The following is a 43,481-nucleotide window of genomic DNA, read 5'->3' on the forward strand; positions in this document are numbered from 1 at the left end:
GATAATCCTAAGCACAAACAAAGACAAGGTTAATAAAAGAGAGGTGTAAATTAATATGGCACGTATTGCAGGAGTGGATATCCCACGTGAAAAACGCATTGTTATCTCATTAACATACGTTTATGGTATCGGCACTTCAACTGCTAACAAAATTGTTGAAGAAGCTAACGTATCAGCAGATACTCGCGTTAAAGATTTAACTGATGACGAATTAGGTCGTATCCGTGAAGTTGTAGATAGCTACAAAGTAGAAGGTGACTTACGTCGTGAACAAAACTTAAACATCAAACGTTTAATGGAAATTTCATCATACCGTGGAATTCGTCACCGTCGTGGCTTACCAGTTCGTGGTCAAAAAACTAAAAACAACGCACGTACTCGTAAAGGCCCAGTTAAAACAGTAGCTAATAAGAAAAAATAATAGGTAAAGGAGGCAAAAAATAATGGCACGTAAACAAGTATCTCGTAAACGTAGAGTGAAAAAGAATATTGAAAACGGTGTAGCTCATATCCGTTCAACATTCAATAATACTATCGTAACTATCACTGATGAATTCGGTAATGCATTATCTTGGTCATCAGCTGGTGCATTAGGATTCAAAGGATCAAAAAAATCAACACCATTCGCAGCACAAATGGCTTCAGAAACAGCTTCTAAATCAGCTATGGAGCATGGTTTAAAAACTGTTGAAGTAACAGTTAAAGGACCTGGCCCTGGCCGTGAATCAGCTATCCGTGCATTACAATCTGCAGGATTAGAAGTAACTGCAATTAGAGACGTTACTCCAGTACCTCACAACGGTTGTCGTCCACCAAAACGTCGTCGCGTCTAATTTATGATTGTATTGTTACAGGTCACTGAGCAAACAGTTTAAATCTAGTCGACGTATTTAAGGAGGATATTTGTAAATGATAGAAATTGAAAAACCTAGAATTGAGACAATTGAAATTAGTGAAGATGCTAAATTCGGTAAGTTCGTTGTTGAACCACTTGAGCGTGGCTACGGTACTACACTAGGAAACTCCTTACGTCGTATCCTACTATCTTCATTACCAGGTGCAGCCGTTAAGTACATCGAAATTGAAGGAGTTTTACACGAATTTTCAGCAGTAGACAATGTTGTAGAAGATGTTTCAACAATTATTATGAACATTAAAAAATTAGCATTAAAAATTTACTCTGAAGAAGACAAAACTCTTGAAATTGATGTTAAAGATGAAGGCGAAGTAACTGCAAGTGACATTACTCACGACAGCGATGTTGAGATTTTAAATCCAGAACTTAAAATCGCAACAGTGTCTAAAGGTGGACATCTTAAAGTGCGTCTTGTTGCTAATAAGGGTAGAGGTTACGCATTAGCTGAACAGAATAATACTAGTGATTTACCAATTGGTGTAATTCCTGTTGATTCACTATATTCACCTGTAGAACGTGTTAACTACACTGTAGAAAATACACGCGTAGGTCAAAGTAGTGATTTTGATAAATTAACTTTAGATGTTTGGACTAACGGTTCAATCACTCCACAAGAGTCAGTATCATTAGCAGCTAAAATAATGACTGAACACTTGAATATCTTTGTAGGTCTAACTGATGAAGCTCAAAATGCTGAAATCATGATTGAAAAAGAAGAAGATCAAAAAGAAAAAGTACTTGAAATGTCTATCGAAGAATTAGACTTATCAGTACGTTCATATAACTGCTTAAAACGCGCAGGAATCAATTCTGTACAAGAGTTAGCTGATAAATCTGAAGCTGACATGATGAAAGTGCGTAATTTAGGTCGTAAATCTCTAGAAGAAGTTAAATATAAATTAGAAGATTTAGGATTAGGATTAAGAAAAGAAGATTGATAAAGGAGGTTAACTCATGGGTTACAGAAAATTAGGTCGTACTTCTGATCAACGTAAAGCAATGTTACGTGACTTAGCGACATCTCTTATCGTAAGTGAACGTATCGAAACTACAGAAGCTCGTGCTAAAGAAGTTCGCAGTGTTGTAGAGAAATTAATCACTTTAGGTAAAAAAGGAGATTTAGCTTCTCGTCGTAATGCAGCTAAAACTTTACGTAATGTTGAAATCTTAAATGAAGATGAATCAACACAAACTGCTCTTCAAAAATTATTCGGTGAAATCGCTGAACGTTATAATGAACGTCAAGGTGGTTACACTCGTATCCTTAAAGTAGGCCCACGTCGCGGTGACGGTGCTGAATCAGTAATTATCGAATTAGTATAATTTAAATAGGGTAGGATAATTTACAATTAGATTTCATTATCCTTACCCTTACCTTAATAAATACACTTACTACTTATATATAAAGCAAATGAGTGCAACGATAATGTTTGCCACATACAAATATTGTCTAGCTCAGAGTACCCCATCTAACTAAATATTTTCTATAAGCGTGAACTCAACAATTTGATGGGGTGCGCGCTTTTTTATTTGAATTGGACTAAAATTCAGTTTTAACCTCTATTTCGTTGTCCAATTTTAGTAAATAAGACTGATATTATATAGAGGTTATAGTCATTCGGACTTAATATCAGTCACTTATTTTTTTATTTAAGCTGAGACATTTTTAATGCTATATGTCCCAGCTTTTTATTTTTATCTAATACCTATTTAGTTCGATGTAAATAACTCATATGTGATATACAGATAAATTGAATTATTGTAAAATATTTAAAGTAATATTCAATATTCGAGTTTAAGGAGTTGTTTAATGTGAAAAGTCTTGATAATATCATTGAATTTAATAATGTATCATTTCAGTATCAAAGTGATGCGGCTTTTACATTAAATAACGTTAGTTTTACAATTCCTTCTGGAAAATGGACTTCAATTGTTGGACACAATGGGTCAGGTAAATCAACTATTGCTAAATTAATAGTCGGAATTGAGAAAGCTAATGAAGGACATATACTATTTAAAAATAAAAAAATTGATATTAATAGTATTCAAGAAGTTAGAAATCACATAGGTATTGTATTTCAAAATCCTGATAATCAATTTGTTGGTTCTACAGTAAAGTTTGATGTGGCATTTGGCCTTGAAAATCATGCCGTACCTCATGATGAGATGCAAAAGATTGTCGATCGTTCCTTATCGGAAGTAGATATGTTAGATAAAGCTGATTATGAACCACATTCGCTCTCAGGAGGGCAGAAGCAACGCGTTGCTATAGCTGGAGTTCTAGCACTAAACCCGTCTGTTATAATTTTAGATGAGGCGACGACAATGCTTGATCCTAATGCAAAGGCATCACTTTTAAAACTCGTTCATGAAGTTAAAGAGGATAATGACGTTACGATAATTTCAATCACGCATGATTTAGATGAAGTTATTGAAGCAGATAATGTTATCGTGATGAATAATGGAACGGTATTCAAACAGGGGTCCCCTCAAGAAATATTTAAATATACAGATGAACTTACTGCTATAGGTTTGGATTTACCTTTCTCTATGAAAATAAATCAACGATTAGGTTTCGATTCGTCATTTGTTACTTACGAAGGGTTGGTCAAAAAGTTATGACTATACAGATGAATAATGTCAGCTACACTTATCAAAAAGGAACGCCATATGAGTATAATGCAATAGAAGATGTCAATTTAACATTTGAACAAGGTAATTATTACGCTATAGTCGGTCAAACAGGTAGTGGCAAATCTACTTTAATTCAGCATATTAATGCACTTTTAAAACCAACAAAAGGGTCTATTACATTTGATGAAATAGAAATATCTCATAAAACTAAAGATAAATACTTAAGACCTATTCGTAAAAAGGTAGGAATGGTCTTCCAATTTCCTGAATCTCAATTATTTGAAGATAGTGTAGAAAAAGAAATAGAGTTTGGCCCTAAAAATTTTAAATTGGACTTAGAAAAGGTAAAGGAAAAGTCTTATCAATTATTATTAGATTTAGGTTTTTCTAGAGATATTATGTCTCTTTCTCCTTTTCAAATGTCTGGCGGGCAAATGAGAAAAATAGCAATCGTATCTATATTATCTATGAATCCTGAAGTTATTATTTTAGATGAGCCGACAGCAGGTTTAGATCCACAAAGTAAAAAACAAATCATGTCTTTAATTAAACGCATACAAATAGAAGAAAACAAGACAATCATTCTTGTTTCACATGACATGAATGATGTCGCACGTTATGCTGACGAGGTCATAGTCCTAAATAAAGGGCGAGTGGTAGAAACTAAAGAGCCGAGAGCGTTATTTAGGTCTACAAGCCAAATAGAAGATTGGCATATTACTTTGCCCAACATAGTAAAATTACAAAAAGACTTTGAATATAAGTATAATACTACTTTACCTAAATTAGCGTTAAACGAAGAAGAATTTGCGAGTTTATATAGGGAGTGGCAGAATGAAAAATAAATTAATCATTGGACGTTATCTCCCAAATCATTCGACTGTACATCATCTCGATCCTAGAGCAAAACTTATCTTTGTTTTTGTGTTTATAGTCTATATTTTCTTTTGCCATTCGTTTGGAACTTACGCATGGATATTTTTACTGATAATTGTTTTTATGAAATTGGCTAAAATACCATTCGGATTTTTAATGAAAGGTCTCACGCCTATATTTTTCTTTTTAATATTTACTTTTTTAATGCATATTTTCTTTACCAATGGGGGTAAGATACTTTTTCATTGGGGAATCCTTACAATAGAGTCCGATGGTGTTCTTGAAGGTATCTATATCTCTCTAAGACTTATATTTATTGTTATGATTGCGACAATAATGACATTATCTACTAGCCCTATAGATTTGACTGATGCATTTGAAAGATTATTATCACCTCTAAAGCTAGTTAAGGTGCCAGTGCATCAATTAAGCATGATGATGTCCATTGCATTAAGATTTATTCCTACGTTAATGGATGAATTAGAAAAAATTATCTTAGCTCAGAAATCAAGAGGTTCCGAAATAAGTTCAGGTAGCATAGTAACTAGAATAAAAGCATTCATCCCTTTAATGATTCCATTATTTATTTCTGCTTTCCAAAGAGCCGAAGAATTAGCAATAGCGATGGAAGTTAGAGGATATGATATGAATGTTAAACGTACGAGTTATAGGTTATTACATTGGCGTCTAAGAGATACATTTGCTTTATTAACATTAATACCAATTGCAATTATCCTATTTATTATTAAATTCTCAGGAGTGTAGACATTGCGAATTTTAGTAGAAATAGCATACCAGGGTAATCAATTTTTAGGATTTCAAATCCAACAACAAGGAAGAACTGTACAGCAACAATTTGAAAAGATTTTAAAACGTATGCATAAACGGCATGTACGAATTCATCCTACCAGTCGTACAGATAGAGGGGTGCATGCGTATCAACAATTTTTCCATTTTGATACTGAGTTAAATATAGATAATCAACAATGGCAATATGCGATGAATCGTTTTTTACCTGATGATATTTACGTCAAAAACGTTCAAACAGTAGAAGAAAACTTTCATTGTAGATATGATTGTGTCGGCAAGAGATATCGCTATAAAGTTTATCAAGGTGAACATCGTAATCCCTTTAAAAGTGGTCTCGAAACATTTATAAATAGTGATTTAGATTTATCAAAAATGAATGAAGCTGCGCATCATTTTATTGGTACACATGACTTTACGGGGTTTTGTTCTCAGAAAACGGAAGTGGAAAGTAAAGTAAGAACGTTATACCAAAGTGAAGTGGTTCAAACTGAGACAGGTTTTGATTATGTGGTTACTGGTTCTGGATTTCTTTATAACATGGTTCGTGTTCTTGTAGCATTTTTAATAGAGGTGGGAAAAGGGAAGCGACAACCCGACGAAGTTCCGCAACTACTTGAAGAAAAAAATAGAAACAATGTGCCTTTTACTGCTCCGGCAGAAGGACTTTACTTAGAAAAGATTTATTTGTCGCCAGAATCACTAACAGAAGAGTTTGGAAATGATATTAAAATACATCTTAAAAAATCATTGGAAAATGACTGAATGTCATTGACAAAAGCATTGTGAAATTATAAGATTATTAACGGTATTGTTTTATATCACCCCACGATAAGCCCCGGAAACTTATTGTGTTACTAGATATATAAGCAAAGTAGAACTACAGTTAATAAAATAAATGAAATCTTACGCTTTTAAATCGTAACAAATATTAAAATTGTGCGTTTTTTGATCATAGGTTCGAATGTGATCGATTGACAAAACAATTAAGAATGAAGCATTTATTTTTAGGAGGACAATTATTATGCGTCAAACATTTATGGCAAATGAATCAAACATTGAGCGCAAATGGTATGTTATTGATGCTGAAGGCCAAACATTAGGTCGTTTATCATCTGAAGTAGCTGCTATCTTACGCGGTAAAAATAAAGTAACTTATACACCACACGTTGATACTGGTGACTATGTAATCATCATCAACGCTTCAAAAATCGAATTCACTGGTAATAAAGAACAAGATAAAATGTACCACCGTCATTCAAATCACCCAGGTGGTTTAAAATCAATCACAGCAGGTGAATTAAGAAGAACAAACCCAGAACGTTTATTAGAAACTTCTATCAAAGGTATGTTACCAAGTTCACGCTTAGGTGAAAAACAAGGTAAAAAATTATTTGTATATGGTGGCGCTGAACATCCACACGCTGCACAACAACCAGAAAACTACGAGTTACGTGGTTAATTAGAAGGAGGAAATTACATTGGCACAAGTTGAATATAAAGGTACAGGCCGTCGTAAAAACTCAGTAGCACGTGTACGTTTAGTACCAGGTGAAGGTAACATTACAGTTAATAACCGTGACGTACGTGACTACTTACCATTCGAATCATTAATCTTAGACTTAAATCAACCATTCGATGTTACTGAAACTAAAGGTAACTATGACGTTTTAGTAAACGTTCACGGTGGTGGTTTCACTGGACAAGCTCAAGCTATCCGTCACGGAATCGCTCGTGCTTTATTAGAAGCTGACCCTGAATACAGAGGTTCTTTAAAACGCGCTGGATTACTTACTCGTGACCCACGTATGAAAGAACGTAAAAAACCAGGTCTTAAAAAAGCTCGTCGTTCTCCTCAATTCTCAAAACGTTAATTTTGGCGAACGCGCAAAAACACTTCCCATTATATGGGAAGTGTTTTTTTATTTTCAATTATCATTAGTTATAGAAATAAGTAATTAGAATCCGAGTGTTGTCGTTTATAACTTTTTATTTTATATATTCATTTTTAAGCGAGCTTTTCTATATTTTTAGTTACTAATTATTAAATTAAAAAGGTAGCATGATTGTTTCACGCTACTTGTATACGGTCTATTTTTTCATGATCTTTTCGACGACTTCTGTCATATCATCATGTATGACTAAGTCAGCACTTTGATCATATGGCGTGCGATCCCTATTGATTATTATTAAATTGTCACCTTTAAATTCTGAAACAAAGCCGGCTGCTGGTTGTACTACGAGTGAAGACCCTAGAACAACTAGCGTGTCAGCTTTTTGTAATTTTTCTAAAGCTCTAAATACTGTGTTTTGATTTAACATTTCTCCGTATAATACAATATCTGGTCTTATAATCTGCCCACATTTTTCACAATATCTTATGTGATTTTCCATCACTTGAGATTTTGAGTATTCATTGTAGCATTTGATACAGTAAAAGCGATTTAAAGTGCCGTGCAACTCATCGACATGACGACTTCCTGCATCTGAATGCAAGCCATCAATATTTTGAGTAATAACACCTAAAGATTTGTGTTCACGTTCTAAAGCAGCAATCCACTGATGTACAATATTTGGCTTTTTATCAGCTATTAATAATCTTTTATGATAAAAATCAATAAAACTCTCTTTATCATCATTTAAATGATCTACGCTTAGTAAATACTCAGGAGATTGACCATCCTTTGATATCTCATCAAATAGACCTCCCATCGAGCGGAAATCTGGAATACCACTTGCTACTGAAACACCCGCGCCTGTAAAAAACACAATGTTATTGGATCTTTCTAAAATACTTTTTAATAGTTGAATTTCCTTTTCCATTGAATCACCTCAGTTTTTGATTTATTTATAATTAATGGAAATCTGTAATTCTTATCTCAAATAACAGCAGGGATATTATTATAGATTCCATGTTATGATTTTTTAGTAGCAACAACTTCACATAAAATATTACTTTATCATTTTAAAGTATTTAAAGTATGTTATAAAATTATATTAAGACATAAGAAAAGTAATTTAAAGTTTAAACAAATTAAGATTGTAAATGATGTAATCGTAGGAAGTGGATATAGATATGAATAAATATGATAGACTCGACGAAATTACAAAACTCATCAACAAAAGAGGAACGGTTAGAACAAATGAAATTGTAGAAGGTCTTAATGTATCAGATATGACTGTTCGACGTGATTTAGCAGAGTTAGAAGAGAAAGGCGTTCTCACTAAGATACATGGTGGAGCTCGTAGTAATTCTGCATTTCAATATAAAGAAATGTCTCACCAAGAAAAACATACGCACTACATTGAGGAGAAACGCTATATCGCCAAAAAAGCAGTAGAGCTTATAGAAAATGGTGACACAATATTCTTAGGGCCAGGTACTACTGTGCAAAAATTGGCAGAAGAAATTCACCACCATTCACTTACTGTTATCACCAATTGTTTACCAGTTTTTAAAATTCTCATGAATAAACAGAGCTTACATTTTAGAGTGTATCTGCTAGGTGGAGAAATGAGAGATTTAACTGAAGCTTTCGTAGGAGAAATGACGAATCAATTATTGAATAACTTGAGATTTAGTAAGATGTTTTTTAGTAGTAATGGAGTTAAAGATGGTGTAGCGATGACATCTTCAATAGATGAAGCTTACACCCAACAACTTGCTTTAAAACATTCAATAGAGAAATATTTACTTATTGATTCTTCAAAAATTGGAAAAGATGATTTTTCATCTTTCTGTGAATTAAAAGAATTAAATGCGGTATTAATGGATAATAATAATTCGGAAAAGACAGAACAAGTTGAAAAATATGTTGAGGTCATTGACTAAAATATAGAATTTAATATCTATTAATTAATTATCCTTTATAGAGCGGTAAATGAATTCATTCTTTGAGAATGAGATTTCATTTCCGCTCTTTTTTGTTGATTTACAAAGCCAGTATAAACACTAAGTTCACTAAATGTTTGAAAACAAACATTAAATAAACAAAGTTCAAACAATATATGTTGAATTATTGTTGTATAGTGTTTATAATTTAAACATAGGTAATTGAAAGCGCTTTTCTTAATTGATATGTGTTTGCTTTCAAAATCATTTTAAAAGGAGACTTAAAATGACAATTATTATTGGTTCTGATGTAGATGGTAAACGTCTTAAAGATTTAATTAAAGTTTATTTGAAAGAGAACGATTTCGAAGTATTAGATGTAACAGAGGGTAAAGATTTAGATTTTGTAGATTCAACAGTATCTGTTGCACGTGAAGTTCAAAAGTCTGACGACAATTTGGGTATTGCCATCGACGCTTATGGTGCAGGTAGTTTTATAGTTGCTACAAAAATTAAAGGGATGATTGCAGCTGAAGTTTCAGACGAACGTTCAGCATATATGACTAGAGGTCATAATAATTCAAAAATGATTACTCTAGGTTCAGAAATTGTTGGGGACACATTAGCTAAGAATGTAGTTAAAGGTTTCGTTAATGGACACTACGATGGTGGGCGTCACCAAATTCGCGTAGATATGCTCAATAAAATGTGCTAATAGGAGGAGAATAAATGAAAATTGCTTTAGGTTGTGACCATATTGTCACTGATACAAAAATGGAAGTATCTCAGTTTTTAAAGTCAAAAGGACACGAAGTTATTGATGTTGGAACATATGACTTCACACGTACGCATTATCCTATTTTCGGTAAAAAAGTAGGAGAAGAAGTTGTAAACGGTAATGCTGACTTAGGTGTATGTATTTGCGGTACTGGTGTTGGTATTAATAATGCGGTTAACAAAGTTGCTGGCGTTCGTTCTGCACTTGTACGTGATATGACTTCAGCTTTATATGCGAAAGAGGAATTAAATGCAAATGTTATTGGTTTTGGTGGTAAAATCATCGGCGAACTTTTAATGTGCGACATTATTGAAGCATTTATCAATGCTGAGTATAAACCAACAGAAGAAAATAAAAAATTAATTGCAAAAATTAATCATCTTGAAAGTCATAATGCTAAACAAGAAGATCCACATTTCTTTGATGAATTTTTAGAAAAGTGGGATAAAGGCGAATATCACGATTAAGGAAGTACAACATGATTTTAACTTTAACATTAAATCCTTCGGTAGATATCTCTTATCCATTGGATGAATTACATATTGATACAGTTAATAGAGTTCAAAACGTTAGTAAGACAGCTGGTGGAAAGGGACTCAATGTAACTAGGGTGTTATCACAACTCAATGAACAAGTTGTTGCCACTGGCTTTTTGGGTGGTAAAATAGGCGATTTTATAGCAGAAAAGTTGAATCACAATCAAGTGAAACATTCATTTTTCAAAATTAAAGGTGAAACTAGGAATTGTATTGCTATATTGCATAATGGCAACCAAACAGAGATTTTGGAGCAAGGACCAACAATAACTGTGGATGAATCAACCGGGTTTTTGAAGCATTTAAAAGATCTAATACCAAAAGCTAAATCGGTTGTTATTTCTGGGAGCTTACCAAAAGGTGTAGATTCAAATTATTATTCAAAAATTATTGATATATGTAATGAAAATGATAAACCAGTCGTGCTGGATTGTGCTGGAGAAACATTAAAGGAAGCGTTACAAAATAATCACAAACCGACAGTGATAAAGCCAAATATTGAAGAATTATCACAATTGATTTCTACAGAACTTAATGAATCAACTGAAGAGCTGAAAAAAGCTTTAAATCATCAATTATTTAAAGGTATTGAGTGGATTATTGTTTCTTTAGGTGCGAATGGTGCGTTTGCTAAACATAATAATCAATTTTATAAAGTAAACATTCCTTCGATTAAAGTACTTAATCCAGTGGGTTCTGGAGATTCAACAGTTGCAGGAATAGCTTCAGCAATTGTTCATCATGAAAGTGATGAGAATCTACTTAAGAAGTCGAACACTTTAGGAATGTTAAATGCTCAAGAGGCACAAACAGGTTATGTAAATATGTCTAATTATTCTCAGCTCTTTGACCAAATTGAAATTATAGAGGTGTAAAACATGGTAAAAACAACTCAAAAAACGGCATCAATTGAACATCTAAGTAATGATAAAGGTGTCATCTCAGCTTTAGCTTTTGACCAACGTGGTGCGTTAAAACGTATGATGGCAAAACATCAAACAGATGAACCTACAATTGAGCAAATTGAACAATTAAAAGTTTTAGTATCAGAAGAGTTAACGCAATACGCGTCATCTATTCTTTTGGACCCTGAATATGGTTTACCTGCATCAGAAGCTCGTAATAAAGAGTGTGGTTTATTACTTGCCTATGAAAAAACAGGATATGACGTTAACGCAAAAGGTCGATTACCTGACTGTTTAGTAGAATGGTCAGCTAAACGACTTAAAGAGCAAGGTGCAAATGCCGTTAAATTCTTGCTTTATTATGACGTCGACGATGCAGAAGAAATTAATATTCAGAAGAAAGCTTACATTGAACGAATTGGATCTGAATGTGTAGCTGAAGATATTCCATTTTTCTTAGAAGTTCTCACTTATGACGATAATATTCCAGATAATAGTAGTCTAGAATTTGCGAAAGTGAAACCAAGAAAAGTAAATGAAGCGATGAAACTATTCTCAGAAGATCGCTTTAATGTTGATGTCTTAAAAGTAGAAGTACCAGTAAATATGAAATATGTTGAAGGATTCACTGATGGAGAAGTAGCTTATTCTAAAGAAGAAGCAGCACAATATTTTAAAGACCAAGACGCTTCAACAAAATTACCATATATTTACTTAAGTGCAGGCGTTTCTGCTGAACTTTTCCAAGAGACTTTAAAATTTGCACATGACGCAGGAGCTCAATTCAATGGAGTACTTTGTGGTAGAGCTACTTGGGCAGGCGCAGTTCAAGTATATATCGAAAAAGGTGAAGAAGCGGCTAGACAATGGCTTCGTACTACAGGATTCAAAAACATTGACGAGTTGAATAAAGTTTTAGAAACGACTGCAACATCATGGAAAGAGAGAGTTTAATTCTCGAAAGGGGACAGACACATCATGAATAGAGAAGAAGTACAATTATTAGGTTTTGAAATTGTTGCTTACGCTGGAGATGCACGGTCTAAGTTTTTAGAGGCATTAACAGCCGCACAAGAGGGAGAGTATGATAAAGCCGAATCTTTAATAGAAGAGGGTAATCAGTGCATTGCTGATGCACATCGTGCTCAAACTAGTTTATTACAAAAAGAAGCTCAAGGAGACGACATTGCTTATAGTGTAACGATGATGCATGGTCAAGATCATTTAATGACTACTATTTTATTAAAAGATCTAATGAAGCATTTAATCGAATTATATAAAAGAAAGAGTTGACCTTTATGAATAAGTTAATAGCATGGATAGAAAAAGGAAAGCCGTTCTTTGAAAAAATATCTCGTAATATTTATTTAAGAGCGATTCGTGATGGATTTATTGCAGCAATTCCTATTATCTTGTTCTCAAGTATATTTATTTTAGTCACTTATGTACCGAATGTATTTGGATTTACTTGGAGTAAAACAATGGAAGGTATATTAATGAAACCCTATAACTTTACGATGGGAATTGTTGGTTTCATTGTAGCAGGGACAACAGCCAAATCACTGACTGATTCATTTAATCGACGATTGGAAAGCACGAATCAAATTAACTTTATTTCAACAATGATGGCTGCAATGTGTGGTTTCTTGTTCTTAGCAGCCGATCCTGTAAAAGATGGAGGGTTTTTAAGTGCTTTCATGGGAACAAAAGGCTTATTAACAGCCTTCTTATCAGCGTTTATAACTGTTAATGTTTATAGTTTCTTTATCAAACATAATATTACAATAAAAATGCCTAAAGAAGTGCCACCTAATATATCACAAGTTTTCAAAGATATATTCCCATTATCAGCAGTAATCATTATTCTTTATGCGTTAGATTTAATTGCTAGAGCCTTTATTCATACCAATGTAGCTAACGCAGTATTAAAAATCTTTGAACCATTATTTACAGCAGCTGATGGTTGGGTCGGAGTGACAATTATCTTTGGTGCATTCGCTTTCTTCTGGTTTGTAGGTATTCATGGACCATCAATCGTTGAACCAGCCATTGCAGCAATTACTTACGCTAACCTTGAAGCGAACTTACATTTAATTCAAGCAGGCGAACATGCTGATAAAGTCATTACACCTGGTACTCAAATGTTTGTTGTAACTATGGGAGGTACTGGTGCAACATTAGTCGTACCTTTCATGTTTATGTGGCTAACTAAGTCTAAACGTAATAAAGCAATTGGACGTGCCTCAGTAGTTCCTACTTTCTTTGGTGTAAATGAACCTATCTTGTTTGGTGCGCCTTTAGTATTAAACCCAGTGTTCTTTATTCCATTTATTTTAGCGCCAATTGTCAATGTATGGATATTTAAATTTTTTGTTGATGTTCTGAATATGAATAGTTTTAGTATCTTCTTACCTTGGACTACTCCAGGTCCTCTAGGTATCGTGATGGGTACTGGTTTTGCGTTTTGGTCATTTGTATTAGCCATTGTCTTAATCGTAGTAGATGTCATTATTTATTATCCATTCGTTAAGGTTTATGATGAGCAGATTTTGGAAGAAGAGTTAGGTAATAAAGAAGTTAATAATGAATTAAAAGAAAAAGTTTCAGCTAACTTTGATACTAAAAAAGCTGATGCTATTTTAGCAACTGCCGGAGCGAATGAAGCTTCGCAAAGTCATGATTCACAACCAGAAGTGAATCAAGATCATTCTGACAGCAATATAACTGAACAAACAAATGTCTTAGTATTATGCGCAGGAGGAGGTACAAGTGGTTTATTAGCTAATGCTTTGAATAAAGCAGCAGATGAATACGGTGTACCTGTTACAGCAGCGGCTGGTGGTTATGGTGCACATATGGATATTATGAAAGAATATCAATTAATTATATTAGCACCACAAGTAGCCTCAAATTATGAAGATATTAAACAAGACACTGACAAATTAGGTATAAAATTAGCTAAAACACAAGGCGCTGAATACATTAAGTTAACTAGAGATGGTCAAGCAGCACTCGAATTTGTAAAACAACAATTTAAAAATTAGATAGGAGTTTTATTCATGACTAAGAAATTACCTGAAGATTTTATTTTTGGTGGAGCAACAGCAGCTTATCAAGCAGAAGGAGCAACTCAAACTGATGGTAAGGGGCGTGTCGCTTGGGATACATATCTTGAGGAAAATTATTGGTATACAGCAGAACCAGCAAGTGATTTCTATAATAAATATCCAATCGATTTAGAATTAAGTGAGAAATTCGGAGTTAACGGTATAAGAATTTCAATTGCATGGTCAAGAATTTTTCCGAAAGGGTATGGAGAAGTAAACCCTAAAGGGGTAGAGTACTATCATAAGCTATTTAAAGAATGTCATAAACGTCATGTTGAACCATTCGTTACTTTACACCATTTTGATACACCAGAAGTACTTCATAAAGATGGAGATTTCTTAAATCGTAAAACCATTGATTATTTCGTAGATTATGCAGAATTTTGCTTTAAAGAATTCCCAGAAGTTAATTTCTGGACTACTTTCAATGAGATAGGGCCAATCGGTGATGGTCAATATTTAGTAGGTAAATTCCCTCCAGGTATTAAATATGACTTTGAAAAGGTTTTTCAATCTCACCATAACATGATGGTTGCACATGCTCGAGCTGTAAAGTTATTTAAAGATGGGCAATATTCAGGTGAAATAGGGGTAGTTCATGCCTTACCTACAAAATATCCATTTGATTCTTCTAATCCTGAAGATGTTAAAGCAGCAGAACTAGAGGACATTATCCATAATAAATTTATTTTAGATGCCACATACTTAGGTAAGTATTCTCGTGAAACAATGGAAGGTGTTCAACATATCTTATCTGTTAATGGTGGTAAATTGAATATCCCTGACGAAGATTATAAAATTTTAGATGCTGCTAAAGATTTAAATGACTTCTTAGGTATCAATTATTACATGAGTGATTGGATGAGAGGTTATGAAGGTGAATCTGAGATTACGCACAATGCGACTGGAGATAAAGGTGGTTCTAAATACCAACTTAAAGGTGTCGGTCAAAGAGAATTTGATGTAGATGTACCTAGAACAGATTGGGATTGGATGATTTATCCTCAAGGATTATACGATCAAATTATGAGGGTTGTGAAAGATTATCCAAATTATCATAAAATCTATGTTACTGAAAATGGTTTAGGATACAAAGATGAATTTGATGAAAAAGAGAAAACTGTACATGACGATGCCCGTATTGATTATGTTAAGAAACATTTAAACGTGATTGCTGATGCAATTGCAGATGGTGCTAATGTGAAAGGATACTTCTTATGGTCATTGATGGACGTATTCTCATGGTCAAATGGTTATGAAAAACGTTACGGTCTTTTCTACGTCGATTTTGATACACATGAAAGATATCCTAAGAAAAGTGCTTATTGGTACAAAGAATTAGCTAAAACAAAAGAAATCAAATAATTTCCTTTTAAAAATTTATCATTTAAATACAGCTTGTATGTTCCAAAGACTCATTACATTAGATGTAGTGAGTCTTTAAATATGAGCAAATACCTCTCTAATCGTATATAATATATAAAATAAACAAAATGAGGTAAGATGATGAAATCAAAATCTTCTGCGATGGTCTTTATACTTATTATTATTGTTACTTTGATATTATTTACTGTACTTTGTAGCCGTCAATCGGGCAAACATATTCCGTCTTCAGTTACTCAACATCAACATAAACTTGTGGCCACTCTATTTATGCATGGATATGGAGGAAGCGAAAAATCAGAAAGTTTCATGGTTAATCAAGCAGTTAAAAAGGGCGTTACAAAGGATGTGATGATAGCAAAAGTATCTCGCAATGGTAATGTGACTTTTATTGGTTCTATAGATAAAAATGTAAAAAATCCAATTATAAAAATCGAATTTGAAAATAATCGCAATGGTGATTTTAATGAAAATGCACGATGGATTAAAAATGTCTTGTCTCAATTGAAATCCCAATATAATATCAATAAATTTAATTTTGTAGCACACTCAATGGGGAATATGTCATTTGCTTATTATATGAATAACTATGGAAATGATAAATATTTGCCACACCTTCAAAAAGAAGTAAATATTGCAGGTACTTATAATGGCGTACTAAATCTTAATGAAAAGATAAATGAAATAAACTTAGATCGAAATGGTAAGCCAAATAAAATGAACGATGATTTCAAAAAGTTATTATCTTTAAAAGAAGTTTATAAAGATAAAAACATTGATGTACTCAATATTTATGGAGATATTCAAGATGGCACACATTCTGATGGTCGTGTATCAAATAGTTCATCAAAATCTTTGAAATATTTACTAGGAAATAGTCCAAAATCTTACACGGAAAATAAATTTACCGGTAAAACAGCTCAACATAGCCAATTACACGAAAATAAAAATATAGCAAACGACATCATTCAATTTCTATGGAGCAAATAATTCATATAGTTGAAGCGCACTCATGCATTTGGCTCCTCACAATTTTAATGCATCAGTGCGCCTCTCTATTAAAACCATATCTTCTTAAACACCATCATGTTGAATCAACAGCCCACACTCCATACAGTTATCTAGTCCTACTCTATTCAACGAATAAAATGATTCAATATTGTGCCTAATAATGCAAACACACTAAATATCTAATTCTCGTGCCAATAATTCAATTAACTCAAAACGCGCATCTTCTCCATAAACATTTGGCAATATCATTAACTCATCTACTCCAAACAAACTTTTAATATCCTTTAACTGACGTGATACTTCGCGAGGCGAGCCATAAATAATTCTACGCTTATTCTGTTCAAGTTTCTCTTTCTCGCGCTCGCTATAAACTCGATTCTTAGCGGTTTCAATAGATGGGTAAAACTGAGGTTGATCTAAATAATTAATACGTAACAACCAAAGTTGTAATGCGCTTAAAAGCTCTTCAACTTCAACCTCATTATCACCCGTTACTACAAATGTAGCTAATATCACATACGGTTTCACACCACCAGAAAGTTCTTTAAAAGCTTCATGCACATGGCCTCTAGAATCTTCCTCAGAAGCTTCATGCACATGGTCTCTAGATTCTTCTTCAAAAGCCTCATGCACATGTTCGCCAGAATAATCCTTAACACCTCTATGTGAATCCCCAGCAAAATCTTCCTCTGAACTTCCATGAGATGTCCTACCAAAAGCACGATTATCGCCATCGCCAGACGATTTCCAATATCTACCATGCCAACGTGCAAACTCATTTTTGTAGACATTTATAACTTCTTCAATAGCACTTGACGATTGTCCCATTTTAGCAATAACAAATGGCAAACCGCGTCTGCCAGCTAACTTTGCACTTCGTTCACTCATACCTAAAATATACATTTCAGGCTTGGTCGGGATTAACGGGGTAGCTAATAACGTCTTGAAGCGGTGCGCTTTATCAATGTCATCATTCAAGTATTTATTCAAATCATCTAACTGTGTATCAAAATCTAGTTTTCTTTCTTTATTCTCATTTAATGCAGCGTTCACGTTGTTGAAACTTGGAGAGCGTCCTATCGCCATATCTACACGATGAGGATGGCGTGCTTCCATCATCTTAAATTGTTCAGCTACTTTATACGGGCTGTAGTGTGGCAACATGACACCACCACTTCCAATCTTGATATTACTCGTCTGTTCCAATAATGTCATCATGACCATTTCAGGGGCGCTTGATGCCACAGAACGAACTTGATGATGCTCAGCCACCCAATATCTCACATAACCTAATTGTTCAGCTCGTTGTGCTAACTCTACACTATGCTGAAATGCTTCGTGTGCACTTCTACCTTCAAATATCGGTACATAATCTAATATGCTTAATTTCATTTTAGGAAAATTAAACCTCCCATACGTCATGATTCAACCAATTTCTCAATGCTTGCTCTTATTATACAAGTGATTTTCTATGATTGCGATGACCTTGTTCGAGGTATGATATTTACAGAATTAATATTCAAAAAAGGGTGATATCATATGAAAAATGAACAAATCGTATTTAACAAAGTTCCAGATGGAATGCCACAAGATGATACATTCAAATATGAAGAAACTGATGTACAAGAACCTAAAAATAATGAAGTTCAATTAGAAACATTATATATTTCAGTGGATCCATATATGAGAGGCCGTATGACGAATGCAGATTCCTATGTCCAGCCTTTTAAAAAAGGAGAGCCATTCAATGGACATATCGTAGCTAAAGTTATTCAATCAAATGCTAAAGATTATAATGAAGGTGACATTGTCGTGGGCATGCTTCCGTGGAAGAAAATAAACACTGTATCAACAGAGCATATCGATAAAGTACCTTCAACAGATGTGCCACTTGACTTATATTTAAGCGTCCTAGGAATGCCAGGGCAAACTGCTTATCATGGCCTTTTAGACATTGGACAGCCTAAAGAAGGTGAAACCGTAGTTGTTTCAGCAGCTTCAGGTGCAGTAGGTTCAGTTGTCGGCCAAATTGCTAAAATTAAAGGATGTAGAGTTGTAGGTATCGCAGGAGGAGATAAGAAAGTAAATTATCTTACTAAAGAATTAGATTTTGATGCAGGTGTAGATTATAAGAAAGATGATTTCGCCCAAACATTAGCAGATGCTGTTCCAGATGGCATCGATGTCTATTATGAAAATGTAGGCGGTGAAATAGGTGATGAAGTATTTAAACACCTAAACACACATGCACGTATTCCTGTTTGCGGTGCCATTTCTTCTTATAACCATCCTGAAGAAGATATTGGTCCACGTATTCAAGGGACACTCATCAAGAAACAAGCGATGATGAGAGGTTTCTTAGTTGCCGAATTCGCTGATGACTTTAAAAATGCAAGCGAACAACTCGCTAAATGGGTACAAGAGGGTAAGATTAAGACTCAAGTATCTGTAGAAGAGGGTTTCGATAAAGTACCTCAAGCATTTAGAAATTTACTCACTGGTGATAATTTTGGTAAACAAGTAATTAAAGTCTCTGACGTTTAGTATCTTCATCTTCAAAAAAACTGTTTAAATGAGTGAATTGAATTAAATGCTATAATTAATTTAATAAAATCAACATAGAGGTGGAATCATGAAAGCAATAGGATTTAATGCACCGTTCAATCTAGAAGATGGTAATCAATTTCAAGAAATTGAATTTAATATTCCAAATCCAACTAGGAATCAGTTATTAATAAAGGTTCAAAGTATAAGTGTCAATCCGGTTGATACGAAACAACGCATCTTACCAGTTAACCATGCACCACGTATATTAGGATTTGATGCGGCAGGTATTGTCGAACAAGTTGGAGAAGATGTCACAATGTTTGAGCCAGGAGACTATGTGTTTTATTCAGGTTCTCCAAATCAGCATGGCTCTAATGAAGAATATCAGTTAATTGAGGAAGAATTAGTAGCGAAAGCACCATCTAATCTTAAGCCTGAACAAGCGGCAAGTTTACCTCTCACTGGTCTCACAGCATCTGAAACATTATTTGATGTGTTTCAAATATCTCATGACCCTGAAAAGAACAAAGGTAAATCTCTTCTTATCATTAACGGGGCCGGTGGGGTAGGTAGTATTGCTACACAAATTGCTAAAGCACATGGCTTAAAGGTTATTACCACTGCATCTCGTGAGGAAACGATTGAATGGACGAAGTCTATGGGTGCTGATATTGTAATCAATCATAAAGAAGATTTAAAGACACAACTTGAGCATCACGATATTAATGAAGTAGATTACATTTTCTGCACATTTGATACAGATTTATATTATGAGAAAATGATTGAACTTATTAAACCATTAGGTCATATCGCAACGATTGTTGCATTTAAAGAAAAGCAAGACTTAAATCTACTCAAACCTAAGAGTGTTAACTTTACTCATGAATTTATGTTCGCCAGACCAGTCAATCGCACGAATGACATGATTAAACATCATGAGTATTTGAAAGATATTTCTGAAAGGGTTGAACAAGGGCAATATCACCATACAACTACGAAGGTGATTAATGGTTTAACCACCGAGACACTTTACCAAGCTCATCAAATTTTAGAGTCAAATACGATGATAGGTAAATTAGTTATTAATGTGGAAAAATAATTATCGACATATTTCCTAGAAAGAATAGCAGTAAGATGATTTCAATTATGAATCATCTTACTGCTAATTTTATATTCAATCTTGTCGCCATCATAACTATACAATTAAAAAGTTATATATTTTAAAAATACAAAGTATAAATGATTGATAATACTTGGGATGGGTAATAAACATAGGAAAGAGGTGATTGTTTTATTTATGAAATCAACAAATACAAGTAAAATCAGCATTGTATTTTGGGTAGCATTAGCAATTTGTACAGCATTTGTTATTTATGGTGCGATTCTACCTAAACAACTTGAACAAGTTACGCAAACTGTAACTTCATTTATAGCAGTTCATTTTTCATGGTATTATCTTCTACTTGTCCTACTCATACTTATAGTAAGTGTTTATTTATTATTCTCTAGATATGCATCAATTACATTAGGTAAAGAAGGAGAAGATCCTGAATTCTCACTTCCTTCATGGTTTGCTATGTTATTTAGTGCAGGTATGGGTATCGGATTAGTATTCTGGACCACTGCGGAGCCTATAAGTCACGCGTTTACTTTAACTCCAATACATAAAGCTGGAACGCAGTCAGCCATTAATGACGCCATGCAATTTTCTTTCTTCCATTGGGGTATACATGCCTGGGCAGTTTACGGCATTGTAGCGCTCGTCTTTGCGTATTTTAGTTTCCATAAGGGATATCCCGGTCTTGTAAGTGCAACATTAACGCCCATTTTCGGTGAAAAAGCTATGCGAGGTCCGATAGGTGGTGCGATAGATGTATTAGCAGTCATAGCGACTGTAACAGGTGTTGCAGCAACATTAGGATTTGGAGCATTACAAATTAATGAAGGCCTTAACTTCTTGTTTAAAGTGCCAAATAACTTTGGAACACAAGTTATCCTTATTATCGTTGCTACTATATTATTTACTTGGTCAGCATGGTCAGGTATTGATAAAGGTATTAAAACTTTAAGTAACATCAATATGGGGTTAGCATTTCTAGTTTTAGTCGAATTATTCATTGTTGGACCGACACTTTATATTTTGAACACATTTACGAATGGTTTAGGGAATTACATAGCCAATTTCTTTAAAATGAGTTTGAGAATTCCATCAGGTGGAGAGAAATTTAAATGGTTACAACAATGGACAATTTTCTATTGGGCATGGTGGATTTCATGGGCGCCATTTGTTGGAATCTTTATCGCACGTGTCTCAAGAGGTAGAACAATCAAATAATTTATTTTAGGCGTACTATTTGTTCCAGCACTAGTATGTTTCTTATTCTTTGCAGTCTTCGGTGCTTCAGCAATTTATTTACAAGATCATCATATAGCTAATATTGCTAAAGCAGCTACAGAGACAGCTACATTTGCAACGTTAGAACAATATCCGCTTGGATTTATATTAAGTATTATTACTCTAGTAGTGATTATGATTTTCTTTGTGACTTCAGCCGACTCCGCTACTTATGTACTGGGTATGTTAAGTGCTCGTGGAGATATAAATCCTGCTTCATTTGTAAAGGTAAGCTGGGGTATTATCATGGCACTATTTGCAATAATTATGATTTACACTGGTGGCACACAAGCAATACAAAACTTACTTATCATAGCTGCATTACCATTTTCACTCGTAATCATAGTTATGATTTGGTCGCTCTTTAAGTCGCTTAGTGATGAAAAGCCACGTCCTAGCAATAAGGTATTAGTTAAGGATAAGAATTCTGACATTCTAGAATACCGTAGTTCTAAAAACGAAAAAAATTTAACATAATAATAAAAATATACGTTTTTCATCTAATTAGAATGGGAATAATGTATTATAAGTAGTGCTTCTTTAAATATTTTTAAAAATAGAATAAAAAATTGTTTTATTTATGTTTCAAAAAAATATTTATAGGGTACTCATTTAAAATGTAAACAAATTCAACAATGACATAAGGAGGTGCCGTGCGAGGTGAAAAGACTAAAAAATTTCATCCTCGGCCTTTTAATAGTCGCAATTGTTGGGTTCCTATTGTTTATGTACATAAAGGATAGTCGTATTAAAAGCTATCAAGACTACTTCCTTCATTTCAATTGGTTCCAACCACTATTAATTGGACTTGCGGGATTACTAATATTGATTGGACTCATATTAGTATTAAGCATATTCAAACCTACGTATCGTAAACCTGGACTTTATAAAACTTTTGATGATGGTCATATTTATGTATCAAGAAAAGCAGTTGAAAAATCTGCGTACGATACATTAACTAAATATGATCAAGTAAGACAACCTAATGTAGTAAGTAAGCTTTATAGTAAGAAAAAGAAATCATTTATCGACATTAAAGCAGATTTCTTCGTACCAAATGATGTTCAAGTGAAATCATTAACTGAAAGTATTCGCTCTGACATTAAGAAAAATGTTGAACATTTCACAGAAATTCCAGTACGAAAATTAGAAGTTAATGTTCGTGACCAGAAAACGTCTGGTCCACGTGTGTTGTAAGGGAGGGATATCATGGCTGAAAATAATAATCAAAACGGACAAGACTCTACACAACAATTAATCAATATATTTAAAGCATTTAAGTGGCGTATTATTGGATTTTTAGCATTTTTACTTATAGCTATATTATTCCTAACTCTTGGATTTTGGAAAACAATTTTAATCATTGTCTTGTGTTTAATTGGAATTGGTATCGGGTATATTAAAGACCGTACGCAAGACTTTATGAATTTCCTCAATAGATGGAGCTAGTCCAGTTCTAAAGGAATTAATTAAATCTAATTATTAATAATAACTAAATTTTGAAAGTAAAGGAGAATTTACTATGGCAGTAGATAATAACAAAGCAAAACAAGCATACGATAACCAAACTGGTGTAAATGAAAAAGAAAGACAAGAACAACAAAAAGAAGTTCAAGAAAATCAACAACCACAATTCGAAAACAAATTAACTTTCTCTGATGAAGTAGTTGAAAAAATTGCTGGTATTGCTGCTCGTGAAGTTAAAGGTATCTTAGATATGAAAGGCGGATTCACTGACAACTTCACTAATGCATTCTCAAGTGGTAATAACGTGACTACTGGCGTGTCAGTTGAAGTTGGCGAAAAACAAGCTGCTATCGACTTAAAAGTTATTTTAGAATATGGTGAATCAGCACCAAAAATCTTCCGTAAAGTAACTGACTTAGTTAAAGAACAAGTGAAATACATCACTGGCTTAGAAGTTGTTGAAGTGAACATGCAAGTTGACGATGTAATGACTAAAAAAGAATGGCAACAAAAAAATGAAAAAGACAACAAAGACAACAACCACAGTGATAGACAAGGTTTACAATAATTCATAATTGCAATTTGATAAATCATTTAAGTTGAAACTTATATGATATTAGCCTATAAATGGAAAGTGTTCTCACACCATTTATAGGCTTTTTGTTTATTAATAATTAATTTTCCTCAAAAAATAAGCAGTCTGCGTAAAAGATGACTTTCTTAAACATAGACTGCTTATTATAAGCTACAATTACATTAATATTTTAATTAGTGAAGTGGATTGTTTACTTTAATATACGTATATTCATGTGCTTGATCTTCTAATCGCATAGTCGTCACGCATTTATAATCAATTGTTGGGGCAAAGATAACTTCTTCGATTTTACTACGACGACCTTCAGATAATTCTGTGATATTACTTAAAATATCCTTTAATATGAGTGCCATATCCTTCCAGATTTCATTTTCAAGTGAAGAAGAATGAGATGACTTAGCTATTGTAAGCACAAGCTCTCCTAAGTGATTCTGAACTGTAGAATAAAATGCTTTATTAAAAACGGAAGTCTTAGAATTTGTTAAAATTCTAGATTTCTCATGAAAATGGTTCGTCTCATAACCCGATTGATTTAAGCGCTCAGTATCAATACGTAAACCTTCGAAATCTCTAATATATAGTTTATTAAGTGAACCGTCTTCGTTAAAGGTTGCAACAGAATTCTGTAGGTGTGCCTCTAAAGCAATACCATATTTAGAATATAAAGGAATGACTAAACCTAGTAACGCTTTACTATATTCATTCATCCAAGTTTTAGCTGCTTCTTCAAATGACTGAAATCCCTTAGAAACTTGATATGTTTGAATTAATGTTTGAATAGGCGTTTCAGAGTTGTAAGGATACGTTGCAACTAAACTTGATGGAATGACAGGTACCACATCATTCGTTATAGAATGATAGAAATTATTTCTAAATAACGTACCTAGTTGTTCACTACGATCCGTTTGTATCTCATCACTATCATTAGAATTATAAAAATGAATTCCTGCCACTTCATCAATTACAGTAGAAGCATACTGTTTAAATGTTGAATCTTTAGTCAAGATATCGTTTAAGATGTGTGTAACTAAAGGTCCATTATGAGTTGTTTGTTCTGAAAGTGTACGAATTTCGCCAGTAATATGTACATTTGTTGATAATTTAATATGTGGCGCTTTATTAGGTAATTCAGGAACCAACGTTCTAAATGATAAACCAGCATAATATGGGATAGAATATTCACTCACAATCATAAGTCGTTGATCAAGTTCTTCCATGTAATCTTGATGTAGGACATGGTCGTATTGCCATGGATGCATAATCATCAATTGATAGTCGTCTAAATTGACTTGTCCGCTAAATTCTTTTTCTAAGTGTGAGTATATATCAGGAAACATATGTTTCATCGTATCATTGTAATTTGCATCTAAAGCTTGAATACGAGCCACTGAATGATGCAATAATACAATTTTTAATTCGATGGGCTGAGTAAATTCAGAAGAGTATCTAAATGTTTCAAACGCATCCATACCTTTACGCAGTTTTGCTCCCGGATGAAGAGGGTGGCCTTCTACTACGGCTTGCTCAGACCTTAGATAACTATCTTGATGATTTTTAATAATATCGTATAGAGGTGCTCGATCATCCTTCATTTTAAAATATTGATAGCTCAGCGCAAATGTCATATTGGCTGCACTGTTCGTTTGGTCATCTCTGAATTGTTGGCTCGCTTCATTGTCCAACTCTGGTGATTCAGTAAGAATCCAGTCTAATATGTCATTAGGATGTAAAATACGCTTAAATTCATCTTGATATTGTTCACGTTTATAATAAAAGGGGCCTTCAACATCTATACGATTAAATGCATGCTGACCAGTTACTGGTGCGTATAAGTATAGCTTTGATTTAGGAAAATGAATTTCTAAAATGTCAGTTACATGAGTGTCATAACCAGCAAATTTACGTCTATTAAGTAACTGACTATGATCATTACCATGAACTAAATTCTCTCTATGTATAGAAGTAACTAAACGCTTTGTTACTTTATCTCGACCAGTTAATAATTTATCTTGGAAAATAGATGCCCATTGTTCATCATATTGTTGTAAAAACTGAAAAACATTTTGCTCATCTTGGGTCATCTCAATGTCTTGTTTGTTAATAAATTGATTGAAATTCATAATTCACCTCTAAAAAAATATTTTACAAAAATAAATAAGATTTGTATAATCCATATTAATGATAATGATAATTATTATCAATAAAAAAGACAGGTGGAAATTAAATGGCAAAATTTTTCTTTTCCAGTTCTTTTCTTCTGTTTTTGGGGAATTGGATTGGGCAAATAGGATTAAACTGGTTTGTACTTACTACATATCATAACGCAGTTTATCTGGGATTAGTTAATTTTTGCCGACTCGTACCAATTTTATTGCTAAGTGTATGGGCAGGCTCAATTGCTGATAAATATGATAAAGGAAATTTACTTAGAATAACGATTTACTCTTCATTTATAGTCACTGCGGTATTATGTGTTTTGACATTTACTATTGATTCTATCCCAATCGCTGTAATACTCATTTATGCATCGTTAAGAGGTATTCTAAGTGCAGTAGAAACACCAGTAAGACAAGCGGTGTTACCTGATTTATCAGATAAAATTTCTACAACACAGGCAGTATCGTTTCATTCGTTTATCATTAACATCTGTCGTTCGATAGGTCCCGCAATCGCTGGAGTCATTCTAGCAGCTTATCATGCGCCTTCAACTTTCTTAGCACAAGCGATATGTTATTTAGTTGCTGTACTTTTTAGTCTGCCTCTTCACTTTGAAGTTGTTTCAAATCAACTCGAAAATAAAGAATTCTCATTAAAGATAGTTATGAATTATTTCAAACGTAATCTAGAGGGGAGTAAGATATTTGTTACTTCTCTATTAATCATGGCTACAGGATTCTCTTATACAACAGTATTACCCGTACTTACGAATCATATTTTTCCAGGAAAATCAGAAGTATTTGGTATAGCGATGACCTTCTGTGCTATTGGTGGTATCGTAGCAACAATTATTTTACCTACCATTTTAAATCATCTAAGCGCAGTTAAAATGTATTATTTAAGTTCTTTGCTATTTGGGTTAGCTTTACTAGGCGTCGTTATACATAATTTGGTTATTATGTTCATTTGTATCACTTTAATTGGACTATTTAGCCAATGGGCAAGAACAACGAATAGAGTTTATTTTCAACATAGTGTTAAAGACTATGAGAGAGGGAAGGTATTAAGTATTATTATGATGGACCGTGGTATGATACCTCTCGGTAGTTTAGTTATGAGTTTCTTTGCAGATGTATTCGGAATACTGACGACATTCATGATCATGGGTATAACTACCGTAGCCATTTCAGTAATATTTTACCTAATACAGCGTATGACGAAGTTGGAGGAAAGTAATAATGGAGCGTAATGAATGGCTGTTAGCAGATAAAAATATACAATACCGTATCATGAACGCAATAATTAAGGAACGTATTTCACCAGAGGGCATGAAAATAACGAAAGATGATAGTGTGGTGGAAATTCAGTACCAAGGCAAAAGATTAACTGTTCAAGTAAAACGTAAAAGTGCTATGGAAAGATATGTGTTTAAAGGCGATATTATGTATGGTTGTGGTCAAAAGTCACAACCTATTGAAAGCTTAGAAGATCTGCTCGAAACATTAACACAGGATTTTAATATTGAAATTTCAGAACGTTTGAATGAAGAATTGATTCATAGTAGAGACAGTTTTATTGAAACATATAAACATTTTAACAACAGACAATCACTCATACATCAAAGTATGAAATTTTCAAGATTGCCTGAATCATTAAACTTTATATCCTGGCTACAACATTTACAAGATAGTGGCATTATAGATGATTTAAGTTATTCGGAGAGTTTGATTGTTGAAGGACATCCTACCCATCCTTTAACTAAAACAAAACTTCCGTTAAATAAAAGCGAGTTGAAAGCGTATGCTCCAGAGTTTGAAAAGGTTATTCCTCTAAAAATTATGCTTATTGAAAAGAATCACATTGTCACTACGTCAATGGAAGACGATGACCAATATATTTTAAATCGTGTCATTCCGGAATATCGTCATCAACTCAATTCATTTTTGGAGCCTTTAAATTTAAATATAGAGGATTATAGAGTCATGATTGTTCATCCTTGGCAATACGATCACACTATAGGCGGAAAATTTAGTCAGTGGATTGCTAGTAAAATACTAATACCAACACCATTCACAGTAGAATCTAAAGCAACGTTATCATTTAGAACGATGGATTTAATTCATAAACCTTATCACGTTAAACTTCCTGTGAATGTTCAAGCAACTAGTGCAGTAAGAACTGTTTCTACGGTTACTACGGTAGATGGACCTAAATTAAGTTATGCATTACAAGGACTTCTTGATCAATATCCAGGACTCCAAGTGGCGATGGAACCCTTTGGTGCATATGCCGACGTGGATTCTGATTTGGCAAGACAACTTGCATGCATTATTCGTCAGAAACCCGTTATCTTTGAAAATGGCTCAACAGTGGTCACAGCAAGTTTAGTTAATCCTAATCCAATTGATCGTAAAGCGATTGTAGATAGCTATTTAGAATGGCTTGAAACTGAAATAACAATTGACCACATTAAACATTTTATTGCAACTTACACACAAACATTAGTCCAACCACTCATTGCATACATTCAAGATTATGGAATTGCATTAGAAGCACATATGCAAAATACGATTGTCAATCTAGGTCCTAACTATCAAATGAAATTCTTAGTACGTGATTTAGGTGGTTCACGTATAGATTTAGATACTTTACAACAGAAGGTAACAAATATTGAAGTAACGAATGAAAGTTTATTAGCTCAATCCATTGAGGAAGTTATTGCGAAGTTTCAACATGCTGTTGTACAAAATCAATTAGCAGAGTTGATTCATCACTTTAATCAATATGAAGATGTTAAAGAAAAAGAGTTATTTGATATCGTTCGTGAAGAGATTGATCTAGCGATTGATGATGATAAATCCCATGCCGACATTTTGAGGAAAGTATTATTTGGTCCGACAATAACAGTTAAAGCGTTATTAAGTATGAGGATGGAAAATAAAGTTAAAAAATATTTAAACACTGAATTAGAAAATCCTATTAAAAAAGAGGTGTAGTACATGGCTAGAATCAAAGTTAACTTATCAAAAATACAATACAATGCCAAAGTACTTCAGACATTACTTGAACGTAGACAGATTCACTTTACCCCTGTAGTAAAATGTGTTGCCGGAGATGAACGCATCGTTTCTACAATAAAATCTCTTGGAATTACACACTTTGCTGAATCAAGAATTGATAATATTGAAAGACTAAGAGATTTAAATATCACCTTTACACTATTACGCCCCACGACAGAATTTGAAACTATGGTTTCTACTGTAAAACTGAGTATTCAAACAGAACTTGATACGATTAAACAATTGAATGTAATTGCAAAAAGAATGAATGTAAAGCATCAAATCATGTTAATGGTAGATTGGAAAGACGGCCGTGAAGGTGTCTTAACTTATGATGTATTAGATTATATTAAAGAAATTATGAGTATGAGTCATATACAACTAGTAGGATTAGCATTTAATTTTATGTGCTTTAAATCCAAAGCTCCAGAAGAAAATGATGTCTTTATGATTAATAAGTTCATTAGTGCCGTTGAAAAGGAAATAGGTTACAAGTTTAAAATTATTTCAGGAGGTAACTCAAGCATGTTACCTCAAACAATGTACAATGATCTTGGCAAGATTAATGAATTAAGAATAGGAGAAGCACTCTTTAGAGGAATAGATACTACCACGAATGAACCTATTGCAAGTCTCTATCAAGATGCGATTGTACTTGAAGCGGAAATTATTGAAATTAAACCACGTATTAATCAAGTGACACACCAATCCTATTTACAAGCAATAGTGGATATAGGTTATTTAGATACATTTACAGATGGTATCAAGCCTATCGCCAATGATCTGAAAATGGTTGGCGCCTCAAGCGATCATTTAATGATTGATTTGAATAATCAAGATCACTATCAAATTGGGGATAGAATTCAATTTAGTTTAAATTATGAAGCTTTGTCACAGAGTATGTATATGAAAAATTTAACTAAATCATATTACGACGATTCAAAGATTCAAACTTTGATTGAAAATTTTAACACAACCATATTTGCCAATACGTAATGAAGACTCAATTTTATTCATTAAATTATATTTCACTTTAAACTGCTCTTTAATTTTCTATTTAAAAGAGCAGTTTTATTTATTTTAGTTAGTTATTGTTCTCTAAATTGTATATAAGGCAAATATAAAGTGATATTCAGATTTATCTTTCATAGTAGTTAGTCTGACTTATGAATTAAATTATATTTGAGTAAAATATATTCATAAAACAATACAAAATGATATTGACAATGAGAATCGTTATCAATAAACTGTATATGTAAGCATATACATATTAAGGAGTGGAACAATGAGAGGTCTAAAATTTTTTAGTGCTGTTGGCTTAATGCTAGTATTAGTTCTTGTTGCGGCCTGTGGAAGTAATGGTTCTAATAATTCAAGTAATAAATCTGCATCTAAAGATGGTGTAGAAATTAAACACGAAGAAGGAAGAACTAAAGTACCTAAGCACCCTAAACGTGTCGTTGTACTTGAATATTCATTCGTAGATGCATTAGCTTCACTTGATGTAAAACCTGTAGGTATAGCAGATGATAAGAAAAAGGAACGTATCATCAAACCATTAAGAGATAAAATTGGTAACTATACGTCTGTAGGTGCACGTAAACAACCTAACTTAGAGGAAATTAGTAAACTAAAACCAGACTTAATTATTGCAGATAGTAATAGACATAAAGGAATTTATAAAGATTTAAGTAAAATTGCTCCAACAATTGAACTTAAGAGTTTTGATGGAAACTATAATCAAAACATTGATGCCTTCAAAACAATTTCTAAAGCATTAGGTAAAGAAGATGAAGGTAAAAAACGTCTAAAAGAACATGATGAAAAGATTGAAAAATATAAAAAAGAAATTACAATGAATAAAGATGAGAAAGTGTTACCTGCAGTTGCATCTAAATCAGGTTTATTAGCACACCCTAGTTATTCATATGTAGGACAATTCTTAAATCAACTTGGATTCAAAGAAGCATTAACTGATGATGTGACAAAAGGTTTAAGTAAGTATCTTAAAGGACCTTACTTACAAATGAACACTGAAACATTATCTAAAGTAAATCCAGGCCGTATGTTCATCATGACTGATAAAGCAAGTCCTAATGAGCCTTCTCTTAAAGAATTAGAAAAAGATGCTGTATGGAAAAAATTAGACGCTGTTAAACATAATCGTGTAGATGTGTTAGATCGTGACCTATGGGCTAGATCACGTGGTTTAATTTCTTCTGAAGAGATGGCAAAAGAACTTGTAGAACTTTCAAAGAAAGATAGTAATAAAGATAATAAGTAAGGTGGAAAATAATGACTATGGGTATTAAAAATAGTCAATCCGCTATTGAACAAAAAAAGAGAAAGCGCACTACACTCACTTATATAGTGGGTGTGTGCTTTCTTTTTATTTCAATCTATTTGAATTTAGCGATTGGTTCTTCAAAAATACAATTTCATGATATTTTAAGTTACTTCACTGGACATATTGAATCAGAACAAACATTTTTAATTCATAACGTACGCATGCCTCGAATGCTTGCAGGGTTAGTGATAGGTGGTGCATTGGGGATAGCCGGTCTACTTATGCAAGCAATAACTAGAAATCCACTTGCTTCACCTCAAATATTTGGTGTAAATGCTGGAGCGTCCTTCGTCATTGTTTTAATTACAGTTTTAATTCCATCCCTAGGTTCTTATTCAACTATCCTAGCAATTATTGGAGCCTTTTTTGGTGGATTTACTGTTTATACGTTGTCAGGATCTACGAAATCAATTACGCCAGTGAAACTTGCTTTAGCAGGTATGGCGATACATCTATTCTTTAGTAGCATGACCCAAGGAATCATTCTTTTAAATGAGGATTCTAATGATACTGTCATGTTTTGGTTAGTAGGATCATTAGCTGGGATAAAATGGAATCAAATTATGATGATTTTACCTTGTATAGTCATTGCTGTAATTGTAACTATTTTTATGGGAAGACAGCTTACAATTATGGAACTCGGAGACGACATTGCAAGAAGCCTTGGTCAACGTACTGAAATTGTAAGAATGATTATTGGATTGCTAGTGATAGTATTAGCAGGGATGTCTGTTTCAATTGCAGGCCCCATCGGTTTTGTGGGCCTCATTGTTCCTCATATAGTTAAACGTTATGTAAGTAAAAATTATCTAATTATGCTACCTCTCACGTTTATTTTTGGTGCAGATTTATTGTTAATATCTGACGTTCTATGTCGTTTAATCACTTATCCATTTGAATCTCCAGTTGGTATAGTGACTTCATTTGTCAGCGCCTTTTACTTCTTATTCATTACTGTAAGAGGGGTGAATCGCGTATGATTAAGAGTAGCAATAGTATACGTTATGGAATCGTGATTATTTTATTAGTCGTCAGTACAATATTTAGTTTATGTATAGGTTCAGTTATGATAGACCCTATACACGCTATTGTTGGTTTTTTCACACAAGATGACTTTATTTTAAATGAATATCGTATACCTCGAACATTATTGGGATTAGTAATAGGTAGCAGTTTAGCTATATCTGGTGCTGTTATTCAAGGTGTAATTAGAAATCCGCTTGCATCTCCGGATGTTATTGGAATTACTAAAGGAGCAAGTCTAGCAGCGGTGATTATTATTATGATATTTCCGTCGGCACCTTTATTTGTATTACCTTTAGGATCGTTTGTTGGAGCATTGGTGATTAGTTTAATATTGTCCTTCCTTATTTCCAAATTTGATGTAAAAGGATCGAAACTTGCTCTTATAGGTTTAGCCATTGGCGCAATTTGTACGGCTATCGTACAGTTCTTACTTATTCGTAATCCTATGGATGCAAATAATGCATTAGTTTGGTTAACTGGTAGTTTATATGGACATAATATTTCTAACTTCTATAGTGTCTTACCTTGGTTTATTATCACTGTACCGGTAGTATTATTACTCGGTTACCAGCTAGATATTTTAAACTTGGGAGATAATGTCGCTACAGCTCTTGGTGCACGTGTTCGATTTTTAAAAATGATATTACTCATCTTGGCTGTAATGTTAGCTGGAGCTTCTATTGCAGTTGTCGGTGGTATTAGTTTCTTAGGACTTATAGCACCTCATATAGCAAGACAACTCGTCGGACACAAAAATATACATGTCATTATCATGTCAGGTTTAATAGGCGCTATACTATTAACGCTTGGTGATGGGTTAGCTAGGGGAATTCAACCGCCACTTGATATTCCAGTAGGTGTAGTTATTGCAGTTATTGGAGCACCATATTTCTTATTCTTACTACGTAGAATGAAATGATTTATTCATTAAATATGAATTTGAGCGCTCTTAGGTATGCTATGGCCGATTTCAATTTATAGTTTATTGAAATCGGCCTTTTTTAAATTTTTAATTGCGAAAAGTGATAGATTAGCGTATAGTATTTATACGTAATTATTCATATTTTTGTATATATAAACATTTGTGAAGATGAATCTTGATTACTTCAAGTTGATATAAATAGATAGAAACGGATTGAAAAGTAATGAACGGATATACTAAAAGCGAAATTATAAAAGGTAGAATTAAATTTATAACAATGTCCATTCTAGGTATCATATTATTTTTAATTCCTATACCAGTTGTTCAAGATGGACAAAAACAAACAACATTACCTGTGGCATTTCTTGCAAATTGTTTAAAAGATCTGTTAGGGAATATTATGCCCATATTAATTGTATTAATTATTACAATTTCAGGTGTATTAACTCTTTTGTGCTCAACAATTTATAAACACAAGTTAAATCCACAAGGCCTAATGTATAATGCATTTAATGTCAAACTAGGTTGGCTAATATTAAGAGTATTATCAGTTGTATTTGTATGGCTTACTTATTTGAAGGTAGGGCCTAAAATGATTTATTCAGAAGATACGGGGGGGCTAGTCTTTTATAGTCTATTACCAACTCTTGTGGCCGTATTTTTATTTGCGGCACTATTTTTACCGTTATTGATGGAATACGGACTATTAGAATTATTAGGACCTGTGTTTAGACCAGTAATGAGACCGCTATTTACTCTACCTGGTCGATCAACTGTAGATAATCTAGCATCATTTATTGGTGATGGAACGGTAGGCGTCTTAATTACAAGTAGACAGTATGAGGAAGGCTATTATTCTAGAAGAGAAGCAACAGTCATTTCTACTACGTTTAGTGTAGTATCTATTACTTTCGCTATAGTTATTGCTTCAACTATTAAAATGCAAGATCAATTCTTTTATTTTTATATCACTGTAATTGTTTCTTGTTTAATTGCAGCAATGATAATGCCAAGAATTTGGCCTTTAAAAAATATTCCAGATGAATATGCTAAAGATGTTTCAGAGGATGCAAGAACGGAGCAATTACCAGAAGGAAAAACGGCATTAAGACATGGATATGACATGGCGACAGAGGTTGGTATAAAAGCTCCAGGATTCAAAAAGTTCTTTATTTCTGGATTTAAAACCGTTGTAGATATGTGGTTTGTCATTTTACCAGTAGTAATGAGTATAGGAACAATCGCAACAATTATCGCGAATTATACACCTATTTTTGAAGTTATTGGAAAACCATTCGTTCCACTACTAGAATTATTGCAAATTCCAGAAGCTTCACACGCTTCTCAAACTATTCTCATAGGTTTTGCCGATATGTTTTTACCATCTATATTAATTGAGGGGGTCAAAAGTGACATAACACGTTTTGTTATTGGAGCATTAAGTATATCCCAATTAATATACTTGTCAGAAGTAGGTGGTGTTATTTTAGGTTCAAAAATTCCTGTCAGCATAGGTAAACTATTTATGATTTTCTTAATACGTACTTTAATCACGCTTCCTATTATTGCATTACTTGCGCATTTATTTATCCATTAAAAAGATTGCTTATTAATATACTTTATTATAATAAGCAATCCTCTATTAAAAAATTATTTATCTAATTTCGACAATACATTTGCTTTAACAATTTCACTTTTAATTACTGGAGAGTCTTCGGATTTTCCAGTATTTTTATGAGCTTCTTTAAAAGCATCACTATTTACCCAATTTTTAAAATCTTTTTCAGTATTCCACCATGTATTTACATACATATCTTCACTATAATCATCTCTATCAATTTGCCAAACTTCAATACCATTAAAACCTTGTAAGGATTGGATTTGACCACCTTTTGTAAATCTAGGTGCCATTTTTTCTGCAAAACCTTTTTTCACGGTTATTCTATTTGTTACGACGAACAATAACTTCACCTCCATAATCATTATTGATTCCAATATAATAGGATTGTTTATACTTATCAATTTTCATATATCGAAAATGAGAGCCACCAACCGTAATAGATACATGGTTGGTGGCTTTTGTATGGATTATTAATTATATATATTTTAATTACTTAGTCAGTTCATTGTAAACTTTTTGATCATTTTGAGTATAAATAATGTATTCATGGTCATCAGTATCGATAATTACGCGGTTTGTTTTTCCAAATGTAGAACCAATACGAGAGATTTCTTTTCCATTTTTTTCAGGTACTGCATGGATATCTTGGTCTTGTGAGATATTTTTAATTTCATTATTAGGTATTTTAATATCTGCTACTCTCCATTGAATACGTACTTCATTATCGTTTTTCTTTACTGTCATTGCCATTAAAAACACATCCTTTAAATAATTTGTATATTCATCATAAATTATTTTGAAATCGTTTTCAAGGATTTATGTGATACTTTTGAATATAATATGTCATACTAATAAAATGTTAATACGAAAGTATGTTCGCTTTATATGTAATTGTGTGTTAAAATGTTTTGAAAAGGAGAACTAGAAATGACAGGTAAAACACATGCCTCCTGTGGGGCTTTAACAGGAGCTTTGACAACTCAATATTTTCATACTGATTTATTTACTTCAGTCACTATATTGGTATTATCAACTCTAGCAAGCCTATTGCCAGACATATGTCATACCCAAAGTAAAATTGGAAGACGTTTCAGAGTTTTAAGTTTTGTTATTAGGCTTCTATTTGGCCATAGGACATTTACTCACTCTCTTGCTTTCATCATTATCATTGGTTTTTTACTGTACTTAATTCAAACACCCATGTATTATATGGTTGCAATTGTTATTGGAATAGCTTCACATGTTATACTAGATATATTAACACCTAAAGGGGTTAAATTATTCTATCCCTTACCATTGAATGTTGTATCGCCGCTTCATTTTAAAACAGGCGGATTAGTTGATTTATCTTTAGCTACAGCTTTTAGCTTTGGAACAGTATACACGTTGTTTCAACCCTTTTTTAATGAATTTATGTTACAGTGGCTAAATTAATTCTTTGAATCATTTATACATAAGGAGAGTAATCATGTTAGATAAAAACCAATTGGAGAAATATAACCAAGAGCATTTGTATGAATATGAAAAATTAATGAGTAATAATGAAAAAGATGCACTTGAAAATAAAGTTGATGAGCTTGATTTAGAAGGAATTCAAAAACTATATCATGATTTATATGTTAATAGAAAATCAATAGATGATGTATCATCGGTATCAGAAGTTAAGTATGAAGTGAAATCTCAACTTTCTGATGAAGATAAGCATACATATGAACAAAAGGGTTATGAAGCGATTAGAAATGGTGAATTCGCGGTACTTCTTATGGCTGGCGGTCAAGGAACGCGATTAGGTTATAAAGGGCCTAAAGGTTCTTTTGAAATTGAGGGTGTAAGTTTATTTGAGTTACAGGCTCGCCAACTCATTAATTTAAAGAATCAAACGGGTCATACAATTAATTGGTATATAATGACTAGTGATATAAATCATAATGAAACAATAGAGTATTTTAAGAAACATCAATATTTTGATTATGATCCAGAACATGTACATTTCTTTAAACAAGCAAATATTGTAGCCTTAGGTGAAGACGGCAAACTTGTACTTAACAGAGATGGTCATATTATGGAAACACCAAATGGTAATGGTGGAGTATTTAAATCTCTTAAAGAGGCTGGATACTTAGATAAAATGGAAAAGGATCATGTAAAATATATCTTCTTAAATAATATTGACAATGTTCTTGTGAAAGTCTTAGATCCATTATTTGCTGGTTACACTGTAAGTAATAATAAAGATGTTACATCTAAAACAATTCAACCTAAACATGGAGAGAGTGTTGGACGTTTAGTCAACATTGATAGTAAAGATACAGTTCTTGAGTATTCAGAATTGGATCCCGAAGTAGCCAATGATTTTGATAATGCTAATATTGGTATCCATGCATTTAAACTGGCCTATATTAAAAGTGCAGTAGATAGGGAACTACCATATCATTTAGCTATTAAAAAATTAAAACAACTAGATGAAGACTTTGGCGTTGTAGAGCTACCAACATTAAAATTTGAATTGTTTTATTTCGATATTTTCAAATATGGAACAAGTTTTGTTACATTACAAGTTCCTAGAGAAGAGGAGTTTTCACCACTGAAAAATAAAGTAGGTAAAGATAGTGTGGAAACTGCTACAGAAGATTTAAAACGTATGAGTTTGATTTAAATAAAAGGTGGTGGAATAGATGTCTCATACATCTAAGCATAAAAAAGCATCGGTAGTTGAATCATTTAAGGACATCATTCCCTTATCTTTTGGCGAGGAAATAGGTAATGCAGCCTCACATGGTGCGGCTGCATTATTAACATTGTTTGTATTACCTTATGCAGCTGTTCATAGCTACAATCATGGTGGCACATTGGAATCGGTAAGTGTGTCTATTTATATTATTAGTATTTTTATGATGTTTATTTCTTCAACTATTTATCATTCTATGCAGAATTATACAGCTCATAAGTATATTTTACGTATTATCGATCATAGCATGATTTACGTAGCTATTTCAGGTACTTATACGCCAGTATTACTTACTATAGTAGGTGGATGGATAGGATGGGTAGTGACCCTATTTTTATGGGGGACTACATTATGGGGAATATTATATAAATCCATTGCTACGAAAGTTAATCATAAGCTCAGTCTTATTGTTTACCTAGTGATGGGATGGGTTGGTGTGATATTTATACCAGTGATTATCATGCGCACCTCTTGGTTATTTATTTTATTTATATTCCTGGGTGGCCTTTCTTATACAATAGGAGCCTGGTTTTACGCGCAAAAGAATAGACCTTATTTTCATATGATATGGCATATTTTTATTGTGATTGCATCGGTTTTACACATGATAGGGATATTATATTTTATGTAAAGTAAGTTTACGGTAGAGTTTAAATGGCTCTGCCGTTTTATTTTAACCTAGAAAATTAATACTATTGCATGATTGCGAACTAAACATCATCGTATTAATATTTTAAGGGTTCGAAATAGATAGAACAAAAGGAGTAAATATAAATGAAGTTTAGGTCGATATTAACAGTAACCGCATTGATACTAATCATGTTTATGGCTGCAATTGAGACATCTATTATATCTCTAGCCTTACCAACAATTAAGATAAATTTACATGCAGGTAATTTAGTATCTTTAGTTTTTACTGTTTATTTTATTGCTTTGGTCATAGCTAACCCTATTGTAGGTGAGCTGTTATCTCGTTTTAAGATATTATATATTGCCGTTGCAGGTGTTTCTTTATTTGCAATTGGTAGTTTGATGTCAGGTTTAAGTGAAACATTTACTTTTTTAATTATCTCAAGAATGATTCAAGGTTTTGGGGCAGGGGTCATGATGTCTTTATCTCAGATAGTCCCTAAACTAGCGTTTGAAATTCCTTTAAGATATAAAATTATGGGAATTGTAGGTAGTGTTTGGGGAATTTCCAGTATCATTGGACCCATACTCGGTGGTGCGATTTTAGAATTTGCGACATGGCACTGGCTGTTCTTTATTAATATACCTATAGCAATTATTGCTATTGTATTAGTACTAATGACATTTCATTTTCCAGAGGAAGAACATGGTAATCAAACACACTTTGATGTGAAAGGATTATCAATCTTTTATATATTTATAGCATTGCTTATGTTTGGATTATTAAATCAACAACATTTATATCTCAATATTATTGCAATCATCTTGGCTTTATTAGTATTGATTGGCTTGTTTAAAATAGAACAAAAACAAAATAATCCATTTCTTCCGACTAATGAGTTTAATAGATCGATAATGCTTGCTTTCATTACTGATTTATTTATAGCTATGTCATTAATAGGATATAACCTGTATATACCAGTATATTTACAAGAACAATTAGGTTTATCACCTCTTCAAAGTGGGTTTGTTATTTTACCACTATCAGTTGCATGGATTATATTAAATTTTAATTTAGCGAAGATTGAAGCAAACTTTACTAGAAAAGCATTATATATTAGTGCGTTTACAGTTCTCTTAATTTGCAGTGTTATTATTTTATTTGGCATGAAAGTGCCATTGTTGATAGCATTTTCAGTTATCTTTGCTGGACTTAGTTTTGGATATGTATACACTAAAGATAGCGTGATTGTACAAGAGGAAAGCTCTCCTAGAAATATGAAGAAGATGATGTCATTTTATGCATTAACTAAAAACTTAGGTTCATCTGTAGGTTCTACAATTATGGGATATATGTATACTTTAAAATCAGGTTTATTCGGCACTCATCTACACAATGTATTAGGTTTGATTGCCGTCATTTCAATTTGCTTGTCAATGATGTGGATTTTATTTTATAAATCTAATAAAACTTCAAATTTTAATAATTAAAAAGGTTTTCAAATACAAAAAACGTCTACTATAAGAGTAGGCGTTTTTAAATTTTATAAGGTGATGAATACGTGATACTATAAATATGTATTAAAAAAGAGGGGAGGACAATGAGTGATGAAATTCTTTAAAAATAAATTTTATAATTTAGCTGTAACACTTATTGTTCTCGCTATTTTTGTATTATCCGGGGCGATATTCTTAACATTTCTTGGTTTTGGATTATATGGGTTAAGTAGGATTTTAATATTTTTTCATTTAGGTTATTTTGGCTACAATAAAGGATTTTATGACAATTTGTTTTACTATGGTAGTTATATAGTATTGGGATATTTTACTCTTTTTGCTGTTGAGCATTTAATGGACTACTTTAAGAAGAAATTGCCTAACAATCCTTATTTTCAGGGTATTACATTTCATCTTATTTCTTATATAGTAACGACAGTGATGTTTTATTTTATAGTACATATTCACTATGTATATATTAATATTCAATTTTGGGTAATTATGTTAATCATAGGATTTCTATTTATTTGTAAGGAGATATTTTATCCTGAAAGTGAAAACTTGAATAACAAGAAATAGTAATTAAGCATTTATTTTGCTTTGCTAATTATAATTTGATTGAATATAACACTGTTATAAAAATAATAAAGGAGTAAACGTTCATGTCTAGTATCGATTTACCCAAAACGAAGCGGAATTTAATTGTAGCAGTGATGTTAGTGAGTGCGTTTGTAGCAATTTTAAATCAAACTTTACTCAACACTGCTTTACCTCACATTATGCGAGAATTAAAAATTGATGAAAGCACTTCCCAATGGCTAATTACTGGATTTATGCTTGTAAATGGTGTCATGATACCACTTACAGCTTTCCTAATGGATAGAGTTAAAACTAGACCTTTATATTTAGGAGCTATGGGTACATTTTTATTAGGGTCAATTGTAGCTGCGGTTGCGCCTAATTTTGGTGTGTTGATGACAGCAAGAGTTATTCAAGCAATAGGCGCCGGTGTGTTGATGCCTTTAATGCAATTTACACTTTTCACTTTATTCTCCAAAGAACATCGTGGCTTTGCTATGGGACTAGCTGGTTTAGTCATACAGTTCGCTCCAGCTATTGGACCTACATTCACAGGCTTAATCATTGATAATGCAAGTTGGAGAGTGCCATTTATTATTATAGTCGGTATCGCCTTAATTGCTTTTATCTTTGGTTTAATTTCTATTTCTAGTTATAACGAAACGAAGGATTCAAAATTAGATAAACGCTCTGTTGTATACTCGACTATAGGTTTTGGTATTATGCTGTATGCATTTAGTAGTGCTGGAAATTTAGGTTTTTCTAATCCGATAGTTATAGGATCGTTAATCATAAGTATTATTATTATCTCAATATTTGTTAGAAGACAACTAACGATTTCCAACCCATTACTTAACCTCAATGTATTTAAAGGTAGAATCTTTTGTTTCAGTACAATTACATCAATGATTATTATGTTATCTATGGTTGGACCTGCACTACTTATCCCTCTATATGTACAAAACGCTTTAGGTTTATCTGCGTTGTTATCAGGTTTAGTGATTATGCCTGGTGCGATTATAAATGGAATAATGTCAGTATTTACTGGACGTTTTTATGATAAATATGGACCGAGACCATTAATATATGCTGGTTTTAGCTTATTAACGATTTGCACATTATTGCTTTGTTTCTTAAAAGCAGACACATCTTATATTTATCTTATTGTCATTTATGCGATTAGGATGTTTGCTGTTTCTCTACTAATGATGCCTATTAATACAACTGGTATTAATGCATTAGACAATAAAGATATTTCACACGGTACTGCTATTATGAACTTTGGTCGTGTGATGGCTGGTTCATTAGGAACTGCATTAATGGTAACGTTTATGAGTATTGGTTCGAAATGGATTGGGCCATCCTCGTCTGCACATGCTAGTAAAGAATTATTACATAGACAAAGTGTTGCTGCCGGAGTTGATGTTTCATTCGCTCTAGTTACAGGTTTTGTTGTTGTTGCATTCTTATTTGCGTTATTTATTAAAGAACCTAATAGAAAATCTCAAAATATGAGAGAAGTCTAAATTATATATGAAGTTAGCCTATTATTATGGGCTAACTTCTTTTTTTATAATAAAAAAAGACTTATAATAAAAAAGATAAACTACGTAATCGAATAACTTTTGTTATTATGTAGATAAATTATTATATTTAAGGGGGATTTACTTTGTTAACGGTAAATCAAGTTGAAGAAATAGTAGGTGCATTAAAAGACCCAATTATTGATGTACCTTTGAAAGAAACTGATGGTATAGTTAACGTTACCATCAAAGAAGATATTGAGCACGTTAGTGTTAAAGTTGCAATGGCTCAATTAGGGGGACAACCACAATTAGATTTACAAATGGCAATTGTAAAAGCTCTAAAAGAAAACGGTGCTAATACAGTAGGTATTCGTTTTGAAGAATTACCACCGGAGACAGTAGAAAAGTATCGTGGTAAAGGAACAGAAAAACCTAAAACAATTGAAGGTTTACTTTCTCAAAATAATCCAGTTGAATTTATTGCAATTGCTTCCGGTAAAGGTGGCGTAGGTAAATCAACTGTAGCTGTTAATCTAGCTGTAGCTTTGGCAAGAGAAGGTAAAAAAGTTGGACTCGTAGATGCTGATATTTATGGTTTCAGCGTTCCAGATATGATGGGGATTGATGAAAGACCGGGAGTAGATGGCAAAGAAATTATTCCGGTTGAACGTCATGGCGTTAAAGTTATTTCAATGGCTTTCTTTGTAGAGGAAAACGCACCTGTTATTTGGAGAGGTCCAATGTTAGGAAAAATGCTTACTAATTTCTTTACAGAGGTTCAATGGGGAGATTTAGATTATCTTTTACTTGATTTACCACCTGGCACTGGAGATGTAGCCTTAGATGTACATTCAATGCTACCTTCTAGTAAAGAGATCATAGTTACTACTCCGCACCCTACAGCAGCGTTTGTAGCAGCTAGAGCTGGAGCTATGGCTAAACATACAGAACACTCTATTTTAGGTGTAATCGAAAATATGAGTTATTTCGAAAGTAAAGAAACTGGTAATAAGGAATATGTATTTGGTAAAGGTGGAGGTACTAAACTTGCTGATGAATTAGAAACACAGCTATTTGGAGAGTTGCCTCTTGAACAACCTACGTGGAACCCTAAAGATTTTTCACCATCTATTTATCAGCCTGAAGATCGTTTAGGAGAAATTTATACATCAATCGCCAGAAAAGTTATAGCCAGTACTCAAAAATAGTATCTCAATGTAATTTAACCAAAGGTATACTGATCACACAGAAACAAATTTTGTTTTTGTGTGATTTTTCTATTGCAAAATTTAGAAATCGTGCTAGAATATTTCTTTGTGAGCTACGAATTAGCTGTTCACAAAATTAAAAAATAATTCAATTTAAATGTTGACTTAAAAACATGAAATTGATATTATATAAAAGTCGCTGAAAAGCGATTGTAAAGTATTTAATTTAATTGTTAAGCGAGTGTAAAAATTACCCTTGCAAACATTATAAAAACACTTTAAAATAAATAAAGTAATCTTAAGAAATCATTGACATTTCTTCTCAGAAAAGATATGATTGAAAAGATTGATTTTATTGAGATGAACATTGAAAACTGAATGACAATATGTCA

At 32.9% G+C, this 43,481-nt stretch carries 44 protein-coding genes and 1 pseudogene (1 of these 45 only partly in view); 40 read left to right on the forward strand and 5 right to left on the reverse strand.

Annotated elements, in window-relative coordinates; genetic code table 11:
* The 11 genes from rpmJ to rpsI form a co-directional block, all read left to right on the forward strand.
* Positions 1-33, forward strand: the end of a protein-coding gene (gene rpmJ, locus HMPREF2642_RS00815) for a 50S ribosomal protein L36 (RefSeq protein ID WP_001829709.1). The gene continues 81 nt to the left of window position 1, outside the view; only the last 33 of its 114 coding nucleotides appear in the window; its start codon lies beyond the left edge, outside the window; it ends in the stop codon at positions 31-33.
* Between the two features lie 22 nt (positions 34-55).
* Entirely contained in the window at positions 56-421 is a 366-nt protein-coding gene (gene rpsM / locus HMPREF2642_RS00820; protein ID WP_002432712.1) for a 30S ribosomal protein S13, read from the forward strand.
* A gap of 22 nt (positions 422-443) precedes the next feature.
* A complete protein-coding gene (rpsK, locus tag HMPREF2642_RS00825) occupies positions 444-833 on the forward strand; it encodes a 30S ribosomal protein S11 (protein WP_000101625.1) in 390 nt (129 codons plus the stop codon).
* A 76-nt stretch (positions 834-909) separates the two neighbouring features.
* Positions 910-1,854: a DNA-directed RNA polymerase subunit alpha gene (locus HMPREF2642_RS00830; RefSeq protein WP_002453783.1), complete on the forward strand. Its 945-nt coding sequence runs from the start codon at positions 910-912 to the stop codon at positions 1,852-1,854.
* Positions 1,855-1,870: 16 nt separating this feature from the next.
* Entirely contained in the window at positions 1,871-2,239 is a 369-nt protein-coding gene (rplQ, locus tag HMPREF2642_RS00835) for a 50S ribosomal protein L17 (RefSeq protein WP_002432926.1), read from the forward strand.
* Positions 2,240-2,728: 489 nt separating this feature from the next.
* Positions 2,729-3,538 carry an energy-coupling factor transporter ATPase gene (locus tag HMPREF2642_RS00840; RefSeq protein ID WP_023351309.1) on the forward strand — a complete coding sequence of 270 codons (810 nt, stop codon included), beginning with the start codon at positions 2,729-2,731 and terminating at the stop codon, positions 3,536-3,538.
* The gene (locus HMPREF2642_RS00845; RefSeq protein ID WP_049428244.1) at positions 3,535-4,395 is read left to right on the forward strand and encodes an energy-coupling factor transporter ATPase; all 861 of its coding nucleotides are present in this window, start codon (positions 3,535-3,537) and stop codon (positions 4,393-4,395) included. The genes HMPREF2642_RS00840 and HMPREF2642_RS00845 overlap by 4 nt, the downstream gene beginning before the upstream one ends.
* Positions 4,385-5,191, forward strand: a complete 807-nt coding sequence (locus HMPREF2642_RS00850) for an energy-coupling factor transporter transmembrane component T family protein (RefSeq protein ID WP_049428239.1) — start codon at positions 4,385-4,387, stop codon at positions 5,189-5,191. Before HMPREF2642_RS00845 ends, HMPREF2642_RS00850 begins: the two co-directional genes overlap by 11 nt.
* Before the next feature lie 3 nt (positions 5,192-5,194).
* Positions 5,195-5,998: a tRNA pseudouridine(38-40) synthase TruA gene (truA, locus tag HMPREF2642_RS00855; RefSeq protein ID WP_002432901.1), complete on the forward strand. Its 804-nt coding sequence runs from the start codon at positions 5,195-5,197 to the stop codon at positions 5,996-5,998.
* A 259-nt stretch (positions 5,999-6,257) separates the two neighbouring features.
* Positions 6,258-6,695 carry a 50S ribosomal protein L13 gene (gene rplM / locus HMPREF2642_RS00860; protein WP_002432528.1) on the forward strand — a complete coding sequence of 146 codons (438 nt, stop codon included), beginning with the start codon at positions 6,258-6,260 and terminating at the stop codon, positions 6,693-6,695.
* 19 nt (positions 6,696-6,714) lie between these two features.
* Positions 6,715-7,107 (forward strand): 30S ribosomal protein S9, encoded by a 393-nt coding sequence (gene rpsI, locus HMPREF2642_RS00865; RefSeq protein WP_002443706.1) that lies wholly within the window; start codon positions 6,715-6,717, stop codon positions 7,105-7,107.
* A gap of 217 nt (positions 7,108-7,324) precedes the next feature.
* Here the strand turns inward: rpsI and HMPREF2642_RS00870 are convergent, their stop codons facing one another.
* A complete protein-coding gene (locus HMPREF2642_RS00870) occupies positions 7,325-8,056 on the reverse strand; it encodes an NAD-dependent protein deacylase (protein WP_023351310.1) in 732 nt (243 codons plus the stop codon).
* Between the two features lie 253 nt (positions 8,057-8,309).
* Here HMPREF2642_RS00870 and HMPREF2642_RS00875 point away from each other — a divergent pair, with 253 nt between their 5' ends.
* The 9 genes from HMPREF2642_RS00875 to HMPREF2642_RS00915 all read left to right on the forward strand — a co-directional run bounded on the left by HMPREF2642_RS00875 (position 8,310) and on the right by HMPREF2642_RS00915 (position 16,764).
* The gene (locus HMPREF2642_RS00875) at positions 8,310-9,065 is read left to right on the forward strand and encodes a DeoR/GlpR family DNA-binding transcription regulator (protein ID WP_002432763.1); all 756 of its coding nucleotides are present in this window, start codon (positions 8,310-8,312) and stop codon (positions 9,063-9,065) included.
* Positions 9,066-9,351: 286 nt separating this feature from the next.
* Positions 9,352-9,780: a galactose-6-phosphate isomerase subunit LacA gene (gene lacA / locus HMPREF2642_RS00880; RefSeq protein WP_002432864.1), complete on the forward strand. Its 429-nt coding sequence runs from the start codon at positions 9,352-9,354 to the stop codon at positions 9,778-9,780.
* A 14-nt stretch (positions 9,781-9,794) separates the two neighbouring features.
* Positions 9,795-10,310, forward strand: coding sequence for a galactose-6-phosphate isomerase subunit LacB (gene lacB, locus HMPREF2642_RS00885; protein ID WP_002432294.1), 516 nt, complete (start codon positions 9,795-9,797; stop codon positions 10,308-10,310).
* 11 nt (positions 10,311-10,321) lie between these two features.
* Entirely contained in the window at positions 10,322-11,254 is a 933-nt protein-coding gene (locus tag HMPREF2642_RS00890) for a tagatose-6-phosphate kinase (RefSeq protein WP_064212203.1), read from the forward strand.
* A 3-nt stretch (positions 11,255-11,257) separates the two neighbouring features.
* Positions 11,258-12,238 (forward strand): tagatose-bisphosphate aldolase, encoded by a 981-nt coding sequence (gene lacD, locus HMPREF2642_RS00895; protein ID WP_002432501.1) that lies wholly within the window; start codon positions 11,258-11,260, stop codon positions 12,236-12,238.
* A 24-nt stretch (positions 12,239-12,262) separates the two neighbouring features.
* Positions 12,263-12,577, forward strand: coding sequence for a PTS lactose transporter subunit IIA (gene lacF, locus HMPREF2642_RS00900; RefSeq protein ID WP_002432608.1), 315 nt, complete (start codon positions 12,263-12,265; stop codon positions 12,575-12,577).
* A 5-nt stretch (positions 12,578-12,582) separates the two neighbouring features.
* Positions 12,583-14,328 carry a lactose-specific PTS transporter subunit EIIC gene (locus HMPREF2642_RS00905; protein WP_016898635.1) on the forward strand — a complete coding sequence of 582 codons (1,746 nt, stop codon included), beginning with the start codon at positions 12,583-12,585 and terminating at the stop codon, positions 14,326-14,328.
* A gap of 15 nt (positions 14,329-14,343) precedes the next feature.
* Positions 14,344-15,756, forward strand: a complete 1,413-nt coding sequence (gene lacG, locus HMPREF2642_RS00910; protein WP_070597534.1) for a 6-phospho-beta-galactosidase — start codon at positions 14,344-14,346, stop codon at positions 15,754-15,756.
* Between the two features lie 141 nt (positions 15,757-15,897).
* Positions 15,898-16,764: an alpha/beta hydrolase gene (locus HMPREF2642_RS00915; protein WP_037579012.1), complete on the forward strand. Its 867-nt coding sequence runs from the start codon at positions 15,898-15,900 to the stop codon at positions 16,762-16,764.
* A 192-nt stretch (positions 16,765-16,956) separates the two neighbouring features.
* On the opposite strand, the gene HMPREF2642_RS00920 is transcribed toward HMPREF2642_RS00915, so the two are convergent.
* Positions 16,957-18,177: an LLM class flavin-dependent oxidoreductase gene (locus tag HMPREF2642_RS00920; RefSeq protein WP_049428224.1), complete on the reverse strand. Its 1,221-nt coding sequence runs from the start codon at positions 18,175-18,177 to the stop codon at positions 16,957-16,959.
* A 147-nt stretch (positions 18,178-18,324) separates the two neighbouring features.
* Here HMPREF2642_RS00920 and HMPREF2642_RS00925 point away from each other — a divergent pair, with 147 nt between their 5' ends.
* The 6 genes and pseudogenes from HMPREF2642_RS00925 to HMPREF2642_RS00950 all read left to right on the forward strand — a co-directional run bounded on the left by HMPREF2642_RS00925 (position 18,325) and on the right by HMPREF2642_RS00950 (position 23,762).
* Entirely contained in the window at positions 18,325-19,329 is a 1,005-nt protein-coding gene (locus tag HMPREF2642_RS00925; RefSeq protein ID WP_049428220.1) for an NADP-dependent oxidoreductase, read from the forward strand.
* 88 nt (positions 19,330-19,417) lie between these two features.
* Complete coding sequence (locus tag HMPREF2642_RS00930; RefSeq protein WP_049428216.1) at positions 19,418-20,431, forward strand: zinc-binding alcohol dehydrogenase family protein; 1,014 nt, start codon at positions 19,418-19,420, stop codon at positions 20,429-20,431.
* 198 nt (positions 20,432-20,629) lie between these two features.
* Positions 20,630-22,204 (forward strand): annotated as a pseudogene (locus HMPREF2642_RS00935) (BCCT family transporter).
* A 183-nt stretch (positions 22,205-22,387) separates the two neighbouring features.
* Positions 22,388-22,924, forward strand: coding sequence for an alkaline shock response membrane anchor protein AmaP (amaP, locus tag HMPREF2642_RS00940; RefSeq protein WP_002432799.1), 537 nt, complete (start codon positions 22,388-22,390; stop codon positions 22,922-22,924).
* Positions 22,925-22,936: 12 nt separating this feature from the next.
* Positions 22,937-23,176, forward strand: coding sequence for a DUF2273 domain-containing protein (locus tag HMPREF2642_RS00945; protein WP_002432747.1), 240 nt, complete (start codon positions 22,937-22,939; stop codon positions 23,174-23,176).
* Between the two features lie 73 nt (positions 23,177-23,249).
* Positions 23,250-23,762, forward strand: coding sequence for an Asp23/Gls24 family envelope stress response protein (locus HMPREF2642_RS00950; protein ID WP_002432778.1), 513 nt, complete (start codon positions 23,250-23,252; stop codon positions 23,760-23,762).
* Positions 23,763-23,962: 200 nt separating this feature from the next.
* Here the strand turns inward: HMPREF2642_RS00950 and HMPREF2642_RS00955 are convergent, their stop codons facing one another.
* Positions 23,963-25,909, reverse strand: a complete 1,947-nt coding sequence (locus HMPREF2642_RS00955; protein WP_070597536.1) for an IucA/IucC family protein — start codon at positions 25,907-25,909, stop codon at positions 23,963-23,965.
* A gap of 104 nt (positions 25,910-26,013) precedes the next feature.
* On the opposite strand from HMPREF2642_RS00955, the gene HMPREF2642_RS00960 reads away from it, so the two are divergent.
* The 7 genes from HMPREF2642_RS00960 (at position 26,014) to HMPREF2642_RS00990 (ending at position 34,897) form a co-directional block, all read left to right on the forward strand.
* Positions 26,014-27,195, forward strand: a complete 1,182-nt coding sequence (locus HMPREF2642_RS00960; protein WP_070597538.1) for an MFS transporter — start codon at positions 26,014-26,016, stop codon at positions 27,193-27,195.
* Complete coding sequence (locus tag HMPREF2642_RS00965; protein WP_049428200.1) at positions 27,185-28,942, forward strand: IucA/IucC family protein; 1,758 nt, start codon at positions 27,185-27,187, stop codon at positions 28,940-28,942. The genes HMPREF2642_RS00960 and HMPREF2642_RS00965 overlap by 11 nt, the downstream gene beginning before the upstream one ends.
* 3 nt (positions 28,943-28,945) lie before the next feature.
* On the forward strand, positions 28,946-30,001 hold the full coding sequence (locus HMPREF2642_RS00970; RefSeq protein ID WP_049428199.1) for an alanine/ornithine racemase family PLP-dependent enzyme: 1,056 nt from the start codon (positions 28,946-28,948) through the stop codon (positions 29,999-30,001).
* Between the two features lie 289 nt (positions 30,002-30,290).
* Positions 30,291-31,289, forward strand: coding sequence for an ABC transporter substrate-binding protein (locus HMPREF2642_RS00975; protein WP_070597540.1), 999 nt, complete (start codon positions 30,291-30,293; stop codon positions 31,287-31,289).
* Between the two features lie 11 nt (positions 31,290-31,300).
* Positions 31,301-32,332: a FecCD family ABC transporter permease gene (locus tag HMPREF2642_RS00980; RefSeq protein ID WP_070597542.1), complete on the forward strand. Its 1,032-nt coding sequence runs from the start codon at positions 31,301-31,303 to the stop codon at positions 32,330-32,332.
* The gene (locus HMPREF2642_RS00985) at positions 32,329-33,297 is read left to right on the forward strand and encodes a FecCD family ABC transporter permease (protein ID WP_023351324.1); all 969 of its coding nucleotides are present in this window, start codon (positions 32,329-32,331) and stop codon (positions 33,295-33,297) included. Before HMPREF2642_RS00980 ends, HMPREF2642_RS00985 begins: the two co-directional genes overlap by 4 nt.
* A 226-nt stretch (positions 33,298-33,523) precedes the next feature.
* On the forward strand, positions 33,524-34,897 hold the full coding sequence (locus HMPREF2642_RS00990) for a YjiH family protein (RefSeq protein ID WP_002432704.1): 1,374 nt from the start codon (positions 33,524-33,526) through the stop codon (positions 34,895-34,897).
* Between the two features lie 53 nt (positions 34,898-34,950).
* Here HMPREF2642_RS00990 and HMPREF2642_RS00995 read toward each other — a convergent pair whose 3' ends face one another.
* Positions 34,951-35,262 carry a heme oxygenase gene (locus HMPREF2642_RS00995; protein ID WP_002453758.1) on the reverse strand — a complete coding sequence of 104 codons (312 nt, stop codon included), beginning with the start codon at positions 35,260-35,262 and terminating at the stop codon, positions 34,951-34,953.
* A 148-nt stretch (positions 35,263-35,410) separates the two neighbouring features.
* Positions 35,411-35,671, reverse strand: a complete 261-nt coding sequence (locus HMPREF2642_RS01000; RefSeq protein ID WP_002432344.1) for a SunI/YnzG family protein — start codon at positions 35,669-35,671, stop codon at positions 35,411-35,413.
* Positions 35,672-35,848: 177 nt separating this feature from the next.
* Between HMPREF2642_RS01000 and HMPREF2642_RS01005 the strand changes: the two genes are divergently transcribed.
* The 7 genes from HMPREF2642_RS01005 to HMPREF2642_RS01035 all read left to right on the forward strand — a co-directional run bounded on the left by HMPREF2642_RS01005 (position 35,849) and on the right by HMPREF2642_RS01035 (position 43,089).
* Positions 35,849-36,355, forward strand: coding sequence for a metal-dependent hydrolase (locus HMPREF2642_RS01005; RefSeq protein WP_002432512.1), 507 nt, complete (start codon positions 35,849-35,851; stop codon positions 36,353-36,355).
* Positions 36,356-36,389: 34 nt separating this feature from the next.
* Positions 36,390-37,577, forward strand: coding sequence for a UTP--glucose-1-phosphate uridylyltransferase (locus tag HMPREF2642_RS01010; protein WP_023351325.1), 1,188 nt, complete (start codon positions 36,390-36,392; stop codon positions 37,575-37,577).
* A gap of 19 nt (positions 37,578-37,596) precedes the next feature.
* A complete protein-coding gene (locus HMPREF2642_RS01015) occupies positions 37,597-38,280 on the forward strand; it encodes a PAQR family membrane homeostasis protein TrhA (RefSeq protein ID WP_002432569.1) in 684 nt (227 codons plus the stop codon).
* A gap of 143 nt (positions 38,281-38,423) precedes the next feature.
* Positions 38,424-39,770: a multidrug efflux MFS transporter SdrM gene (gene sdrM / locus HMPREF2642_RS01020; RefSeq protein ID WP_049428190.1), complete on the forward strand. Its 1,347-nt coding sequence runs from the start codon at positions 38,424-38,426 to the stop codon at positions 39,768-39,770.
* Positions 39,771-39,887: 117 nt separating this feature from the next.
* A complete protein-coding gene (locus tag HMPREF2642_RS01025; RefSeq protein WP_002432814.1) occupies positions 39,888-40,355 on the forward strand; it encodes a SepA family multidrug efflux transporter in 468 nt (155 codons plus the stop codon).
* Positions 40,356-40,438: 83 nt separating this feature from the next.
* Positions 40,439-41,881, forward strand: coding sequence for an MDR family MFS transporter (locus HMPREF2642_RS01030; RefSeq protein WP_049428187.1), 1,443 nt, complete (start codon positions 40,439-40,441; stop codon positions 41,879-41,881).
* Between the two features lie 143 nt (positions 41,882-42,024).
* Positions 42,025-43,089, forward strand: a complete 1,065-nt coding sequence (locus HMPREF2642_RS01035; protein WP_002432308.1) for an Mrp/NBP35 family ATP-binding protein — start codon at positions 42,025-42,027, stop codon at positions 43,087-43,089.
* Positions 43,090-43,481 lie beyond the last annotated feature (392 nt).

Source organism: Staphylococcus sp. HMSC055A09 (assembly GCF_001809655.1).
GTDB classification, from domain to species: domain Bacteria; phylum Bacillota; class Bacilli; order Staphylococcales; family Staphylococcaceae; genus Staphylococcus; species Staphylococcus capitis.

Bases quoted from the DNA above. Each gene is read 5' to 3' on its own strand.
- HMPREF2642_RS01000 (WP_002432344.1), bottom strand. From the start codon at position 35,671: ATGGCAATGACAGTAAAGAAAAACGATAATGAAGTACGTATTCAATGG.
- sdrM (WP_049428190.1), top strand. From the start codon at position 38,424: ATGAAGTTTAGGTCGATATTAACAGTAACCGCATTGATACTAATCATG.
- HMPREF2642_RS00850 (WP_049428239.1), top strand. From the start codon at position 4,385: ATGAAAAATAAATTAATCATTGGACGTTATCTCCCAAATCATTCGACT.
- HMPREF2642_RS00915 (WP_037579012.1), top strand. From the start codon at position 15,898: ATGAAATCAAAATCTTCTGCGATGGTCTTTATACTTATTATTATTGTT.
- HMPREF2642_RS00985 (WP_023351324.1), top strand. From the start codon at position 32,329: ATGATTAAGAGTAGCAATAGTATACGTTATGGAATCGTGATTATTTTA.
- HMPREF2642_RS00875 (WP_002432763.1), top strand. From the start codon at position 8,310: ATGAATAAATATGATAGACTCGACGAAATTACAAAACTCATCAACAAA.
- HMPREF2642_RS00980 (WP_070597542.1), top strand. From the start codon at position 31,301: ATGACTATGGGTATTAAAAATAGTCAATCCGCTATTGAACAAAAAAAG.
- lacB (WP_002432294.1), top strand. From the start codon at position 9,795: ATGAAAATTGCTTTAGGTTGTGACCATATTGTCACTGATACAAAAATG.
- HMPREF2642_RS00955 (WP_070597536.1), bottom strand. From the start codon at position 25,909: ATGAATTTCAATCAATTTATTAACAAACAAGACATTGAGATGACCCAA.
- HMPREF2642_RS01010 (WP_023351325.1), top strand. From the start codon at position 36,390: ATGTTAGATAAAAACCAATTGGAGAAATATAACCAAGAGCATTTGTAT.
- HMPREF2642_RS00965 (WP_049428200.1), top strand. From the start codon at position 27,185: ATGGAGCGTAATGAATGGCTGTTAGCAGATAAAAATATACAATACCGT.
- HMPREF2642_RS00945 (WP_002432747.1), top strand. From the start codon at position 22,937: ATGGCTGAAAATAATAATCAAAACGGACAAGACTCTACACAACAATTA.
- HMPREF2642_RS00925 (WP_049428220.1), top strand. From the start codon at position 18,325: ATGAAAAATGAACAAATCGTATTTAACAAAGTTCCAGATGGAATGCCA.
- HMPREF2642_RS00960 (WP_070597538.1), top strand. From the start codon at position 26,014: ATGGCAAAATTTTTCTTTTCCAGTTCTTTTCTTCTGTTTTTGGGGAAT.
- HMPREF2642_RS00870 (WP_023351310.1), bottom strand. From the start codon at position 8,056: ATGGAAAAGGAAATTCAACTATTAAAAAGTATTTTAGAAAGATCCAAT.
- HMPREF2642_RS01015 (WP_002432569.1), top strand. From the start codon at position 37,597: ATGTCTCATACATCTAAGCATAAAAAAGCATCGGTAGTTGAATCATTT.
- HMPREF2642_RS00890 (WP_064212203.1), top strand. From the start codon at position 10,322: ATGATTTTAACTTTAACATTAAATCCTTCGGTAGATATCTCTTATCCA.
- rplM (WP_002432528.1), top strand. From the start codon at position 6,258: ATGCGTCAAACATTTATGGCAAATGAATCAAACATTGAGCGCAAATGG.
- HMPREF2642_RS00950 (WP_002432778.1), top strand. From the start codon at position 23,250: ATGGCAGTAGATAATAACAAAGCAAAACAAGCATACGATAACCAAACT.
- lacF (WP_002432608.1), top strand. From the start codon at position 12,263: ATGAATAGAGAAGAAGTACAATTATTAGGTTTTGAAATTGTTGCTTAC.
- HMPREF2642_RS00905 (WP_016898635.1), top strand. From the start codon at position 12,583: ATGAATAAGTTAATAGCATGGATAGAAAAAGGAAAGCCGTTCTTTGAA.
- HMPREF2642_RS00975 (WP_070597540.1), top strand. From the start codon at position 30,291: ATGAGAGGTCTAAAATTTTTTAGTGCTGTTGGCTTAATGCTAGTATTA.
- HMPREF2642_RS00830 (WP_002453783.1), top strand. From the start codon at position 910: ATGATAGAAATTGAAAAACCTAGAATTGAGACAATTGAAATTAGTGAA.
- HMPREF2642_RS00845 (WP_049428244.1), top strand. From the start codon at position 3,535: ATGACTATACAGATGAATAATGTCAGCTACACTTATCAAAAAGGAACG.
- HMPREF2642_RS00970 (WP_049428199.1), top strand. From the start codon at position 28,946: ATGGCTAGAATCAAAGTTAACTTATCAAAAATACAATACAATGCCAAA.
- HMPREF2642_RS00930 (WP_049428216.1), top strand. From the start codon at position 19,418: ATGAAAGCAATAGGATTTAATGCACCGTTCAATCTAGAAGATGGTAAT.
- rplQ (WP_002432926.1), top strand. From the start codon at position 1,871: ATGGGTTACAGAAAATTAGGTCGTACTTCTGATCAACGTAAAGCAATG.
- HMPREF2642_RS01030 (WP_049428187.1), top strand. From the start codon at position 40,439: ATGTCTAGTATCGATTTACCCAAAACGAAGCGGAATTTAATTGTAGCA.
- rpsK (WP_000101625.1), top strand. From the start codon at position 444: ATGGCACGTAAACAAGTATCTCGTAAACGTAGAGTGAAAAAGAATATT.
- lacD (WP_002432501.1), top strand. From the start codon at position 11,258: ATGGTAAAAACAACTCAAAAAACGGCATCAATTGAACATCTAAGTAAT.
- HMPREF2642_RS01005 (WP_002432512.1), top strand. From the start codon at position 35,849: ATGACAGGTAAAACACATGCCTCCTGTGGGGCTTTAACAGGAGCTTTG.
- rpsM (WP_002432712.1), top strand. From the start codon at position 56: ATGGCACGTATTGCAGGAGTGGATATCCCACGTGAAAAACGCATTGTT.
- lacA (WP_002432864.1), top strand. From the start codon at position 9,352: ATGACAATTATTATTGGTTCTGATGTAGATGGTAAACGTCTTAAAGAT.
- HMPREF2642_RS00990 (WP_002432704.1), top strand. From the start codon at position 33,524: ATGAACGGATATACTAAAAGCGAAATTATAAAAGGTAGAATTAAATTT.
- HMPREF2642_RS00920 (WP_049428224.1), bottom strand. From the start codon at position 18,177: ATGAAATTAAGCATATTAGATTATGTACCGATATTTGAAGGTAGAAGT.
- lacG (WP_070597534.1), top strand. From the start codon at position 14,344: ATGACTAAGAAATTACCTGAAGATTTTATTTTTGGTGGAGCAACAGCA.
- HMPREF2642_RS01025 (WP_002432814.1), top strand. From the start codon at position 39,888: ATGAAATTCTTTAAAAATAAATTTTATAATTTAGCTGTAACACTTATT.